A 57,038-nucleotide genomic window follows, 5' to 3' on the forward strand; every position below is an offset into this window, starting at 1 on the left:
GTGCGCGCGATCTCGTCCAGGTACATGCCGACCAGGTCGCGATCGGCGATCTCCCCGCCCACGGCGCGAACACTGCTTGCCCGGTTGGTCCCGCCGGTGGCGGACGAACGACGGGCGACGGCACGGGTTGCCATGCGTGCTCCCTTGCTGAGTAGGTCGCGACACCCTTTCGGGTGCCCTGCATCCGATGGAAACAACGACTGGAATCCGGACAGAATTCCCATGACCGGCATTCATTTTCGCGATCATGCAGTACCCTGTCGCGCCAAAGGGGGAGGGCACATGCCACAACGGGGCACGGAAGTGCAGGTCAGGGCGGGCGTCGAGAATGATCTGGTCGCTCTGACGGACATCTACAACCATTACGTACGTGAGACCGCCCTCACATTCGACGTAGCCCCCTTCACCCCCGAGCAGCGCCTGCCCTGGCTGCGCTCCCATCCTGAAGACGGCCCGCACCGGCTTCTGGTTGCTCAGGACGCCCATCGCGCGGACGGCGGAAGCGGGTCCGGCCCCCGGATCCTGGGCTACGCGACCAGCAGCGCGTTCCGCCCCAAGGCGGCGTACTCGACCTCCGTCGAGGTGAGCGTCTACTGCTCCCCCGACGCCACGGGACGCGGCATCGGCACCCTCCTCTACACGGCGCTCTTCGAGGCCCTCGCCGATGAGGACCTGCGTCGCGCGTACGCGGGCATCACCCAGCCCAACGACTCCTCGGTCCGCCTGCACGAACGTTTCGGGTTCCGCCCCATCGGTACGTACACGGAGGTGGGCCGGAAGTTCGACCGGTACTGGGACGTGGCCTGGTACGAGAAACAACTCGGACCGCAGACCTAGTACCGGCAGCCGCCCCGCTCGGGACCGCAGACCGTTCCCGGGCGCCCGTGACCCGCCTAGGGCCTCTCGTCTGGATCAGGCGGGGCTCGGTCGGTCGAGCTGAACCCGCCGACGCTCTGAGCCGGGGCCCGTACGCGAAGCCTGGGCCCGTACGGGAAGCCTGGGCCTGCGCGGAAAAGCCGGGGCGCGCACGGAAGCCGGGGGTCGTACGGAAGAGCCGGGGCGCGTTCGGGAAGCCGGGGCGCGTACGGAAAAGCTCGTCTCAGCCGAACTGCACCGAGCGCTTGGCCAGCCCCATCCAGAACCCGTCGATCACGCTGCGCCCCCGCCCCAGCTCCTGCTCCGCGGCCCCGAGCGTGACGAAGAGCGGGGCGAAGTGTTCGGTCCGCGGGTGGGCGAGGTGGCCGGCCGGGGACTTGTGCTCGAAGTCCAGCAGCGCGTCGACGTCCTGCGCCTGGAGCGCGCGGTGCCCCCAGTCGTCGAACTCCGCGGACCAGCCGGGCACACCGCCGCCCGTATGCCGCAGCGCGGCCAGGTTGTGCGTGAAGAAGCCGCTGCCGACGATCAGGACGCCCTCGTCGCGCAGCGGCGCGAGCTTGCGCCCGATGTCCATCAGCTTCTGCGGGTCCAGCGTCGGCATGGAGATCTGCAGGACCGGGATGTCGGCCCCGGGGAACATCTCCACCAGCGGGACGTACGCCCCGTGGTCGAGGCCGCGGTCCGGGATGTCCTGGACCGGCGTACCGGCGCCGCGCAGCATTTTGCGGACGCTCTCGGCCAGGGCGGGGGCGCCCGGCGCGGCGTAACGCACCTGGTAGTAGTGCTCGGGGAAGCCCCAGAAGTCGTAGACCAGCGGGACCGTCTCGGTGGCTCCCAGCGCGAGAGGTGCCTCCTCCCAGTGGGCGGAGACCATGAGGATGGCGGTGGGACGCGGCAGACCGGCGGACCAGGCGGCCAGTTCGCCGGGCCAGACCGGGTCGTCGGCCAGCGGCGGGGCGCCGTGGGAGAGATAGAGGGCGGGCATGCGCTCCGCGGTGACTGTCATGACACTCCCCATCCACTGCTACTCAAGGTAAGTCTTCTACGGGGCCTTCGACAGGAACTTTTCTTTAATCTTCAAGTTCCTATCCCTGGAGACCTTAGCTCTATCTAGTTCAACTTTCAAGAAAAGGTCGTACAGTGGAGTACATGACCACGGCATCCACCGGTGGGCCGCGCTGGCTCACCGACGAAGAACAGCGCGTCTGGCGTGCGTATCTGCACGCCACCACGCTCCTGGAGGATCACCTCGACCGCCAGTTGCAACGCGATGCCGGCATGCCGCACATCTACTACGGACTGCTCGTCCAGCTCGCCCAGGCGCCCCGCCGCCAACTGCGGATGACCGAACTGGCCAAGAACGCCAAGATCACCCGCTCCCGGCTCTCGCACGCCGTCGCCCGGCTGGAGAAGAGCGGCTGGGTGCGCCGCGAGGACTGCCCGTCCGACAAGCGCGGCCAGAACGCGGTGCTCACCCAGGAGGGCTACGAGATGCTCCGCCACTCGGCCCCCGGCCACGTCAGCGCCGTACGCCAGGCGATGTTCGACCGGCTCACCCCCGAGCAGGTACGCGCGCTCGGCGAGATCATGCAGGTCATGGCGGCCGGGCTCCAGCCGGAAGGCTCCGACGCGGACCTCCCCTGGCTCCGCTGACCAACGCCGCACACGTCTCTACGCGCACCCCCACACGCCCCCGCCCCACGCGCGTCCGCGCAGGCACCCCGCACCCCCGCCCCCGCACGCGCCTCTGCCCCGGTTCCATGGATACGGAACGAAGCGAGCTCTGCCCCGGTTCCATGGATACGGAACCGGGGCAGAGCTCGCTTCACGCCCCGTCACGCGTGCGACGGAACCTCACGGACGGGCGCTCAGTGCGCGACGACCGGGATCTTGAACTCGTCCTCGACGCCCTCGGCGTCACCGGAGCCGGTGCCCCCGGACGTCGTGGTGACCGACGGACGGCCGGCGTTGATGAAGGTCCCCGCGATCGCGGCGGCCACCACCAGGATGCCGACGGCCCACCAGATGGCGCCGGTGAAGCCGTGCACCATCGACTGGAGCTTCAGCTGCTCCGGGTCGGTGGCGCCGAGCGCGGCGTGCGAGGTGGCGTACGCCGTGGCGGCCGAGGCGGCGATGGTGTTGAGCAGCGCGGTGCCGATCGCACCGCCGACCTGCTGCGAGGTGTTGACCATCGCGGAGGCGACACCCGCGTCACGCGGCTCGATGCCGTGCGTGGCCAGCGACATGGCGGGCATGAACGCCGTCCCCATGCCGAGACCCAGCAGAAGCTGACCCGGCAGGATGACCGCCGCGTAGGACGAGTCGATCTCCAGCTGCGTCAGCAGCAGCATGCCGACGCCCGCGAGCAGGAAGCCGGGGGCCATCAGCAGACGGGCCGGGACCCGCGTCATCAGCCGGGCGCCGATCTGCGTCGAGCCGGTGATCATGCCGACGATCATCGGCATGAAGGCGAAGCCCGTCTTGATCGGCGAGTAGCCCTTGACGACCTGGAGGTAGTACGTGAGGAACAGGAACAGGCCGAACATCGCGATGACGGCCAGACCCAGCGACAGGTAGACGCCGCCGCGGTTGCGGTCCATCACGACGCGCAGCGGGAGCAGCGGCGACTTGACCTTGGACTCGACCAGGACGAAGGAGAGCAGCAGCACGGCGGAGGCGACGAACGTGCCGATGGTCAGCGTGTCCGACCAGCCGCTGGACTCGGCACGGGTGAACCCGTAGACCAGCGAGACCAGACCCAGCGCGGACAGGACGACTCCGGGGATGTCGAGCGACGAGCGGTTACGGCTGCCGGCCGGCTCGCGGATCACGAAGTACGCACCGGCCGCCGCGACGATCGCGAACGGGATGTTGACGAAGAACGTCCAGCGCCAGTTCAGCGTCTGGGTGAGGAAACCACCGAGGATCAGGCCGACGGCACCACCGCCACCGGCGATCGCCCCGTAGATGCCGAACGCCTTGGCGCGCTCCTTGGCATCGGTGAACATCACCGCGAGCAGCGAGAGGGCCGCCGGGGCGAGCAGCGCGCCGAACACACCCTGAAGGGCACGGGAGCCGAACAGCATGCCCTGGTTCTGCGCCGCGCCACCGAGGGCGGACGCCAGCGCGAAGCCGATCAGGCCGACGACGAAGGTGCGCTTACGGCCCCAGAGGTCGGCGATCCGGCCTCCGAAGAGCAGCAGTCCGCCGAAGGCGAGAGCGTAGGCCGTGATGACCCACTGCTTGTTGGCATCGGTGATGCCGAGGTCCGTCTGGGCATGCGGCAGCGCGATGTTCACGATGGTGGCGTCGAGCACGACCATCAACTGCGCGAGTGCGATGAACGCCAGCGCCTTCCAGCGACTGGGGTCCGGGAGTCGGATATCAGCTGTTTTTGACATGGGAGTAGCCACCTAAGGACGCGCGAGAGCGCGCGAGGTCGTGAACCGTGCGTTCGGTGAAGGCCGGGCGAAAGCGAGAGCCGGACTGGCTGGTCTGGCTGGTCTGGCTGGTCTGGCTGGTCTGGCTGGACTGTGGTCAGGAAGAAAGGGAGAAGGGGGTCGCGGTGTCGCGGACACGCGGCCGGGCGTCCGGTTGAGGAGCCCGGCGCGCTGGTCAGGTCCGGCGCCGCAGGTCCTCCAAGGTCGCCGCCGTTCCGGGGAGTACGGACCGGGCCGGGGTCTCCAGTCCGTCCAGGAACAGCTGGATGTGGCGGTGGGTGAACCGGTCGATGTTCAGACAGGCGATACCCGGCAGCGGCCGGGTGAGCTGGGAGAGGGCGACCAGTACGTCGCCGACGGCGATGTCGGTACGCAGGCGCCCCGCGGACATGGCGCGCTCGACGAGCCCTTCGACGGCCTCTTCGAGGCGCCGGCGCTCGGCGAGCAGTTCGGGATGGTCCTTGTCGAAACCGCCGGACAGCATGGGGCACAGGGCCCCGATCCGTTCGTCGGCCGCCGCGTGCACGAAGCGGCTGAGCGCGAGGAAGGGATCCTGCTCCTCGTTCGCGGCCTCCTCGGCACGTTCGGTGGTACGGGAGGTGACCGCGAGGACGACCTCATGGGTCAGTGCGGCCCGGTCGGGGAAGTTCCGGTAGAGGGTGGCGTTGCCGACGCCGGCGCGGCGGGCGACCTCGTCGAGCGGCACATCGGGGCCGAACTCGACGAACATCTCGCGCGCCGCCGTCACGATCCGCTCCCGGTTGCGCAGTGCGTCGGCCCTCGGTCGGGGCGTACGCGGCTGCGCGGTTCCGGCTGCGGTGCGGGTGACGGTGTCCACGGCGGCGCTCCTTCTCTTCCGGTCTTCGTAACTTCGGCGACCCCTCCGTGTAACCGGGGACCGCCTCCCCGTTTCGCAGGGACACCGGTGCAAACGGGGAAACGATCCCCGGTTATTTCCCGGGCCGATGTGACCTGCGCCACACGTCCTGAAAAGGGAAAAACCAACCGATCGGCGCACCCAACGGGCGGCCCCGCACCGCCCGGCCAATGCTGATCGACAGAGCGCAGTCAGGGTCGGCCGGCTGCCGCGGACCCGAAGGCGCCTCTATGCAGCAGCCCCGCCACCGGATACGCAAGCACCGCCACCCGGTCGCACTCGGCGCGGCAACAGCCCTGGTCATCGCCTCCCTCGCCTCGGCGAGCAGCACCCTCCCCCTGCCCAGCCGGGCCTCCGCCGGTCCGATGACCACCAGCCAGGCGGCGGGTCTCGGCCCGTGCCGGATATCGGCGACCATGGGGGTGCAGATGTCGGAGGGCATGCCCACGCAGCCGGGCTACGCCCGTTCCACCGGCCAGGTCCACGCGCTGAACCTGATGATCGACTTCCCCGACGCGCAGGGGAAGGAGCCGGCCATGGACCGGCTCGCGGAGTTCTTCCCGCAGACCACGGACTGGTTCCGCACCAGCTCCTACGGGCGGCTCACCTACGTACCCGAAGCGCCCGTGAAGACCTGGCTGCGGATGCCGCTGCCGTTCGCGGAGTACGGGATCGAGCGCGGATCACCGTACGAACCGGGCTACCGCCATCTCGTCAAGGACATCGTCGCCGCCGCCGACCCGAAGGTGGACTTCACCGCATACGACCTGGTCAACATCCTGGTCACTCCGAACGCCGGCCCGTCGGCCCTGGACACGGTGCTGTCCGTGACCTTCTCCGGCAACGACGACGCCCCGTACGCGGACGGCGTCCCGCTCTCCAACACGTCCTTCGTCTACAGCCGCCAGGACGACGGCTCGGGCTCGTACGCCCAGACCGGCTACCGCGTCCTGCCGCACGAGAACGGCCATGTGTTCGGCCTGCCCGACCTCTACACGATGGAGGGCGGGGGCTCGGTCGGGCACTGGGACATCATGTCCGAGGACTGGGGCGCCAACAACGACCTGCTGGGCTGGCACAAGTGGAAGCTCGGCTGGCTGGACAACAACCAGATCAGCTGCGCCTCCCGGACCGGCACCAGCGACCACGTCCTGGAACCGCTGGCCACCCACGGCGGCACGAAGCTGGCGTTCGTACCGCTGACCGCGGAGTCCGGCTACGCGGTGGAGGTGCGGACCCAGGCCGGCAACGACCAGGAGGTGTGCCGGCCGGGCGTGCTGATCTACAAGGTGAGCTCGGACGTCGACACCGGCCAGGGGCCCGTGTCGGTCACGGACAGCACGAAGGACAGCAGCGGCTGCACCCGGCTGCCCAACGTCCACGCCGAGCTCTCCGACGCCGCGTTCCAGCCCGGTCAGTCCTTCACCGACCGGGCCAACGGGATCAGCATCTCGGTGCTCGACAAGGACTCCAAGGGCGACTACCGGGTACGCATCACTCGCCTCTGACCGTCTCGCCGGCCACCCCGGCAGGCCCGGCAGGCCCGGCAGGCCCGGCAGGCCCGGCCGTCTCGCCTGTCTATGCCTTCTCGTCTGTTACGGCCTTCTCGGCGCTGTGGGTGCCGTCGGCGCTGTGGATGCCATCGGTGCTGCCTGCGCCGTCGGTGCCGTCGGTGCTTTCGGTGCTTTCGTTGCCGACGGTGCCGTCTGCCTTCGGGCCGACGACGTCGACCCGCCCGTCACGGATCACCGCCAGGTCGCCGGTACGGAACCAGCCACCGGTGAAGGCCCGGCCCGTGGCCTCCTCGTCCTGCCAGTACCCGCGGGCCAGCGCCTGACCGCGGAGCCACAGCTCGCCGGTCTCCCCCTCGGGCAGCGCCCCGCCCGCCGGACCGGCGATGCGCACCTCGGTGCTCGGCGTCGGCCGTCCCGGGCTGCCCGGATGGAGCCGGTACTCGGCGCCGGTGTTCGCCAAGGCCGCGCCGCCGGTCTCGGCCGGCCCGTACCCCCGGTACGGCTCGATCCGCTCCCCGCAGCGTGCGGCCAGCCGTGCGAGCAGGACGTGCGGCGGCGCGGACCCGCCGGTATCGAGCATCCGGAGGCTCTCCGGCCGGTCTCCCGTGCGGTCGGCCTCGGCGAGCAGGTCCAGGGCGGTTTCCGGCGTCCCGGCATAGCTCGTGACGCGGTGTTCCCGGATCAGCCGGAGCGCCTCCTCTGCGTCCCACTCGCCCATCAGGACGACGGCGCCACCTGCCGACATCGCGGCATAGAGGCCGCTGAGCGCGGCGACGTGGAAGAACGGGATCGTCAGCAGCGTGACGGGCGCGGGTTCCTGCCCCGGAATGCCTCCCCGGCCGAGCGCGGAGGCCGCCGCGTGGAACCGCGGGTCGCGCGCGGCGCCCGCTTGGGCGAGCTGGGTGGCGACGACCCCCTGGGGCCTGCCGGTGGCGCCGGGGGCGTAGAGAATCGTCGCGTCGTCCTCGGGCCTGACCTCGACCTCGGGCGGCGCGGCGAGCGGATCGGGCGCCGGCAGGTCCTCGTACCGTTCGACGTGGTCCTCCTGCGCGCGGTGGTGGTCCTCTCCGTGGAAGACGATCACGCGCGCCCCGGTCTTCCGCGCCCAGCCCGCCACCGGCGGCAGCCGTTCGCCGTCGACCAGCAGGACCCGGGGCCCGGAGTCGTCGAGCGCGTACGTGAACTCGGACTCCGTCCACCGCGGGTCCAGCGGAACGGCGACCAGTCCGGCCAACTGGGCGGCCCAGAACGCGATCTGCCACTCCGGACGGTTGCGCATCGCCACCACGGCCCGGTCGCCCGGACGGAGCCCGTACGCATCGCTCAGCCGGCACGCCAGCGCGGACGCGGCGGCGAAGAACTCCCCGTACGCGTAGTCGCGTTCCCCCGAGGTCCCCGCGATCAGGAACGGCCGGTCCGCGAACGCCCAGGTGGGCTCCACGAACTCACGGAGCGTCCTGGGCCCGTCCGCGTATATCAGCGAGCCCGCCTGCGGCCCGTCCTCGGCCCGCACCACGGCGAACGGACCGCCGGGACCGGCCAGCGCGGCGTGCACACGGGCCGCCGCCTCGGCTGCGGCCACGGCTTCGAGTTCGACGTCCGATCCGAGTCCGGCCCCGGGTTCGAGTCCGGCCCCGGGTTCGAGTCCGACCTCCGATCCGAGTCCGGCCTCGGACAGGGGAGTTGAAGGAGGCAAGGGAGGTGTGACCGGGGTCCGACCGGGATGGGGCACGAACGGCCTTTCTGGGCGCATGCTCACGATCTTGGCGACGCTAGGCCCGCCCTCACACACCGTCAAGCCGTCCCGGTCCCTGGAAAGTGCGAACATACCCTGGGGTAACCATGGTCAAAAGCCGCGCACCGAGGCGCGCGCTCAAATGTTCAAGGGGGTGTCCCTCTCCGTGCCGAAGGAGAATCCGGAGTGTCCGTTGTCCCTGCGACCTGCAGCATCCCCCACCCTCATCGGCTCCGTACAGCGCGCCCTTCGGCTCATGGAAGCGGCGGCGGAGCATCCGTACGGTGCCACGGCGAAGCAGCTGGCCCGCCGGGCCCAACTGCCGCTGAGCACGACCTACCACCTGCTGCGCACCCTCGTGCACGAGGGCTATCTGCGCCGGGACCACGGCCAGTACGTGCCCGGGGACGCGCCCCTCGGCCGCGCCGCCGTACCCGGCTCCGACCCCTCGCAATGGCTCAGCAAGGTGGCCCTCGAACTCGACGCCGCCGTCTACCACGCCCTGTACCTGGACGGCGAGGTACGGCTCACCCACGCCGTGCCGGGTCCCTCCCACGCCTCCGTCGAAGAGGACGTGCCCTTCGGGGCATCCGCTCACGCCCACGCCATCGGCCAGTGCCTCCTGAGCCAGCTCGACGGGACCTCCCGGCGGAAGCATCTGGACCGCCACCCGCCCGTCCCGCTGACCCGGAACACGATGACGGAGCCCGAAACCGTCCTCAGCCGCCTGGCCCGTGCGCGCAGGGGCGAGCCCGTGCACGAGAGCGAGGAGTACGCGACGGGCACGGTCTGCGCCGCTCTCCCCATCACCATCGGCGCCATCCCCTCGACCATCGCGTTCTCGCTTCCGGTGACCGAGTCGCACCGTCTGCACAGCACCGCCCAGCGGCTCAAGGCACGCAGCGAGCAAACGCTGACATCGCTGTCCTTCACCGTCACGGGCTGACGCCCCGAGGCCGTGCGCGGAGGAGCCGAGCGGCGCCCTGAAGGCCCGCGGCCGAACCGGTCAGGAATCGAGAAGCACCGGTGGTGGAGCCGCACCTAGCGTGAAGCACATGACCTTCATCGAAGCCCTCACCCTCGAGGTGGCCGACACCGCCGCCGCCCACCGCTTCTACACCGCCCTCGGCCTGGACACCCGGGTGGGCCTGCGCGCATCGGACGCGCCCACCACCGGATTCCGCGGGTTCTCGCTGTCGCTCACGGTCTCCCAGCCGGCCGACGTCCGCAGCTTCGTCGACGCCGCGCTCGCCGCCGGCGCCACGGCGCTGAAGCCTGCCACGAAGTCCTTCTGGGGCTACGGCGGCGTCGTCCGGGCGCCGGACGGAACGATCTGGAAGATCGCGACCAGCGCGAAGAAGGACACCGCCCCGGCCACCGGACGGATCGATCAACTGATTCTCCTGCTGGGCGTCGACAGCGTGACCGCGAGCAAGCGTTTCTACGTCGAGCGCGGCCTCGCGGTGGCCAAGAGCTTCGGCAGCAAGTACGTCGAGTTCGACACCCAGGACAGCCCCGTCAAGCTGGCCCTGTACGGGCGCCGCGCCCTGGCCAAGGACGTCGGCGTCCCCGTCGACGGCACGGGTTCGCACCGGCTGGCCCTCGTGGGCGGCTCCGGCGCCTTCACCGACCCGGACGGATTCGGCTGGGAGGCCGCCTCCGTGACGACCGCGCCCTGACCGGCGGACCGGGCGCGCGGGGCCGGGTGTCGGGCGGGCCACGCGGACCCGCCGGAGAGCAGGGCGCGGGCGGCTTGCCGGGTCGCACCCACGGCGAAGCCCTCGCTCTGCCAGGCGGTCGCGCGCACGCTGCCCCGGTTCCGGTGGGAGCGCACGTTCCGCCTGCGGGGCGCGCCACGAAGACCTGCGACTCCCGCTCCGTACGCCCTACGGAGACCGAACCGGACCGCGGTCGGAACGGAGCGGGATCCACCCGGAAAGAGTGGCCGACATGGCGTTCTCCTCGGAACGGGTGGTCTGCCGACCGCCTATAAAAGCACGGTCGTTCGTGCTAACTTACTGGGCTCCGGATACCGATCAAGGAGCACTGGACATGGTTCGCACGGAAATGATGGTCAGCGCCGCGCTCAACGCCACGTCCCGACTCTCGGGCGGACTCGCGGGCGCCGGCACCTACACCTTGTTCCACATGCCACTGGCCCGGAGCAGCATGCGGGATTCGGAGCGGGAACTGTTCGGCGACGCGCACATCCAGCGACAGAGGGTCAACGGCAAACTCGCGGCGACCTACCGGTGGGGCAACGGCGCAAGGCCCGTACTCCTGGTGCACGGCTGGCAGTCGCGAGCCTCGCGCCTCGCGGACTTCGTCCCGGGCCTCCTCGACCGGGGCTACAGCGTCATCGCCTTCGACGCGCCCGGCCACGGCGACGCCACCGGTCGCAGCACCACGATTCTCGAGTACCGCGACATCATCGCCGGGCTCCAGGACGAGTACGGCGAGTTCGAGGCAGTGATCGCGCACTCGCTCGGCGCCCTGGGGGCGTTCTTCGCGTTGCAGGGCGGGGTGAAGGCGAAGAGGGTCGCCACCATCAGCGGGGTCTGCGACTACGACTACCTGATCGAGGAGTTCTGCTCCACTCTCAGGCTGCGCCACCCACTGAAAGCGCGGCTGCACCAACACGTCGCGAAGAACCTTTTCCCCGGCCTGCCGGCCGACCGGACGCCGTTCTCCGCCGTGAACACGGTGGCGGACCTGGAGCCTCCGCTCCTGATCATCCACGACGAGGACGACACGAGAATCAGCGTGCGGCAGGGACGCCGCCTCGCCGCCGCCTTCGGCGGTCAGGCACGGCTGCTCATCACGACGGGCCTCGGGCACCGCCGGATCCTGGGCGACGCGAACGTGGTGCGCAGCGTCCTGGACTTCGTCGAACACGGGCCGGACCGCTCGGCGGCCACGGACGCCGAAAGGGCCGCAGCCCCGTGATCGCGGCAGGCCAGACCGGCGAACCGGCCCCACATGGGCGGAGGCCCGACCCAACGGATGGCCACCCGACCCGCTGGATGGCGACCCGGCCCAAGGGGCGGAGACCCGACCCAAGGGGCGGCAGCGATCACCCTCACCCCCCGCACATTCTGACCGCACGATCGTCTACCCAATCGGTACGATGAGAGCTCGGCGGCGGCACCACGAGGGTCCGGCCCGGGCGATGGGCAGGGCATGGCAGAGGCACGCACCGACGGGCGGATCGCGCGCGGGAACCAGACGCGCCAACTGGTCCTCAAGCGCGCCGTGGAGATCGCCTCCGTCGAAGGCCTGGAGGGCCTCTCCCTGGGGCGGCTCTCGACCGAGCTGAAGCTCAGCAAGAGCGGCGTGTTCGCGCTGTTCGGCTCCAAGGAGGAGCTGCAGCTCGCCACGGTCGGGGCAGCCGTCAAGATCTACGTGGAACACGTCGTCCAGCCGGCCCGCGATCTGCCGGCAGGGCTCGGCCGCCTGTGGCAGGTGTGCGCCGGCTGGCTCGACTACTCACGACAGCGGGTCTTCCCCGGCGGCTGCTTTTTCTACTCCGTCTCGGCCGAGTACGACGCCCGCGAGGGCAAGGTCCACGACACGCTGGCCGCAGCCCGCACCAACTGGTTCGCCTTCGTCGAACAGACCGTGCACGAAGCGCAGCAGTCGGGCGAGGTCGAGGCGGAGGCCGACGCGGCCCAGCTCACGTTCGAGCTGATCGCACTGATGGAGATGGCGAACGCCGAATCCGTCCTGCACAACGAGTTCACCTGCTACGACAAGGCAGCCAAGGGCATCCTGAACCGCCTGCGCGCCGTGGCCACCGACGCGTCACCACTCCCGGCACCCTGACCCACCACGCACTCCGCCCTCCGCAGCCCCGGGGAAGGAGTCCGCGAGCGGCACGAGAAGCGAAACAGGTCGGCACAACAATCAAACCGCACGTACGATCGTGCTAATATCTGCTCAGTCAACACTTCCCCTGGAGGTCGGCATGGCGCTCCTCCCGCATCCGCCTTCCCGCACGGGCGAGCCGGAAGCGATCGACACGTACCCCGGCCCGAACCAGTGGATCAAGGACCACCTCGACGGCCTGATCGATGCGCAACTCCTGGCGCACCACCCCACGCCACCTGATCCCGCAAGCGCCGAAGGGCTGCGCACGGACATCCAGACCCTGGACCGAACGGCAGTACTGGAGACCCTGCGCGTCCTGGAGCAGGCAGCCCCCGAGGACTGGGACCGACCCACCCCGTGCGCCGGCTGGACGCTGCGTCAGCTGGTGGCCCACATGACGGCCCAGCACCGCGGCTTCGCGGCCGCCGCCGCAGGAGACGGGGCCGATGCAGCCGTGTGGCGGCCCGGCACACTCGGCGACGATCCACTGAAGACCTACCGCGCCGCGGCCGAATCGGCCCTCTCGGCCTTCGCCGGACAGGGCGTACTCACCCGGGAGTTCACCCTCCCGGAGATCAGCGACACGCGACGCTTCCGCGCCGAGGTCGCGATCGGATTCCACTTCCTCGACCACGTGGTCCACGGCTGGGATCTGGCCCGCACCATCGGCGTGAACCTCGACCTGGACGAGGAAACCGCCGAGGCCGCACTGGCGATCGCCCTGCGCGTGCCGGACGACGAACGAAGGCTCGCCCCACAAGCAGCGTTCCGCCCGGCTCTGTCCCCGGCCCCCGGCGCGCGCCCACTCGACCTGATCCTGACCACGCTCGGACGCGCGCCCGACTGGCCCGCCACGACCCCGTGACCCGCCCCCCGCCCACTTCCGGAAGCCCGCACTCCCTCTACGGACGCCACGCCCCGAGCCCTCGGCAGCGCCCGATGACAACGGGGGCGACCTCCGCATTCCTCATCCGCTAGGCTGTCAGCGGTCAGTCGACCTTGAGTGCGCCTGCCCGGGAGCGCGTCCCACGGGACCCCTGCCCAGGCACCGCCGCAAGGGAGCATGACCAGGGCGCTCGCCTCACTCCGCCGGCACCCCTTACCGGGGCTTCGGCAGGTTTTCGGCAAGCCCCGCCTTCGTAGCTCAGGGGATAGAGCACCGCTCTCCTAAAGCGGGTGTCGCAGGTTCGAATCCTGCCGGGGGCACCAGGCAAAAGGCCCCGGACCGATCATGGTCCGGGGCCTTTTGACGGCACCATTTGACGGCAGTCGCGTCTCAGGCGTCCGGCAGACGTCGCTTGAGTAGGCGGTCCATGTGGCTGATCGCCTCCCGCTGGGTGTCCTGGACGACGTGGGTATAGACGTCCATCGTGATGCTGATCTGGCTGTGGCCGAGGATCTCCATGATGACCCTCGGAGCGACGCCGGCCGCGGTGAGCAGCGTGGCGCAGCCGTGCCGGGCATCGTGCAGCCGGACCACCCGGAGATCGGCGCCAGCAGCGACCCGGGTGAAGGACCGGTAGACGTTGCGCGGCTCCACCGGCCGGCCGTTCCTTGTGGCGAAGATGTATCCACCCTCGGACCAGGCAACACCGGTCGCCGCGAACATCTCCCGCTGCCGCAGCCGGTGCCAGCGCAGCGGTGCGATGCAGAGCGCGGGCATCGGGACGACCCTGCGGCGCCGGCTCTTGGGGTCGTCGTCGTAGAGCACTCCTCTGCGCCGCTGGGTCTGGTGGCGGACGTGGAGCACTCGGTTGTCGAGGTCCACGTCCGACCAGCGCAGACCCACGAGCTCACCGCGCCGGAGACCCATGCAGATGGCCAGCACAAACGCCGCATAGAGCGGGTCGCGGCGCGCGGCCTCCAGGAAGGACAGCGTCTCCTTCAATGACCAGGGGCTGATCTCCCGCTGCTTCACGCGCGGCGACTCGACCAGGGATGCGACGTTCCTCGTAATCAATTCCTCGCGGACCGCAGCCGTGAGCGCGGTTCGCAGCACCCGATGCGCTTCTTTCGCCGTAGCCGAGGTCTGGGCGGCCTGTACTCGGGTGATGAACCGGCGCACGTCGGCGACGCTCAGCGTCTCCAGCCGTTTAGTCCCGAGCATCGGGACCAAGTAGAGACGCACGTGCGCCTCGTACTTATCGAGGGTGCTGAGCTTGCGACGCGGCTGTACATAGTGCTCCAGCCAGTAGGGCAGCCACTCGGAGAGCTTGGCGGAGCGGGTGGGCGTGGGGATGCCCTGCCTGTCACGCAGGACCAGCTCCTGCCGCTTGGTGTCGCATTCCTCCCAGGTGCTGCCGTAGACGGTCTTGCGCTTGCGTGTCCCGTCGGGCTGAGGCACATAGACGCGTGCCTCGTACCGGCCGTCTTTGCGCTGCCAGATGCTGCCGGCGCCGTTCGGGTTCCTCTTTTTCGGTGCCATCAGGCGGCTTCCTCCAACTTGGCTTCCATGAAGGTGCGGAGAGATTCGGCGGGAACGCGACGGGCTCGGCCGATGGTGATGCTCGGCAGCTCCCGCGAGCGAATGAGGTTGTAGACCATGAAGCGGCTGAGCTTGAGCGCGTCCATGACTTCGGGGACTGTGAGCGCGGTATGGGTCGGGGGCAAAGAGGTGGTCACCGAGGCTCCTCAGATCGTCCGAGCGGGTCGGCTAGGGGCCGCGCCTGTCCTAGGTGCGGATTTCTGCGTCACAGCGTCACGAGCGTCACGCGGGCTTGTGACCTGGTGTTTTGCGTGACGCGGGGGTGTGGTCCTGCGTCATCGGTGCGTCACGGGCTGCGTCACGGCGTGACGCAGGTGACGCAGGATGACGCAGAGATTTCCGTCTGCGTCACGCCCGTAGCCGCAGGCCAGGGGCCGTTTTTGCCGTACGCGTGACGCTGTGACGCAGAGCTTCCCTACTTAGGAAAAAAGAAGGGGTGTCTGTAGTAGTGCGGTGGCTGCTCAGAACGTGAATGAGGGGCCGCTGCGCGGCGCGACCCTTGGGCGGCGTTCCGCCGAACAGCAAGAAGAGCACGCCCCTCGGGAGCTGGTGCTCTTCTTGCTTGTCCGGGCGAACGGGCTGCGGGTCAGAACGCTTCGGTCTGCTCGTGCGGGGTTGGTGCGGCCCGGCGGGTCATTTCGAGGTAGCGGCCCTCGCGGGTGCGCCCGGAGTCGATGATGACCCCCCGGGCGGCCAGGGTGGGTTGGAGGCGCTTGAGACGGTCGGAGAGGACTTTCCCGGTGGTCGGCCACCCTTTGGGCAGGGGCCGCAGATCGTCGCCGCTGTAGACGCCGCTGAGGCAGTGCAGCCACTGGGTGGACGTCATCCGCTGCTCGCCGCCCGGTTCAATGCTGTCGGCATGCTGGAGAACGGTCTGCGCGAGGAGATCGCCCTCGATCACGTCGTCGTTGAGGTCGTCCAGGCTGGCCCGGTATGCGTTCAGTGCTCCGAGGCTGGACGTCGCGTCGAACTGCGCGCACAGGTGGGCGAAGTCGGCCATGCGCAGATCGGTGGGCGTCTCCGCCTCGGCCGCGCGGACCTTGACCGTGAGGTCCAGGAGCGAGCCGAGGATGACGGGCAGCGCCTCTTCGAACTCCGCCCAGAGTTCAGCCTCGGTGCGGCGGACGCGGGGGCGCTCCAGGCGCAACGGCAGAAGTCGTTCCGCGAGGTCACCCCGGAGGACGCCCACGTCGATGCCGGTCAGGAGTAGGGGACGCCGGTAGCGGGCCCGGTGGACGTCCCCGTCGGTGAACAGGGCGCGCTTCACAGACTCGGCTCCGGTGACGATGCAGCACATGGCGTCGGCTAGGTCCGGTGTCAGGTGGGAGAGGTTGTCCAGGGCGGTGACCCATCCCGCCGCCACGGCCGCGATCAGGTTCTCCTCATCCTTGGGCGCCCGACGCAGGTCGCCGCTCATGCCCTCGATGATCCGCACGAGCATCCGGCCGGCCGTGGACTTCCCCGCACCCTGCGGCCCGGTGAGGAACGGCGCAGGGACGGGCACCGACGGCCCCAGACAGCCGACCAGCCACGCCATGGCCAGGCACTCGGTCTCCGCGTTGGCGAAGTTCGTCAGCCGGAACAGCAGATCGATGCCCTTGCCGTCGGTGTCTTTGGCCGGCAGCGGGAGTTCCCCGGTGAGCTGGGTGCGCCGCCAGCACACCTCGCGGGGGTCGGGCACGGTGATGTCCCAGCCGGTGGGGTGGATGCGGACGGACTGCCCGTCGCTGCGTCCCAGGTCCAGCCACGTCGCTCCGTCGAATCCGGGGGAAACGCGGATGTGTACGGGCTGGGTGTTCTCGGTCAGTGCCAGAGCCTCGATCAGGTCGAGCGCTTCTTTGAGCGCGGTCCCGTTGAACACGCCGCGCCCGTCCTTGAACAGCCCGACCATGAGTTCCTGCCGGTGGCTACCGGTCGTGCCCTGCGAGCGGATCGGGCGGGCCACGGGGTGGCCGTTCTTCTGCGCGTAGACGGTGCCGTCGGCGGTGCGGAAGTACCGAAAGTGCGCTTGCGCGTAGTCGGTGATGATTTCGCGGGCGGGGTTCTTCTCGTCGTCAGCCATGGTCAGAGTCCCAACCGGGTGAGGGCGTTGGTCCATGCGTCGGTGCAGTGCCGGGCGGTCTCGCCCTTGGTCTGGGCGGCGGTGAACAGCCGCATGATGTGGGTGTCGGTGAGGCAGCCGCACCGGCCGTGGGCGGACAGCACCGCGAGGAACGTGCGGTAGACGGTCGCGTGGACCGCGCACGGGGCCTCGGTGATGCGCTGCTCTGCCATGGCGATGCCACGGTCCAGATAGGCAGGCACGCGGTGGGGACAGTCCCCGCCACCGGACCGTGCGGGCACGGTGATCGCGTGCGGCGCCGGCCGGGCCGTGGAGGGTTCCTTGACGGCCAGCGCGCGTACGGCGTCCGGGAGTTCGGTCATGGTGCCGGTGCCGGGGCCGAGCCACCGGGCGTAGGACATGGTCGACTTGATGTCGACGTCGGGCCGGACCGCGTTCACGGACCGCATGGTGCCTCGGTAGATCCAGTGCTCGCCCCGGGTCGTGGGCACGGTCCGCGTGGCGGGGAGCGTTTGGCGGGCCCATTCCACGGCCTGGTCGTTGTCGAGGTCGACGACGGTCAGCCCGGCCCCGCCCGGGTGGTAGGCCACGGCCTGCGTCTGCTCCCACACGGGCGCCCACGGGCGGCCGGTGAGAACGGCGGGGGCGGTGGTCGCAGCGGCCCAGGCGTGGCAGACACGCGGGCAGTCGCAGGGCCCGGGCACCTTCATGTTCGGCCGGCCGCCGCACGCGTTGCCCTGGCAACTGCGGCAGTTCCCGAACGGGACCTTCCCCGCCCGCAACGGCAGTACCGGCACGGCGCGTGCGGCCAGGCCGAGGGCGGTCCGCAGGTGGGTGCTCATGCCGCCACCTCCACCCGGCTGTTCCACACTGCGGGTACGGCTCCAAGGAGCTCTGCGTAGGCGTGGTGGGCCTGGCGGGGGACCACGCCGTTTCCGAGGATCCTGAGCTGTTCCTTGCGGGGGATGCCGTCGATGGCGGTGACCCAGCCTTCGGGCAGGCCCATGAGCCATTCCGTGAAGGTGGGGGAAAGGCGGCGGTTGCCGCGGGTGCCGGGCTCGGTGGGGCAGGGCGCGGGCCGCCCGGTGATGTGTTCCCAGCGGCGGATCGCGGGTCCGTAGTCGGTGCCGTCGGACGCGATCCACGCGGGATCGAGCCGGACGGGGCCGACGGGTTGCGGGTTCACGCCGGCGAGGAGGTTGACGGCCACTTCGTTGAGCGGCCGGGCGTTCCTGCCGAGCAGGTTCGATGCCCCGGACTTCCAGTCCCGCGCGGCAGGGGTGGGCAGCAAGCTCACTGTTGCGGTGGTGCCGGCAGCCGCGTCACTGCGGTCCGCAGGTTCAGGCCGCCCTTGCGTTTCGGGCTGGTGCCGGGGCCGCCAGTGCCGTCCGAGGTGGTGGGGGTCGGCATCAGCGGGATGGGCAACTGCGAACCAGCGGTCCCGTTCGTGCGGAGCGCCGGTTTCGGGGTCACCAGCTCGTAGACATGTCCACCGGATGCCATACCCGATCGCGGCCAGGTCCGCGGCGACGACGTCCAGCCCCCGCGAGCGGAGCGCCGCCACGTTCTCCAGGAAGACGTAGCGCGGTCGAATGACGCCCACAGCCGCAGCGACGTTCTTCCAGACCCTCGACCACTGGCCATTGATCCCATCCTTCCGTCCGGCGTTGCTGATGTTGCGGCACGGGAAACCGGCACTGACCACGTTCGGCCGGCACAGGTCACGGACCTGCTCCCAGTCGGTGCGGGTGATGTCCCCGAGGTTCGGCACCCCAGGGTGATGAGCGGCGAACACCCTGGAGGCGTAGGGGTCGTTCTCGGCATAGGCGGCGACCAAGCCGCCGAGCCCGGCACGTAACGCGGCCTCCAGGCCGCCGTAGCCGGCACACAGCGCCACCATGCGCGGCTGCGCACCGGACGCTCGCCCAATGTCGGTGGGTTGAGTCATGCTGGGTGTCTCCAGTTCTCTGGATTGGTGGAGAGGGCGGCCCCGGACTTTGGCGAGACGGGGGCCGCCCTCGGTCAGTTCTGGGCTGCGGTGCGCAGGAGGGCGATGACCTCGCCCTGTGTGCGGTCGGGCATGTCGTTCCAACGGTGGTAGGCCAAGGTGCACCCGCGGGCGCGAAGGACGGCCTGCATGCGCTGGCCGGCACGGTGGACGGTGGTCTCGTCGCCGATGCCGAGGCGGAAGAGCACGGCCTGTGCGCCGAGGATGCAGCGGCGCCCGGAGCGGGTGCGGTGGCTGTTCTGGGCCCACCCGTACCGCTCGATCACCAGGGCGGTGAGTTCCAGGTGTTCGGCGACGGTCACCGTCCGGGCGGTGGTGTGGCGGCGCCGGACGGCCGGGAAGCGCAGCACCCAGTCCGGCAGGACCCGGAGCATCCGGCCGGGGAGCTCCAGCGCGGGGGCGGTGGCCGGCGCGGTGGTGCCGAGGGCTTCGGCGATGAGTTCCTGGGTGGTCTTGGTGACCAGCGGGTGCGCGGTCGCGGGGGCGCGGGCGGCGAGGTACTGCTCGATGTCGCGCACGAGTTGGGCGGCATCGACGTCGCCCAGCAGCGCCGAAACCGGAGCGGGCTGCGGGGCGGTTGTGGGCTGCTGTGCGGGCCGGTAGATGGTGGTTGCGGGGAGCATGCGGAATCCCGTCCTCTGCTGGGTCAGGGAGGCGGAAGCACCCCCCTCGGGAGGCGCGCGGAGCGGGGTTCAGGGGTGCTGAGCTGCGGTGACTCCCTGCCTCCCTGAACATCATTTGTGCAGGTCAGGTACAGGGAGGCGGGTCAGGGAGGCGGTCAGGGAGTTCTCCCTGCCTCCCTGACCCGCCCGGGGTGCGCTCCCTGTGTTCAGGAGGCGGAAGCGGAACCGTCGCTGTCGCGGTTGGTGAGGGCGCGGGCGATGCGCTCGCGGCCGACGACCATGCGCCCGTCCGACTTGTAGGGCTCGGCCGCCGTGCCGTCCAACACGCGCTTGAGATCGGCGTGCGTCCAGCTCCCGTAGCTGTCGGCGGACAGCACCGACAGCCGCTGCAGCACGTCCTGGGTCAGGACCCGGTTCGTGTCGCCGATGACCGTGGCGATGTCCGCGAGCGGGTCCCGCGTCTCGTCGCGGTCGATGACGTGGAGGGTGGTGACGCCGTCGCGCAGGGCCCGGGCGCGGGCGGTGATCTGCGCGGCCGTGTCGTTGTCGATGAAGTGGGTGCGCACGGTGATGGATGCCTGGCCGGCAGGAATCGCGATGCCATCGGAGGCGACGACCAAGGTGCCCTTGTCCAGGCCGGGACGGAGCAGGTTCGGGGCGGCGCCGCCGTCAACGGCCTTGTCCCCGAGTGCCATGCGGGCCTGCGACTCGGTGCCCAGGGCGAGGGAGGCGCGGGTGTGGGCGCCCTCGCGGACCAGCTTGGGCAGGTTCTGGTCCGTCGGGTCCTGCGTCCCCTGCCACAGCGTCACGTTGACCGCCCGGCCCTGGTTGTGAATCTTTCGCGCGGCCATGAAGTACCGGGAGGTGGCCTTGGACCCGCCGTAGGGGCGCTTCTTCTCGTCCACCTCCGGGCACATGAACGCCACCTGCGCCTCGTCGACCAGCAGCACGAGCGGCGGGAACACGGTCCCGGGCGGGGCCTGGAGGCGGCGTTCCATCTCGGCAACGCCGTCTTCCAGCATCTCGGTTGTGTCGACGACGTGGTCGTCGGTCGGCCCCTGGATCAGCACGGTGGCCAGGCCATCGAACATCGCCCAGTCCCCGGCGCCCTTCAGGTCAGCGATCCGGAACTCGACCGTGCGGTCCAGGGCCAGCCACAGCGCCAATGCGCGAAGTGCTGCGGTCTTGCCCTGGTTGGACAGGCCGGTGATGAGCAGGTGGCGCTGGTAGAGGCTGATGGCGGCCGCGTCGCCGCGCAGGTCCTGGCCCCACGGGGCGCGGCCCTTGGCGTAGTCGGCGGTCAGGGTGTCGTCCGTGGTCAGCGGGGACGGGCCGATCGGCTCATCCAGGGCGCCACTGTCCGCGACCCACAGCCGGACCGTGCGGGCCGCCTGCGGGATGGTGATGAACACCTCGTGCTCATGCCGGGACAGGTTCTCGGCGAGCTTGCGCCGCCGGTTCTGCACCTCGTTCGTCGACACCCCAGAGGGCAGGGTGACGTCGACTTCGACGCCGCATCCGGCGATCCGGATCGGGCCCAGCATGGAGGCGCCGGCGTCACCCATCTCCTTGATGGCGTTGCGCAGCGGGGCGATGCCCAGGTTCCGCAGGGCCAGCACGACGATGGACGGAGTGACCGGCTCACCCTCGCTGGAACGCACGTTGGCGGGCAGGGCCCACTGGGGTGCGGCCTGCTGGTTCTTGCCCACCGCCCACAGACCGAACAGCGCCGCCCACGGTCCCAGGGTCACGAGCGGTCCCCAGGTCACGGTGATGATGAAGATGACCCACCGGACCAGTTCGACCAACGCCATGGTCGGGGCGGCGATGTCGGTGAAGTCCTTGTTCGCGACGGCCAGCATGATGCCGAGAATCAGCAGGCCACCCGCGCCGATCGCGGCGCCGGCCGCGATACCGCGGGCGGCGTCCATGGGGGCAGTGAGCAGGTCCATGCGGCGGCGGTGGCGTTCCTGGCGGAAGCGCTGTCCGCGCTCTTCCCACTCGGCCGCCGCGTCCATGTTCCCCGCGGCTTCCGCCGCACGGAGCAGGCGCTCATAGCGGGAGGCGGTGCGGCCCTCCCATGTGCGGCGGGCCATGATCCGCGTCCCGCCCACGACGTAGAGGCCGTGGCGGGCGGCGGCGCGGCAGGCGGTCTTGGTGTGGTCGTGGGTGGCCACCGTGCGGATACCCCGCGCGGAGCGCACCCACAACGGCACAGACGGCCTTTCAGTGCCCGCCGCTGCTACAGCAGCCGCCGGGACCGGAGAGGGCGCCTCGGGGGCGTTGGTGGGGTTTTTGAAGAGGTTGATGACGTTCTCGGACATGCCGGTGTCTCCCGTCAACTCCCCCGGATCCGGGGGCGGTAGGGGTAAGTGGTGGGGGTGGGWCAGGCTGCGGCGGCGGAGGGCACGACGCGGCGGGCCAGGTGCTCGGCCCCGTACGCCTCGCGCTCTTCCTGCTCCAGGCAGCGGTCGTATTCGCGGCACTGGCGGCGGGACATGCGCTCGATGCCGAGGTTGTTGCGGATACCGGCGATGAGGCGTTCGCGGACGTCCTTGCGGCTGGTCTGCATGGCGTGGACCAGCTCGTGCACGAGCGTGATCGCGAACGTCGCCTCGTTCGGGTGCTGGTCGACGTTGATGGCGATGAGGACCCCGCCGTCGGCGAGCGGGATCGAACGGCCGGCCGTGTCGCGGGCCTCCCGCTTCGCGGCCCGCAGCGCGCGGGCCTGGACCCGCTTATCGGTGCAGTCGGCGGTGGCGAACTCGGCGGCGGTGGTCACGTCGGCCAGGTGGCGTTCCGAGGTGAGGACGACCTGCACGTCGGGCATGCGGCCGGGCACGGCCCGGTCGACGACGCGGACGGCCTCTTCGGCCAGTCGCTGGGCGGTCTTCTGGGTGGCCCGGTAGCCGGGCAGCTTGTGTGTGGTGACGGTCAGCTTCACTACGTCTCGTCTCCGTTCATCGCCGCAGGTCATGCGGCGGAATCGGTGTGCAGGTCGTGGCAGGGCACGCACATGCCGAGCGAGGGCGGGATGCAGTACCCGGCATCGCGGCGGCAGTTCGGGCAGGTGCGGCGGGCCCGCATGGCCTTCGCCAGGGCAGCCGCGCGGCCCGGTGTCATGGGGCGCACGGGCTTGGCGTGGTCGATGCGGTAGAGGTAGGCGACCAGTGGTTCCCGACGGCGGCGCGGGCGGTGGAGGACGGCGGCGACGTCCTGTCCGCCGGGCCGCAACCCCAGCGCCCGCAACTGCCTGCGGGTGGCGTATCCGTCCGGGGCCAGCCGCCACCGGTACTCAGGGAGCGTCGCCATTACGCGACCATGCGTTTCCACGCGCCCCGCAGCCGGACTTCGGATGCGGAGTGGCCGGCCGCCCGGAAGCGGGTGGCCATCTCGCGGTAGGACAGGGCCGGTGTTTCGCTGTGCCGGATCTCGTCGACGAGCGCGTCCAGCGCGTCATCGGTGAGGGCGGGCGCCGCTTCCAGAGCGAGCGCCGGGACAGGCTCCGTGGGGCCCCAGACGGGGAGTTCCCATCGGGGTGTGACGCCGGGCGTGACGGGGGTCGTCACACTGGTCAGAGCCCTGCTGGTGTCCTCCCCGTTGCGTGCTGTCTCCAGCGTCGACCACGCCTGCGAGAGGGTCTGGGCGGTCTTTGCCTGGACGCGTGCGACGCGTGACCCGGCTTCTGTCACGGCCGTCAGCCGGGTCTCCTCGGTCGCGGCCTCGGCCCGCAGCCGGGCACGTGCCACGGCCGCTTCGTCGCGGGCCTCCTGCTGGATCCCCCGGATCGAACCAAGCGCGGTCGGGGTGAGCGCGGTCTGCTCCCACAGCCCGTGCACCAGCCACAAGGCCTTGGCCGCTACCGGCAGCCAGGCCACGGCCAGCCACGCGCCGGCGGACTCCTCGGCCATCAGCGCGTGGGCGACCAGGACGCCGGTCGCGATCAGGCCGAACGCCCAGCCGACCCCGGTGACCACGCGGCTGTGGTCACCCTGCGCGGCCAGGCGACGTTCGTAGGCGAGGGTGGCCAGCCACCCGCCGTCGATCCCGAGACCGACGACCAGAGCGACGGGCCACGGCATCGCCATACCGAGCCACATCATCACCACGGCCAGAGTGAGAACCATGGACACCGCCGTCATCGCGACGGCCGGCAGAACGGTCTTGGCCTTCATACCGCACCGCCCCGCCGTGCAGAGCTGTAGCGCACCCAGCCGATGACCTGCACGAGGACACCGCCCGTTGCCAGCCAGCGCCACAACGGCTCATCCAGCAGGGATGCCAGGCCCGCCGCGGCCAGGGTCAGCGCGATGCCGACGAACACGACGATCAGTGCGCCCCGCTCTGAGGTGATGCTGGCGCTCATGCCGCACCGCCCGTCAGGGGCGAGGTGGCGCGGTTGGTGAGGTCCCGCCGCGCCGCCATGACCCGGTTGTGGGCCCGGCGAACGCGCCGTACGTCCAGCTCGTTCGCCGGGCGGTCGATCGTCATGATCTCCGCGTCCAGCAACTCGACTTCCGCCCGGATGAGCGGCATCTCCAGCTCGATCGCGTCCAGCTCGGCGGCTGACGGCTCGAAGTCGAGCGAGGCGGCCGTAACAAGTGCCTGAAGTGCAGCGATGATCTGCATGGGTCGTTGTCTCCTAGCGTTGGGACGGCCCAACAACAGCGGCCCCGGTGTCCAACCACCGGGGCCGCGCGCCGTCTGCGGGTGAAGCGGGAAAGGGTGTTCCGGCTCCCCTCTGCCCTGCCCGTACGGCCCCGTGAGGTCGGACGGGCGGGGGAGGCAACCGGCCACTCAAGGCCAGGTCAGGCGATGACGCCAGGGGCAGGCCGCCCATGCAGGTCCAGCACGGACGCCGCCCACATACTTCGGCGACTCATCAGGACTCCTCTTTTGTCGCGGTCGGTCAGGATCAAGCACTGCAAGGGGGACCACGTCCCCACTCGCCGGCCGTTGCTCGCGGTCGCCGGGCCACCTCGCCAGTCGGGCCGAAGCCCATTGCGTCCTACCTGGCCTTTAGCGGGATTGCAGCGTCCCCGCCCTCTGCGCAAGATCGGCCGTTGGCCTCTCCTGTCATGCGCCCCACGCGAAGGCAGGGGAATAACGCACAAGCAGGCATACTTGAAGGAGCTGCACCGCTTGCTCAACTTGTTGGTACAAGCTGATGCAGTGATGCTGCACCCACAGACCGTGAGTCGTCAAGCGATCGGGGCCCACATGTACCAACAAGTTGAGCGAGTGCGTCATGATGGGGGCATGAACAAGCAGCCGAAGTACCGCCAGGTCGCCGATGCCCTGCGACGGGAAATCGACAACGGGAAGTACCCGCCAGGGTCGCGGCTGCCTTCCGAGAGCGACCTAACTGCCCGTTTCGACGCATCTCGGAACACGGTGCGGTCGGGCCTGAGCCTGCTGGTCACTCAAGGGCTGATCTCATCCAGCCAGGGACTGGGCTACGAAGTGACGAAGCACGAGGTGTTCAAGCTGAACGCCTCCCGGTTCGAGAACCTGACCTTTCCGCAGAACGGTGATGCCTACAACACAGACGTCACAAACGCGGGCCGGCGACCGAGCCAGACGTTCAGGGTGGAGCTCCAGCCAGCCCCCGCGTACGTCGCCGATCGGCTGCTGGTTGACGCAGGGGCGACGACCGTACTGCGGCACTGCCATCGGTTCGTAGATGACGTGCCATGGTCGACACAGGCCACGCACTACCCCGAGTGGCTTATGAAGCGGGGCCCGCGCCTGACCGAGCCCGGAGATATCGCGGAAGGTACGACCCGCTACCTCGCTGGCATCGGCATTACGCAGATCGGATACTTCGACGAAATCGCGACCAGGATGCCCACGCCGGACGAAGCACGACTGCTGGAGATCGGTGCGGGAGTTCCCGTCCTGCTGTGGACCCGCACGGGCTATTCCGACGAACGCCCGATTCGGTGCACGGTAACGACCTTCCGGGGCGACTTGAACCGAATGAACTACGAGATCGGCGACCTGTCCGCCCGAAGCGAGAACGAGCCCCAGTGAAAATCACCCTTGCCCAGCCGAGCGACCTCCCTAAGCTGCTCGCCTTTCGAGAGGAGGCCGCAGCATGGCTCAAGGACGTCGGGTCTGACCAGTGGAGCCGCCCCTACCCCGCGGACCGACTGCTCGCCACCATCGAGGCCGGAACCGTCTTCATGCTCTGGGACCAAGCGGTAGCGGCCGGGACCATCACGCTATCGACCGAGCCAGAAGACGGGCTTTGGGAGCATCAGGAGCTGGCCGAGTCGTCGATTTTCATAAACAAGCTCACAGTGGCTCGTACCCACGCCGGCAAGAACATCGGCGGTCGGCTGCTCGACTGGGCGGGAGACCGGGCCCACCGGGCAGGGGTGACTTGGCTCCGATTGGATGCCTGGACGACGAATCGCGCACTCCAGCAGTACTACCTGTGCCATGGGTTCCAACACGTGAGGACCGTTACAGAGGGCGATGCCGTCAACGGTGGACCGCGCGTCTCGGGGTGGCTCGCGCAGAGATTGGCGAAGTCGGCGAAACACGGCTTTGTCGACGAGACGAGCGACGGAGAGCGCGGGGTCTAGCTAACAGCGCGGGAGGCGGCAAGCCAAAATAGGCATGGCTTCAACCTGCGGACGCCGCGCCCGCTGAGCACCTAAACGGAGTTCCGGCTATAACATCTCCCGTAGAACGCAGTTACCCAGCGAGAGCCGGAACTCCGAGGATATCACCAAGATCATCCGATGCGCTATCGCTACTCAGGTCCACGGTGTGCGCAAACTTGTTTAGCACTTTCAGTTGCCGCTCGACTTCATCCGAGCGATCCGCCCCCGAGTAAAGTGCAACGAAATCATGGATCGACTGTTGCTTCTCCACTGCCTCGATCCTGTACAGGAGGTCATTGACCGACTGCATCAAAGGCTTTCCGTGGCGCACAAAGCTCACGCGATCCATAAGCGTGACCCTGTCACCCCTGCAGCGGTAGTCGAAACTCACCAACTGTGGAACGTCTCTGACCTTGACTTTGTAGTCCACTCCGCGATCAATCCTGACTCCAGGGGGAAGAGCTAGCCGCTTAAAGGCCCGATCCGCCAGACTCTCCAGAGATGGCGCTGCCTCAAGCTCAGCCGACACCAAAACGGCGAATAGCTCATTAGCCAATTGCCCTGGAGATTTCCTATCCTCACCCTGGCCATCCAGAACCGGACCACGGCGCTCGATCAAATATCTATCCCCGGTTCGCTTTGCGAGCTTCTCAATTCGCTCTTCAAGTGCACCCCGGGAAGCTTCCTTGTGGATGAACTTAACCCAGGCCTTGTACGTCTCTACGCCCTGGATCCGCTTGCTGATCCGTTGCCCATTGATGGATCCGTCCGGGCGCTGACCAAGGAAGTGAGAACCGACGCCATCCTCTGCTGTCACGACAACACCAATATTAATAGGCTCATTGCGGAAGATATCGTCAACGTATTTAACGAGGAACCAACTTCCATTCATGTTTACTCACCTCCAACATCGCCTAGAGTCCAGGCGGAGACTCCGGAGAATTCAGAATTTGATTCACTGATGAATTTTCCGAGATTCCGCTGTCGGTACTGCAGGAAGTCTACGAGTGCAGTCGCGTCAGGGCGAGCCAGCAGACCTGTATCTACACAAGTCCACACTGCCCGATCTAGCTCCTCACGCGCAATCGACTTAGCGCGAGCAATCCATGACTCAAAGTGTTCATCAGTCTTGAGATATGGACCGAATGGGTGATTCTTGACGCGCGTCTCTCGCGACTGACTCAGGGAACCTGCGCCCTCGCCAGGGGGGCACGCCCCGAATAGGGCTTGATCGTGATCAAAGGCCGCGACCCCCAGCGTCGAGAGGTATGCCACGTTCCCGTCGTGCCTGTCACTGTTGGAAATCCACTGGTCAAGGACTATGACTCCGGTCGCCTCCCACGGGCGCTCAGCTCCCAGCAGGTCAAGCTCGGCCGGCGGGGGGCGCGTGCCGTGCTCCCCGAAGCCAATGGAGATAAAACCCCATTCCGATCCAAGCTTGATCAAACTGCCAGGTGGGACCGGCACACCCATAGCCATACCCACTGCCGTCGCCACGTAGTCGTTGACGACGCAGTACGGCGCCTCTGGCGAGGCGGGGCGAGCATAGGCGGCGAGCCGAGCCAGTAGCACGCCACCGGACGAACCTTCGACGAGAGCTCCCAAGTGATCGACTTGGAGCGCTTGATACCCCAAGCCTGTCGTGGGAGGCCGGGCTCTTTTGTTCACATACCCCTCCGGCGTTGGGCTGGTGCCATCTCGCCCCAGGCGAGGCACGACTGCCCAAAGTGGACAGAGTTGCTGATTATCGGTGTAACGGTGGGTGCTGGCAAGCCTGCTGCGGGTGCCCGGCCTGGAACAGCAACTCTTTGTGGCGACTGAGAGTTGACCGAGGGCAGGCCAGTCGTTGCACGGCTGCGTAACATCCATGGAAGCTCCCTCGCTCGCACCAACGAATCACTCCGCCCAGACCCTGTCAGGTGGGTCTGACAATCACCCTCACGCGTACGCCTGGGCGCCTCTCCTGCCGTCGGACAACCCTCGATCACGGTGCCCCTCAGTTGCTGTGCAGTCCGAGCTCGCCCCTAGCCCCCTCAACTGGACTGTCGAAATCTGCGTTCAAGGGCACCCTGCAGAGGGACCCAACAACTCCCTGGGCGTAGATCGGATCCATCCGCGTTCCTCTGGCGTCCGTCTCTTCTCAGCAGGGTGAGCTAGGCCAATAGGCTCATCGCTGACGGCAACAGTTGACGGCAACACCCCCAGACTGCAACGGACTAGGAATGACTGTGCCGTCGACCCGAGGCAGCACAGAAGTCGTAAGGCCGCGGTCTTACGGCTGGACGATCGAACTCCTAAAGCGGGTGTCGCAGGTTCGAATCCTGCCGGGGGCACAAAGCGTTACCGCTCTGACCTGGGGTTTCTCCCCCAGGGAGGGGTCTTACTCGGCCTCGGACTTCTCGTCCGGGGCCGTTTGCGTGAGCGGTGCGTGAGCGGACGGGGAGTTGATCTCCCGGATTTTCCCCAACGGATCAGCACCATCCGGCACGGCTTCCGCGTCGGCAGACTCCGCGTCGTCGGGCTCAGCCTCCGCTTCGGGAACGGTGTTCTCGGGGGTTGCGCGCGCTCGCGGCACGAGCCGGGCCGCAGCCTCTGCGATTGCCAGATCCGCTTCGGGGAGCAGGCTCGTGTACGTGTCCGACGTGATGGTGATCGAGGAGTGACCGAGCATCTCCTGGATGTCCTTCAGGCCGGCACCGGCCGCGTGAGCCAGGGTGGCGGCACCGTGACGGAGGTCGTGGAGCCGGATCGGCGGTAGACCGAGTTCCTCGTGCAGTTCGATGAACCGCCGCGTGACGTTGGCAGGGTGGAGCAGTTCTCCGTTCTCACGGGTGAAGACCCTTCCGGTCTCCACCCAGGCGCTCTCCCACTCCTTGCGGTCCTTGTCCTGCTGGGCACGGTGCCGTGTCAGGGCCTGGACCGTGTCGGAGTCGAGGGCGATGGTGCGCGCTCCGGCGTCCGTCTTCGGATCGTCCTCGTACACCTCCCAGCCGTTCACCACGAGTTGCTTGGCGACCGTGAGGAGCCCGGCGTCCAGGTTCGTGTCGGTCCACCTCTGACCGCACGCCTCGCCTCGCCGAAGTCCGCGGAAGGCGACCAGGTGAAACAGCGCGTACAGCCGGTCCTCGGCTACATGGTCGAGGAAGAGCCCGGTGTGTTCCGGCGTCCAGACCATCACCGGCGAGGGCTTCTCTCCGGTGCGCTTCCAATGGAGGATGCGCTCCTCAGTCCACACAAGCGCCTTGGGGCGCCTGCCGGCCTCCAGCTCGACGTGGGCGGCCGGGTTGAAGGTGATCAGCTGCTGGGCGATCGCCGCGTTCAGCGCTGCCCGCAGTGTGGAGCGAACACGTTGCCGCGTCGCCGGACCGACAATGCGGCGGTAGGGATCCATCTCGGCGATGGCCGCTTTCATCGCCTTACGGCGGGCGCGGGGCTCGCGCCCCTTCCAGGCAATCTGTGCGAGATCCTCGAACGCCTTGCGTCGTGCGGCGTTCCCCTCGGCGATCTCGACGTTGGCCTCGGCTATGGCCTCGAACATCTCCGAGAGGTGAGTGACCCGAAGGCGGTCGAGCCGTACGTGCCCGATGCGCGGCTGAAGGTGGACGCGGATATTGCTCTCGTCGCGGCTGATTGCACTCTGCCGCCCCTTCTTGCCCGCCAGCCAGATGTCCAGCCACTCGCCGACCGTGAGGCGGCTGGTGAGGTCCAGGCCGTGGCTCAGGCGCCGACGGGTCGCCTCGATGTCCGGCAGCGGAGCCTTCTCGTCTGCCACTTTCTCCAGCAACTCGGCGATCTGATCGAGACCTTCGGAGTCGTCGGTGTCGGCAAGGCCGAGAAGGGCGCGTATGTGGTCGAGGTCGGCTTGGGCGGCCTTGAGGCTCTCGTAGCCGGCACGGCTGAAGGATCGGCGGGTTCCGTCGGCTCGGGGTGGGAGCTCCTGGCGTACGGAGTAGGAGCCGTGCTTGCGGCTGGTGAGCTTGGGGCACTTCTTGCCGAGCGGCTTGCCGGTCTCGGCGTCGCGGCAGTAGCAGCGGCGGTGGGTGGATCCCTTCAAGGGCGTTCCTCCGTGGTGGTATCGGGGGCCGATTCGGGCGGGTCGACGTCGTGGAGTGCGGGTGGGAGGTCGGGTGGGGTCGCTCCGTCGTCGAGGAGGTCTCGACGGAGGTGGCGGAGCTTGTACTTGGCCGAGATGGCCTGGTCGGCGTACTCGGTCCGTTTTCGTTCGGCTTCTTCCTGTTGGGCGCGGCTGGTTGCCGTCTTGGCCGCGAACCGTGCCTGCTCCTCTTCGTCAAGCGCTGCTAGGGCGGTGCGTACGAGGCTCGTGTGGGCTTCGAAGTCGGGCACGAGACCCAGGTCGCGCCCGAAGACTTCCTGTTCGCCGGAGAAGCGACGCAGGGCGTCCCAAGTGGGGACGAGGCTCTGGAAGGGGAGCTCCTGGGTCTCCTCGACGTAGCCGACCGGGAAGATCAGGCAGGCGGGGTACGTCTCCAGGGCGGCGGCTAGGACCAAGACGTCCACCAGCGGCAGTCCGGCCCTGCGGCCGGACTCCATGTTGGCGATCACATTGCGCGGGATCGGGTGCCCGAGCTGCTCGCACCGGTCGGCCAGCTCCTGCGCGCTCCACCCCATCTCCTTTCGCCTGCGGCGGACTTCGCCGGCCACGTTTGCCTGAACCCGGTCCACCCACTCCGGGAAGTTGTCCGCTTCATCATCCACACGGCGTTGTGTCATTTAGACACATTAGCTTGTGGATCCTGATTGGTAGCTGCCTGGAGCCGGACGTGATGCCCGCGTTCGCCGACGGCTGTACCGAAAGGCATGGCGCATGCGCGAAAACAGCACGGAGGGGTCGCCGAAGGGGATGAGCCGGGAGGACCTGCTAGCCCTTCCAGTAGCCATTGACCTCGAAACCAGCAACCGCGCCCTTGGGCTCGGGCGGAGCAAGGGCTATGAGCTGGCGAAGCGCGGGGCGTACCCGTGCAAGGTCTTGCGACTGGGCAACGCCTACCGGGTCGTGACCGCGGATCTGCTGGATCTGCTTGGGCTGGCCGCATGAAAAGGCAGCAGGCTAGCAAACCATTCTGCGTTGAGCTGACACAGAATCGCTGGACTGTTGCCGGGTGTGGCCGTACGGTCCGTGTTCCCTCAGGGAACAAAGTGGGCCTCCGGCGATGCAACGCCGGAGGCCCGAGCAACCCCGATCGGCCCTGCAAGAACCAACCCGGCGGCAAGGGCGCGCAAGCCCACCACCGCCAGACGAGGAGCTGCCCAGTGGAACCAGAGAACCCCAAGGACTATTCCGAGCCCGCCAAGGCGAGCTGGCCCACGACCGCCATCCCTGGTCGGCCAGGTGCCCACCTGGGCGCCGCCCAGCCCGTGGACACCGATCCGGGCCTGACCGGCGGTTCGGCCGCCGATAGCGCCGCTGAGGCGCAGGCGCCGAGCGGGCTGGAGGACGTCCCCGATGCGGAGCCGACGCAGGGCTCCGTGCTGCTGGATGAACTGCACTCGCAGATAGCCCAGTTCGTGATCCCGCCGTCAGCGGAGGCGCTCGATGCGATCGCCTTGTGGGTGGTGGCCACGCACCTGCAGACCGCGTGGCAGCACGCGCCGCGTCTGGCGGTGGTGGGGCCGGAGAAGCGGTGCGGCAAGTCGCGGCTCCTGGACGTGTTGACCGAGACGGTCCATGAGCCGATGCTGACGATCAACACCACGCCGGCGGCGATCTTCCGTTCGATCACCGAGGAGGAGCCGCCGACGCTTTTGGTGGACGAGGCAGACACCATTTTCGGTACGCCGAAGCAGGCGGAGCGGAACGAGGAGACGCGTGGCCTGCTCAACGCCGGTCATCAGCGAGGGCGTTACGTGACTCGGGTCGTCGGTAACGACCACACCCCGCACAAGTTCGCCACCTTCGCCATGGCGGCCATCGCGGGGATCGGCAACCTGCCCGACACGATCATGGACCGGTCGGTCGTGATCCGGATGCGTCGACGGGCCGAAGGGGAGAAGGTGAAGCCCTTCCGCTCCCGCCGTGACATTCCTGCCCTGCACGAACTGCGTGACCGGGTCAACGCGTGGGCCGGTCCGCTTCTGGAGGAGGCGGTCACCGGGGTGCCTTTCGGGGTTCGGCTCGGGGCGTCGGTGCGGTGGGTGCGGGGGAGGTGCGGGACCGTGGTTGTTCTCGGCCCGGGTCAGCCGAGCTTGAGACTGCTGACGAAGAAGCGCTGCGCGGAGAAGAACAGGACGACGGTCGGCAGGGAGACGAGCAGCGCCCCGCCCAGCACGACCGGCGGCCCGACATTGGAGTAGTTGCCCTGGAGCTCCGCGAGCGCGGCCATCACCGGGCGGATGTTGCGGCTGGTGGACAGGGTGATTCCGAAGAGCAGGTCGTTCCAGACGGCGACGAACTGGAAGACGAACGCGGCGACCATCGCGGACCTGGAGAGCGGCACATGGATCTGCCAGAAGACGCGCCACCAGGACGCGCCGTCCAGCCGCGCCGCCTCGATCACCTCACCGGGCAGCGTCTGGGCGAAGTTGCGCATGATGAAGTACGCGAACGGGATCGCCACCGCGACATAGACCAGGAACAGACCGATCTGCGCGTCGTAGAGGCCGGTGCTCGCGTAGGCGAGGAACAGCGGCCGCAGAAAGACCTGGAGAGGCAGCAGCGTGCCCGAGTAGATCAGCCAGAACCACAGGGTCTTGTGCTTCACGGGCATGATCACGGTGGCGAACGCCGCGGTCGTGGCCACCACGATGGCCGCGGCCGAGCTGGTCACCGCGTACAGCAGGCTGTTGCCCATCGCGGGGCCGAGCCTCGCCCGTGTCCACGCCTGCGACATGTTGTCGAACAGGCCGAAGCCCCCGTGCGGCAGCCAGTGCGGGCTGCCACCGTACTCGGCGGCCGGCACCAGGGCGTTGACCACCAGCAGCCAGGTGGGCACGGCCCAGAGAAGTGAGACGAGGACCAGGACCGTGTTACGGACGGCGGTTCCGGCGGAGATGCGGCGGGTGGGCATGCTCAAGCGCCTTTCGGGGTCAGCTGGCGCCGCAGATACAGCCAGGAGGCCAGCAGCACGATGACGGTGAGGACGACGGCGACCGCCGCCCCGGCGCCGGGACGCAGCGCGAGGAACGTCTCCTGGTACATCGAGACCGCGAGCGTCTCGGAGTTGCGGCCGGGACCGCCCTGGGTCAGCACCCAGATGAGGTCGAACGACTTCAGCCCGTTGACCAGGCTGCTGCCGACCACGATGACGGACACGGTCCGCAGCTGGGGCATGACGACGTACCAGAACTTCCGCAGGCCGTCGGCGCCGTCGAGGGACGCCGCCTCCAGGGTCTCCGGAGGGATGGTCTGCAGACCGACCAGAAAGAGGATCACGGCCACGCCGGTGGACTGCCAGGTGTTGGCGACGATCATGACGAGGGTGTTGCCCGGCCATTCGAGGAGCCAGCCCTGGGCGAACGAGCCGAGACCGAGTGCCTGGAGGGCCTGGTTCGCCGCGCCGTCCGTGGTGAGGACGAAGTTCCACACGACGGCCACGGCGGATCCGGAGATCGCGTACGGCAGGACCACGAGGAGGCGCGCCACCCGGGACCATCCGGACTGGTTGGTCATGACCGCGATGCCCAGGCCCAGGACCAGCGGCAGGGCGACCGTGCCGACCACCCACATCAGGGTGTTCTCGATGGACTTCGCGAGAACCGGATCGCTGAGGAACAGCCCGTAGTTGGTGAGCCAGGTGAAGGAGGAGACACGGCCGTCGCCGAAGAAGCTGCGGTACAGCGTCACCGCGAACGGGGTGAGGAGCAGTGCTGCGACGAGCAGGACGGCGGGTGCCAGGAAGCCGGCTCCGGCCAGCCTGTCCTTCAGCCTGCGCGGGGGTGTGCGGACGGGGGGTACGGGCGGCCTCACGGGTGAAGGAGCCGCCGTGGGGCGCCTGTCGACTGCCGATGTCATGATTCGTCCTTGTTCCAGGCGGCCCATTCCTTGGAGGCCCGGCTCGCCATGCTGCGCAGCGTCGCCTCCGCTGACATGGCCTGTGTCATGAAGGCGCCCAGGTCGTCGGTGTTTCCCTGCATGAGGTTGGGCGGCCCGGACTGTCCGTAGCGGGGCAGCTCGGTCCAGTGCTCGCGCAGGGCCCTCTTCCTGAGGCGGGCGAGTACCGGGTTGGAGGTGACCGCCCGCGGGTTGGCCGAGCCGTCCTGGAGGAAGTCGGTCCACACCCGCTGGACCGAGGGGTTCAGCCAGTTGCCCGCGTTGGCCATGGCGGCGTCGTGCGACACGGCCTTCCCGGGCACGGCGAGGACGCCCGCCTCGGTGATCACGGATCGCTTCGTGGAGGAGTCGACCGGAGGCAGGACGAAGGCGTCGAAGCCCTCTCCCGGCTTCATCCCGGCCGCCGCCAGGCCCTGCGACTGCCAGGAACCGTGCAGGAACATGCCGACCTTGCCGGTCTTCAGCGCGGCGGGACCGTTGTTCTGGTCGAAGTCGGCCGGGGTCATCCAGCCCTTCTTCATGAAGTCCTGCCAGATCTGCATGGCCTTGTGCGCCTGCGGATCGGTGTACCGGGCCCGGCCCGCGATCAGGTCGGCGTAGAAGACCGGATCGACCTTGCTGATGAGTTCCTCGAACCACTCGTACGCGGGCCAGTTGCCGCTCTGTGTGGCGACGAACGGGGTGACGCCGGACTTCTTGAGCACCTCCGCGTTGTGAAGCAGCTCTTCCCATGTCTCAGGCGCCCGCAGCCCGTGCTGGTCGAACACCTGCGTGTTGTAGAAGAGCACGTAGTACGACTGGTAGAGCGGCACCCCGTACACGGCCCCCCGGTAGGACATCGCGTCGCGCAGGGATCTGGTCACCCAGCCCTTGCGCTCGTACGCGTCCCAGATCCCGGTCAGGTCGCTGAGGCTGCCGGTGCGCGCGAGTTGCTTGAGGTTGTAGCCCGACTGCCACTTGATCAGGTCCGTCGCCTTGGTCGTCTGCAGGGAGATCTGCGTGACCTGGGTGTAGGCGGTGGGGTTCGGGTTGGACAGCGGGCGCAGCGCGTACCCGGTGAGCTTCTTGAGCTCGCGCCCGGCTGCGACGTATCCCGCGTCCCAGGTCGCGTTGTCGTTGGCCAGTGACGTCGTCCCCGGTATCGAGGCCGTGCTGTCGCCCCGTGCGCAGCCTCCGGCCAGCGCGGCCGCCGCGCCGGCCCCGAGGCCCGCCAGCACGGTGCGCCGGCGGAGCGGGTGAGACGACTGCTCTGTCGTCTCGCCGGTTGATCTCATGGGTTCACTTCCCTCTGGATCCCGGCGGGATCCGTGGCTCTGGGGTGCGGTGCGGAGATCCACCGGATGCGCGTGCGTCGTTCGTCTCCGCGCTCCGGGTTGCCAGGATGTTAACGACACCACGAGATCGAAACAAGGGTTTCTCTTCCAATCCGACAGATCCGCACTTCAGCCCGGTGCTCCACGGGCCATTGCTCGGCACACCTTGTTCGGACTGAATGTTATCGATACCATGCACGTGCTTGCCGGTCCTCGTCCTCAGGAGCATCTGTGCACCAGCCCCGTCCCTACGAACGCAACCCGCGGTACGCCGCCACCGGCGGCACCGTCGTCACCGGCTGGGCAGCCGCCGCGGCGGACCTTCCGACGGCCTCCACCGTCCTCGCCCTCGACGGACCGGCCGCGCTGGACTGGGAAAAGGCCGCCGGTTCCCTCGCCGCCGCCCTGCGCGCCCGGGGTAGCGAGGTCACCCTGTGCGACGTACGGGGGCTCTGGTCGGCGGATGCCGTCGAAAGGCTCTGTGTCCCGGCCGCGGACGCGGACCCGTTCTTCCTGCCCCTCGCCGGGTTCTCCATGAGCGACCTCTTCGAGACGCCCCCCGTCCAGGAACGCCCGCGCGCCGGCGTCCTGCTCGTCTTCGGTCCGGGGGCCGCCCTCGCCGAACCCGACCTGCTCTGGTGGGCCGACCTCCCCAAGCGGTACGCCGAGGAGGCCGTCACCCGGGGAGAACTGCCGCTCGGCGCCAACCTCGGCCGCCCCGGCACCCCCGGTGAGCTGCGCAGCCTCTTCTACACCGACTGGCCCGTCGGCGACCGCCACCGCGACGCCTTCGCCCACCGGGTCGACCGATGGCTCGACCTCCAGGGCGAGCACGGCCCCGCCTCGTTGGACGGCGCCTCCGTGCGGGCCACCCTCGCCGCACTCGCGACCGGCCCCGTCCGCACCCGCCCCTTCTTCAACTCCACACCGTGGGGCGGGCAGTGGGCCGCGCGGGAGCTCGGCTTCGCACCACGGGGCGGCAACACGGCCCTCGGCTACGAACTCATCGCCCCGGAAGCCGGAATCCTGGTCGGCCAGGACGACGCCGCCCAGGTGGAGATCCCCTTCCAGCTGCTCTGCGAACTGCACCCCGAGGAGTTCCTCGGCCCGGACGTCCACCGCCGCTTCGGCACGTCCTTCCCCATCCGGTTCGACTACCTCGACACGGTCGGCGGCGGCAACCTGTCCCTTCACCTGCATCCGCGGGAGCAGTACATGCGGGAGACGTTCGGCTGGCCGTACACCCAGCACGAGACGTACTACGTGACCGCGAGCGAACCCGGTGCACAGGTCTATCTCGGCCTGCGGGACAGTACGGACGTGGACGTCATGCGCAAGGAGGTCGAGGCGGCCGCCGCGGACGGGCTCCCGCTGCGCGTCGAGGACCACGTCATGAGGCACCCGGCGGACGCCGGGCAGCTCTTCATGATCCCGGCCGGCACCCCGCACGCGTCCGGCGAGGGCAACCTGGTCCTGGAGATCAGTGCCACGCCCTACCTCTACTCCCTGCGCTTCTACGACTGGCTGCGCAAGGGCACTTCCGGTGCTCCCCGGCCCCTCTCGTACGCGCACGGTTTCGCCAACCTCGACAGCGCGCGGCGCGGCGACGACGTCCTGAAGGATCTCGTCCAGCAGCCGCGCACCGTGCGCGAGGGCCGGGGCTGGCGCGAGGAGGTCGTCGGCGCGCTGCCCGACATGTTCTACGCGGTGCACCGCTTCGTGATCGAGGGAGCGGAGGCCGCGGAGGACGACACCGCTGGCCGCTTCCACATCCTCAACGTCTCGGCCGGCGACGGCGTCGTCGTGGAGACCGCCGGCGGTCTCCGTCACGACCTCGCCTTCGCCGAGACGCTCACCGTGCCCGCGTCCGTCGGCCCCTACCGGCTGCACCCCGTCGGCAGCCGGCCGGTGCACGTGGTGAAGTCCCTGGTGACGCAGGTATGAGCCACGTTCCCGTGCTGGAGATCGGCGGAACACATGTGACGGCCGCCGTCATCGACACCGAGGCCGGACTGCCCGTGCCCTTCTCGGCCGTACGGCAGCCGGTCCCCGCCGACGCCCCGGCCCCTGAGCTCCTCGACGCGATCGCCGCCGTCGCCGACCGCGTCGAGGTGCCGGCGGCCGCGCACTGGGGCGTGGCGATACCGGGTCCCTTCGACTACGCGGCCGGTGTCGGGCGCTTCCGCGGGATCGGCAAGTTCGAGTCGCTGCACGGTGTGGACGTGGGCGCGGAACTGCTCGGCCGGCTCCCGGGAGCCCCGAGCGCCATCAGCTTCGTCAACGACGCCGACGCGTTCGCCATCGGCGAGTACCGGGCGGGCGCGGCCGCCGGCCGGCGCCGGGCCGTGTGCATCACGCTCGGCACCGGCGTCGGCTCCTCCTTCCTGGACGGTGGGCACCCCGTCGTGGAGGGGCCCGACGTGCCGCCCGGCGGCAGGGCGCACCGGCTCGCCGTCGACGGGCTCCCGCTGGAGGAGGTGGTCTCCCGGCGTGCGATCCGCAGCTTCTACGCCCGGGCCGCCTCGGTGCCCGCCGCCCACCGCCTCCCGGATGTGCACGACATCACCGGCTCGGCCCGCGCCGGTGACGCGCACGCCGTGCGTACGCTCCAGCACTGCTTCGGCGCGCTCGGCCGGGCGCTCGCACCCTGGTGCGAGCGGTTCCGGCCGGACCTCCTGGTTGTCGGAGGGTCGATGGCCGGGTCCTGGGACCTCGTGGGGCCCGCCGTCCGGGCAGGCTTCGAGTCCTGGGCACCCGGGACCGCGCCCCTGACCGTCACGGCCCGGCGCCCTGCCGACGCACCCCTGATCGGGGCCGCTCACTGGGCTCTGCGCAGGTCCGCCGGCGCTCCCCCGGTACGGACCTAGAATGACGGCGTTCGCGACCCACCGGCCACCCGACGACCCCGCAGGAGAACTGCCCATGGCACAGCACCGATCGGGCGACGGCGGAGCCCCGACGATGCGCGACGTGGCCGCCAGCGCCGGCGTCAGTGCCATGACGGTCTCCCGGGTGCTCAAGAACGACGCCCGGGTCAGCGAGCCGGCACGGGAGCGCGTGCTCGCCGCCGTCGAAGAGCTCGGCTACCGGCGCAACGAGACGGCGCGCAGCCTGCGTCTCGGCGGCAGCGGAATGATCGGACTGGTCGTCACCAACCTCGCCAACCCGTTCTACTCGCGTCTGGCCCTCGGTGTGCAGGAGGTGGCGTCCGAGCACGGTCTGCGGGTGCTGCTGAGCAACACCGCGGAGCAGGTCGACAAGGAGCGCGGGCTCGTCGAGGACCTGGCGTCCCGTCAGGTCGACGGCATGATCGTCGTCCCGGCCGGCAGCAGCCACCGTCACCTGGCGCCCGCCGCGCTGCGCGGCATGCCGATCGTCCTGGCATCCCGGCCGCCCGCCGGGATGGACGCCGACTGCGTCCTGGTCGACGACTTCGGCGGCGCCGAGCAGGCCACCGGACAGCTCATCGCGGACGGTCACCGCCGGATCGGCTTCCTCGGCAACCCGCCCGCCCTGTACACCGGTGCGGAACGGTTCCGCGGCTACTGGGCCGCCCACGAGAGCGCCGGAATCGAACCCGACGAGAGCCAGGTACGACGTGGTCTCACCGATGTACCCACCGCCGAGGCCGCCGCACGCACGCTCCTCGACGCGCCCGACGCGCCGACGGCTCTCTTCTGCACCAACAACCGTCTGACGCAGGGGGCCATCCGCGCCGTGCGGGCACTCGGCAGACCGGTCGCGCTCGCCGGCTTCGACGACTTCGACCTCGCCGACGTCCTCGGTCTGCCGCTGACCATCGTCTCGTACGACGCCGACGAGATCGGCCGGCGGGCGGGCCAGATGCTCATCGACCGGATCAACGGCTCGCCCACCGAGCCGATCCCGGCCCGCAGAACCGTCGTCCCCACCCACGTCATCCGCTACGGGACGCACTGACCCGGCCCCTGCCGCCCCTCGCACGGCACCGGCTTGCCCTTTTCGCCTCCCGTCATCCCTCACGGAGTTCCCATGCACCACGACCGAACGGTCACCGAACGCCGGCTCGCCCGCGTACTGGACCAGCGCCTGCGGCCCGCGGTGTACCGCGAGAGCCTGCCGCTGGACGTCGCGATCTGGAACGTCAGAGGCGAGCCCGTGCCCGTGTCCGAAGGAATCGCCGCGCCGTACGAACCGGTCCGCACCGGCGCGACGTGGGGACCGGCCTGGTCCACCAGCTGGTTCCGGGTCAGCGGGACGGTGCCCGCCGCATGGGCCGGCAGGCGGGTCGAGGCGGTGCTGGACCTCGGCTTCGGCACCACCCAGCCGGGCTTCTCCGCGGAGGGCCTCGTATACCGCGCGGACGGAACACCGGTCAAGGCTCTCAATCCCCGCAACGCGTGGCTCCCGATCGCCGAACCAGCCCGCGGGGGCGAGGAGTTCGTCTACTACGTCGAGGCGGCCGCCAATCCGGTCATCTTCGACTCGGGTTCCGGCGGCGACCCGTTCGTCCCGACCCGGGCAGGCGGTGTCGCGCCCTGGCTGCACGGCGACGGGGCTCCGGACGAGCCGCTCTACCGGCTCAACCGGATGGACCTCGCCGTCTTCGACTCCGTCGTGTGGGAACTCGTACAGGACCTGGACGTGCTCGGCGGGCTGATGCACCAACTCCCCGAGGACTCCACCCGGCGCCGGCAACTGGCGCACGCCCTGGACCGTGCCCTGGACGTCATCGACCTCCAGGAGATCGGCGGCAGCGCCGCGCACGCTCGCGAGATCCTCGCCCCCGCGCTGGCCTCCCCCGCTCACGCGGGCGCCCACCGCGTCTCCGCCGTGGGCCACGCGCACATCGACACCGCCTGGCTCTGGCCCGTACGCGAGACGGTCCGCAAGGCGGCCCGGACCGTCTCGAACGTCACCGCGCTGATGGACGACCACCCCGGCTTCCGCTTCGTCATGTCGCAGGCACAGCAGCTGGCCTGGCTCAAGGAGCAGCGGCCGGAGGTGTTCGCCCGGGTGGTCGAGAAGGTGCGCACCGGGCAGTTCCTGCCCACGGGCAGCCTCTGGGTGGAGCCCGACACGAATCTCTCCGGCGGGGAGTCGCTGGTCCGGCAGTTCGTGCACGGGAAGCGCTTCTACCTGGAGGAGTTCGGGGTCGAGACGAAGGACATGTGGCTGCCCGACACGTTCGGATACAACGCGGCCCTGCCGCAGCTCATGAAGCTGGCCGGTATCGAGTGGTTCCTCACCCAGAAGATCTCCTGGAACACCACCAACGCCTTCCCCCACCACACCTTCTGGTGGGAGGGCATCGACGGGACCCGCATCTTCAGCCACTTCCCTCCCGTCGACTCCTACAACGGCGACCTCTCCGGCGCCGACATCGGACACACCGAGCGCAACTTCCGGGACAAGGGCGCGGCCAACCGTTCGCTCGTCCCCTTCGGCTACGGCGACGGCGGCGGTGGTCCCACCCGCGAGATGCTGGCACGGGCGCAAAGGCTGGAGAACCTCGAAGGCTCGGCCCGGCTGGAGATGGAGGGCCCGGAGGAGTTCTTCACCAAGGCCCGGGAGGAGTACGCGGACGCCCCTGTCTGGGTCGGCGAGCTCTACCTCGAACTGCACCGCGGCACGCTCACCAGCCAGCTCGCCACCAAACAGGGCAACCGGCGCAGCGAACACCTGCTCAGGGAGGCCGAGCTGTGGGCGGCGACCGCGGCCGTGCGCACCGGCCGGCCGTACCCGTACGAACTGCTCGACCGGGTGTGGAAGACCGTGCTCCTCCACCAGTTCCACGACATCCTGCCGGGTACGTCGATCGCCTGGGTGCACCGCGAGGCCGAGGAGACGTACGCGGAGGTGGCCCGCGAACTCGGGGAGGTCATCGACACCGCCCAGCGCAGCCTCGCGGCGGGCGGGAGCGGCAGCGGGACAAGCGGTGAGACGGTGTTCAACGGGGCGCCGCATGCCCGGGACGGCGTTCCCGCGCTCGGCGCCTCACCACGGGCGCGGGCTGCCGGCCCCGTCGCCGCCCTGCCCACCGAGGACGGCGGGTTCGTCCTGGACAACGGCCTCGTACGCATCACGGTGGATGCCCGGGGCCTGGTGACCTCCGCGCTCGACCTGACGGCCGGACGCGAGGCGCTCGCGCCGGGCACGGTCGGTAACCTCCTCCAACTGCACCAGGACTTCCCGAACCAGTGGGACGCCTGGGACGTCGACCCGTTCTACCGCAACACCGTGCGCGACCTGACCGAGGCCGACGAGGTCGGTGCGGTCCCCGGCGGCGTACGGGTGGTGCGCAGCTTCAACGCCTCCCGCATCACCCAGGTGCTGCGCCTCGGAGAGGGAAGCCGCCGTCTCGACATCGAGACGGACGTCGACTGGCAGGAGTGCGAGAAGATCCTCAAGGCCGCCTTCCCGCTCGACGTACGGGCGGCGGAGTCGAGTGCCGAGATCCCCTTCGGTCATGTCCGGCGCCCCACGCACGGCAACACCTCGTGGGACAGCGCCCGGTTCGAGATCTGCGCCCACCGCTACCTGCACCTCGCGGAGCCCGGCTGGGGCGCGGCCCTGGTCAACGACTCCAGCTACGGCCACGACGTGACGCGGGACGTCCGCCCCGACGGCGGAACCACCACGACGGCGCGGGTCTCGCTGCTGCGGGCCCCGCTCTTCCCGGACCCCGACTGTGACCGGGGTGAACACCGTCTGCGGTACGGGCTGGTCCTCGGCGCGGACATCCATGACGCGATCCGCGAGGGATATCACTTCAACCTGCCCGAACGCGCCGTCCCCGGTGGTGCGGCTGTCGAGCCGCTGGTGCGAACCGATGAGGACGGTGTCGTCATCGAGGCGGTCAAACTCGCGGACGACCGTTCGGGCGACGTGGTCGTCCGCCTCTACGAGTCCGCGGGCGGTCGCGTGCGGACCACCCTCAGGGCCGGTTTCCCTGTGGCCTCTGCACGGATCACGGACCTGTTGGAGCGCGATCTGGAGGGTGCGGCGGCACCGGCCTTCCGCGGATCCGAGGTGACGCTCTCGCTTCGCCCGTTCCAGATCCTGACCCTGCGCCTGGTACCCGCCGGAAACGACGCCTCGCCCGCCGACGCGGGCTGAGGGCCGTAGCTGCCGGGGCGTGGTCCGAGAGGAGTTCCGTCCGCCCGGAGCCGGGGAGCGGGCGGGACTCCCCGTGCACGGCCTGAGCGCTCCGCGGCGGCCGGCGTCCCGCGGAGAAGCGACGAACCACCCGTCGAGGGGACACTTGCCCCGGCAGTGCCGGTGAGCCGCCCTGGTCCTGCTGCGCAGGCCGTCGCGTGCGGGGAGTGCCAGGATGTTCCCATGGATGTCCGGACAAGAAACCATGTATCGGTGACGGGCCGGGAAGGCGGTCCGGTGGTCATGCTGGCCCATGGTTTCGGATGTGATCAGAACCTCTGGCGTCTCGTAGCGCCCGCCCTGGAGGAGCACTTTCGGGTGGTCCTCTTCGATCACGTGGGGGCGGGGCGCTCCGATCTGTCCGCCTGGAGCCCGGAGCGGTACTCCACGCTGGATGGTTATGCGCAGGACGTCATCGAAATATGCCGGGAGCTCGGCCTCGGTCCCGTGGCCTTCGTCGGGCATTCGGTCAGTTCCATGATCGGCGTCCTCGCGGCCGTGCGGGAGCCCGGCCTCTTCGACAAGCTGATCCTCCTCACCCCGTCGCCCTCGTACATCGACGACGGTGACTACCACGGCGGATTCAGCGAGCTGGACATCGACGAGCTGCTCGAGTCGCTGGAAAGCAACTACCTCGGCTGGTCCGCGACCATGGCACCGGTGATCATGGGCACCCCGGAACGCCCCGAACTCGGTGAGGAGCTCACCAACAGCTTCTGCCGAACGGATCCGGACATCGCACGGGTATTCGCGCGAGCCACCTTCCTCTCCGACAACCGCGCGGATCTCGCCAAGGTGACCGTGGCGACGCTCATCGCCGAGAGCGCGCGCGACACCATCGCTCCGCGTGAGGTGGGCGCCTTCGTCCACGCGCAGATCCCCGGCAGCCGACTGGTCACTCTGGACTCGACGGGCCACTGCCCCCAGCTGAGCGCCCCCGAGGAGACGACCCGGGCGATCACCGCCTTTCTGCAGGGGCCGTGACGGTGAACCCGGGCGGCGAGGAGGCCAACGGCTTGTGGGCGGCCGGGGACCGCGACCAGGAACAGCTGTCGTTCGCCGCCCTGCTGGAGGACAGCGCGGAGGACCTGTACGAGAACGCGCCCTGCGGCTACCTCTCCACGCTGATGGACGGGCGGATCGCCAAGGTCAACGGAACCCTGCTGAAGTGGCTCGGCTACCGCCGGGAGGAACTGGTGGGCCACAGGAAGTTCCCCGACCTGTTGACCATCGGCGGCAGGCTCTACCACGAGACGCATTTCTCGCCGTTGCTGCACATGCAGGGTGAGGTCAACGGCATCGCGCTGGAGCTCAAGGCCGCCGACGGGAGCCGGCTGCCCGTCCTGGTCACTTCCAAGGTCAAGCAGGACCGGGACGGTGAACCGCTGCTGATCCGCACCACCCTCCTGGATGCCCGGGACCGGCGTGCCTACGAGCGTGAGCTCCTGCGCGCCCGGCAGGAGGCCGAGCGCGACCGTGAACGGCTGCAGCGCCTCGCCACGACTCTGCAGCGCACCCTGATCCCGCCTGCGCTCGAACCGGTTCCGGGCCTGGACGTCGCCGAGCACTATCACATCGCTTCCTCGGACGAGGTGGGCGGGGATTTCTACGATCTGTTCCCGCTGGCCCACGGACGATGGGGCTTCTTCATGGGGGACGTGCGCGGCAAGGGCGCCGACGCGGCCGTGGTGACGTCACTGGCGCGGTACACCCTGCGAGCCGCTGCCGTCTCCGACCCGGAACCGGCTGCGGTCCTGGCCAACCTCAACACCGCACTCAACCTCCAGCCGCAGGAGGACGAGCCCCGGTTCTGCACGGTGATCTTCGGCCTGCTGACCTGCGCGGGCAACGGCACGGGAGTGCACATCGTGCTGGCCGGCGGCGGGCACCCCCCTGCCGTGCTGTTGCGTGCCGACGGCAGTGCCGAGTACCAACCCACTCCGGGCGGCCAGTTGGCAGGAGTCGTCCAGGACGCCCAGTTCACCACGGTCACCGTTGAGCTGCGTCCCGGCGACACCCTGCTGCTCTACACCGACGGTCTGACCGAAGCGCGTACCTCGAACGCAGGCGAACGCTATGGCGAGGAGGCCCTCCTCGGCTTCGTCCGGGCCCTCGCACCCGCCTCCGCCACCGGCGTCGTCAAAGCTCTCACCGGCCTCCTGGACTCGTTCGGTGAAGGACTCGACGACGACACCGCGCTCCTGGCGATGAGCGTTCCCCCGGCCGGACGATGAGCGGAACCGGGGCCGCGGGGCTTCTCCTTCCCCTCCGGTCACGCGATGACCGCCACCACCTCGTTCGCCGTACTGCTCCTCGTAGTGCTGCCGCTGGTGCCCCGTGGCCTGCAGAGAAGCCTCTGTCGGAGCGTGTCGGTGCTCTCGGTCCCGGGCGTGGGTTTCACCCGGACCGCGCTGGGCGTCCACTGGTTCAGCGACGTGGTCGGCGGGGGCAGGCCAGACTGTCCCCATGGCACAGCAACGGTTGCACTTCGACGGATGGATCGGAGCCGTCGGCACGGCCTCCGGGACGCGGCTCGTGTGGGGGCATTGGCCACGGTCGCCGTTCGGGGCGTTCAGCGATGTCATGATCGAGCACCCGGACGGCGAGCGCCGTCTGCTCGCCCCCTCCCGCCGGATCGCCGCATTCGTCGCGGACACCTACACGTTCGAGCACGTGGAGGTGGTGCCGGTGGAGGTCAGGCATGACGGTAACCGCTGGCACGTCAGTGCGGGGCCGCTCGTACTGGACCTCGTCACCGGTTCCCGGAGCGTCCTGGGGCGGCTGCTGTGCGCGGTGCCGGCGCCCCTGGCCCGCAGCCGCACCTGGGCCGCCGTCTGCGACGTACCGGCCCGCCTGCTGCCGGGTGTCCGCACGCTGGGGCGCGCAGGCCCGGACCGCCGTGAGTGGTACGGGGCCCGGGACCTGCACCGTGTGCGTGCGGCAACGGCGGTGCTGGGCGGCCGGAACCTCGGCGGACTCGCTCCCGTCGAGCCCCCGGTCACCTTCGGTTTCGGGTCGGCACCCCGCGTCCCGTCGGTCGTCCGGGTCACCTCCACCGTGGAGATCACCGGGGCCCCGGGCCACCGTCCGGCCTCCACCGGCTGACGGCCCATGAGCACCGGTGGGCGGCCCCGTGACCGGCCGGCCGGAGCCCTGTCGTCCGGGCCCGAGCGCGTGGGTTAGCCTTGCCGACGCAATCCGACACGGGGTGCCCCGACCAGCGGGGCTGAGATCACACCCGTCGAACCTGAACCAGTTAGCACTGGCGGAGGGATGTCATCGATGTCATTTCCACCTGCTCCGAGCGGCCCCGCAACCACCGGCCACCCGCCCGTACTCGACGGGCCAACGAGCTCCGCCTCCGGTGATCTGCGCATTGAGACCCGCGGGATCGCCCCGGTCCCCGAGTCTCACCGCTACGGTGCTCCGGGGCGGCTGTTCACCGTGTGGTTCGCCCCGAACCTCACGATGACGGGCGTCTTCACCGGCACGATCGGCATCGTCCTCGGGCTGGACTTCACCACCGCACTGGTGGCTGTCGTCCTCGGCACCCTCGTGGGCGCCGCGCCGACCGCGTACCTCGGGACCTGGGGCAGTCTCACGGGTACGGGGCAACTCCCGCTGGCGCGGCTCGCTTTCGGCCGGGCCGTTGCCGTGCCGGGGGTACTGCAGTGGCTGTCGTCGGTCGCGTGGGACGCGCTGATCGGCCTCTTCGGCGGGGACGCGCTGGCTCGACTGTGCGGATGGCCGTTCTGGCTGGGCGTGCTCGCGATGATGGTGGGGCAGGGCCTGCTCGGTGTCTTCGGCTACGAGGCGATACACCGACTGCAGAAGATCATGACCTTCGTGCTGGCCGCCGCCTTCGTCGCGCTGGCCGTCAAGCTCCTCGACGGCATCGACCCCACCACCAGCGGGTCGGTACACGGCGCCGACCGCGCCGGCGCCTTCGTGCTCACCAGCACCATCGCGCTCAGCCTCGCACTGTCCTGGGCCCCGTACGCCAGCGACTTCAGCCGGTACCTGCCACGGTCCGCCTCCCGCCCCCGCATGTTCTGGTACACGCTTCTCGGTCTCTCGGTCTCCTTCGTCGCGGTGCAGGCGCTCGGCCTGTGGGGAGCATCCGCCTTCACCGACCAGACCGCGAAGGGCGTCGACGAGCTGCTGGGAGGCGGCGCGCTCGGCGCGTTCGGACTGCTGGCCGTCGCGCTGGCGGCGCTGTGCAGCAACGCGATGAACGACTACAGCGGCTCTCTGGCCCTTCAGACCGTCGGGGTGCCCGTCCCACGGCCGCTGGCGGCGGCGCTCTCTGCCGTACTCGGCTTCCCGCTGGTGCTGTGGATGCACGCCGCGGACACCACGGCCCGCTTCCAGAACGTGCTGCTGTTCGTCGGTTACTGGATACCCGGATTCGTGGCGGTGGTGGCCGTCGACTGGTTCGCGCGCGCCAGGGCGAGGGGCGGAGCTCCGTTCGAGCCGGCTGTCGAGGGCGACCGCCCCCAGCCGTGGGTACCCGCTCTCGTGGCGTTCGTCGTCGCTTTCGGCGCGGCGGTTCCGTTCATGGACACGAGCCTGTACGTGGGGCCGGTGGCCGCGGCTCTGCACGGCGCGGACCTGGCGTACTACGTCGCGTTCGTCGCGGCGCTCGCCGTCTACGCACCTGTGCGGCTGCGCCGCCGCTGATCCGGTGGGGTCACTGGACGGGTGTGCGCCCGCGCTCCGGACACGGGATGATCGCGGCCATGATGATGACTCATGAGGGCTGCTCGCCGACCGTCCATCCCACGGCCTATGTCGCTCCGACCGCCACGCTGTGCGGGGACGTGCGGGTGGGCGCCGGGTGCCGGGTGCTGTTCGGTGCGGTGCTCACCGCCGAGGGCGGGCCGGTGGAGGTCGGCGAGGGCAGCATCGTGATGGAGAACGCGGTCCTGCGGGGTACCCGGCGGGACCCGCTGGTGCTGGGGCGGCAGGTGCTGGTGGGCCCCACCTCCAGCCTGGCCGGCTGCCGGGTCGAGGACGAGGTCTTCCTGGCCACCGGCAGCCGCGTCTTCAACGGCGCACGGATCGGCAGCCGCTCCGAAGTGCGGATCAACGGCATCGTGCATCTGCGCACGGTGCTGCCGGCCGACTCGACGGTACCGATCGGCTGGGTGGCCGTCGGTGACCCGGCGCGCATTCTCCCGCCGGAGGACCACGACGGGATCTGGGGGGTGCAGAAGGAACTGGACTTCCCCGGTTACGTATTCGGCCTCGACCGCCCGGCCGAGGGCGAGAGCCTGATGCCGGCGATCTCGGAACGTCTCGGCCGCGGCCTCGGGCGTCACAGCGACGACCGCCGGATCTGAGCCCCGCGCGAGGCCCTCCGGCCTGCCGTCCACCGCCCGGCCTCACCGGGCGGGACCCGATGTGTGGGCCTGCGGCGCCACCCCGAGGGACGGGCCCCGCTGCTCCCGCACGGTCGATGCTCAGACGTTGACTCGCGGGACGCTCTCGTTCCAGGTGCGGGAGAAGACCCTGCGGCCGTCCTCGTAGCCGTCCAAGGTGGCATCGACGTGGAAATCGGTCTCGTCCGACGTCAGTACCGTGCGCGTCTCCACCCGGACATCCCATCCGGGACGCCTGAACCGCATGGTCCAGGCCGCCTCACCGCTCACCGATCCGAAGTCGTCGGCGATGGAGGTGTACTTCTCGCAGGCCCTCAACCCGACCTCGATCCCGTTCTCCTCGTACCTCTGCACTCCCCGGTCCTTCACGATGTCGAGGGAGGAGTGGTAGTCGACGAGGTCCCTGGACACGGTCCATGCCTGTTCGGGCTCCGTCAACTGGGTGACCTCCGAGGGTTCGCACCCCTCGGGCTCGCCGAAAGGCGCCAACGGCACGTCGTCCGGGGCCGCCGCGGGCCGGACCGGCAGGGTGAGGGAGCTCCCGGTCTCATGAACGCTCAGCCGGGCAGGTGAGGGCGCCGGCCAGACGAGCGGCCAGTACGAGGTCGAGAGCGAGAGGCGCACGCGGTGTCCGGCGGGGAATACCTGGGCGACTCCGTTGAGCGGGATCCGGACCCGATAGACCCTGCCGGGTTCGAGTGGCTCAAGAGCGCCGTCACTCGATCGGTGCGCGAGGTTGAGCACCCCGTAGGTCACCCGGGTCGCACGGCCGTCGGGCGCGACGTCCGACAGGCGGACGGTGACCTGCGCCGCCCGGTTCGACGAGGACACCAGCAGTTCCGCGGCTGGGGCGCCGAGGATCTCCAGTCGTTCCGTCAGGGGCTGCGTATCGAAGACGAGTGAGCCGCCGTCCTCCTCACGCTGGTCGTACGGCAGATCCGGCGGGGCGTTGTAGGAGGCCCACTTCCCGGCGAACTGACCTACGGAGAGCGGCGATTGGATCGAGTGCACGAGCCCGGCGGATTCGCCCGCGTCCGCCGGCCCGGGGCCCTGCCCTTCGCACACGATGGAGCGGTCACGCAGGGGGTGGACCACCTCCTCGATGTTGGGCGACGGCCAGTCCGGCTCGCCCACCCAGCGCCCCGGGCGCTCCTGGTAGGAGGTGGACGGCGGCACGCTCTCCTGCATCCAGGCCCTGATCATGGGGCCGTCCATGACGCCGTTGTCGATGCCCTTGAGCCAGCGGTCCCACCACCGGACCACCTCTTGGAGGTACCCGATGGCCGGTCCCGGTTCACCGAGGTGCGGGAGCTTGTGCGACCAGGGGCCGATCAGCCCCTTGCGGGGTACGTCGACACGGCTCAGGAGACGTGTCACCGCGTTGGAGTACCCGTCCGCCCAGCCGCTGGAGGCGAGCACGGGACAACGCAACGCCCGGTAGTCCTCGCTGAGCGAGGCGTGGCGCCAGTAGTCGTCACGGTGCTGATGCCGCAGCCATTCGAGTACCCACGGTCGAGCGGCTTCCAGCCGCTGGTTCCACATGTCGCGCCAGCACTCGCCGACCACGTCCGGATCGGGAGGGCAGGTGGCATAGGCGAACATCGTCCCGGCCTCGGCCAGGTTGTCGGACAGCATGGCGCCGCCGACGTAGTGCATGTCGTCCGCGTACCTGTCGTCGGTGAAGGAGGCGATGACGATGGCACGCAGGCTCGGCGGCTGCCGGGCGGCGACCTGGAGCGCCGAGAAGGCGCCCCACGAGATGCCCATCATCCCCGTACTGCCGTCGCACCAGGACTGCTCGGCGAGCCAGGCGAGCACTTCTTCGGCATCGCGCTGTTCCCGTTCCAGGTACTCGTCCCGAAGGACCCCTTCCGACTCCCCCGTGCCTCGCAGGTCGACCCGCACGCAGGCATAGCCATGGCCGGCGATGTAGGGGTGGTGGATTGCGTCGCGGGTGGAGGTCAGGTCGTTCTTCCGGTAAGGAATGGCCTCCAGGATCGCCGGGACAGGTTCGGCGTCCGACCCGGTGGGGCGCCAGACCCTCGCTGACAGCCGGACGCCGTCCGACATGGTGATGGTGACATGGTCCTCCTTCCGAACCGCGTACGGCAGTTGACCGACATGTCGCATTCCGATGGCCTGCTCCCTCCTGCTCCTGTCCCCGTTCACGGCGTCTCCCGGTCACGGCCGCCCGGAGCCGTTTCGTCGAAGGTGAGGCCCAACGCGGCGACGCACTGGTCGAACTTGCGCCGCAGGCCCTTCTCGTCGTCCGCTCCGGTGAAGATGTGCGCGACCTCGTAGCTGTAGCTGTCCTGCTGGGACACGGAGGAGAGCTTCTGCCCTTCGGCGGGCACGACGTCGATGCGCACTCCGGGGATGCGGCGTTCGACGGCAGCGAGGTCGGACGGTGTGGGCACGTGGTGCACCTTGCCTTCGCCGAACCAGCGGTAGTACCACTTGGCGGCCATGCGGTACGGCCCCTGGCCACGGGGCGCCGCAGGATCGAGTCCGAGCGCGAGACGGATCATCCTGTGGTGATTGGCGGTTCCGTCGACATACGCGAAGAGCTCCGCATGTGACTGGGAATGCCTTGGATTTATCTCCAGCAGGCTGATCTCCTCGGTCTTCGGGTCATAGAAGTACTCGATGCTGAATGTGGCTGAATCCATTCCTATCTGTCGCATCGTTCGCCGGCTCACCTCATGCAGCTTCCGGATCACCTTCGGAGGGAGCGCGCTCGGGTACTGGTGGCGCAGGAAACAAGGCGACCCCGGGTAGTTGATCGAGTCGAGCACTCCGTAGACGGTGACTTCTCCTTCGTGGACATAGCCTTCCACGGCCACTTGGAGACCGGTCATGGCCTCCTCCGCAAGACAGACCTGGCCGCCCACACCGGCCATTTCCGGAGGCAGTTCGAGCAGGCTGAGCACTGCGTCGAACGGCCTTCCGACCCGGCCGATCCCCTGTCGTATCCGGTCGACGGCCGCGCGGAACTCCGTGATGTCCGCGACCGAGTAGGCGAGTTCCGAGGAGTAGGCGAGAGCAGGCTTGAGCCACATGGGAAAGGCCACGCCGTCGGGCGGCCGGGGGTCCGCGCTGTCGAGGTCCACCCGTCCGAAGTTCGGGTAGGCGTCGATGACCTTCCGCTGTTCCAGCCTGCTCCAGTACTTGTGCTCGCATTTGACGACGGATTCCAGGCTGGTGGTACGTGTGTGGTACTCCCGGCCCAGCATCGGCACGAGCGTGCTGACCGGGAAGTCCCAGTAGCCGACGATCGCGTCGATGCTGCCGTCATGCGCGTCGAGGACCGCGCGGGCCCGGCTCATCAGATCGGCGACCGAGACCTCGCCCTCCTGCAGCTCCTGGATGCTGAGCAGGGGATGGAACCTGTACGTGTCGGCGTCCGGGACAGCGTTCAGCGTCGGCAGGTTGGCGTCATCGAGCCCGAGCACGAAGATGTTCCGCTGGTGGGACACGGCGTTGTCCTTTCGTGAGGGTTCACGACGCGTACCCGCCCCACGCGCTCCGAACCGGCGTCCGAGAACCGGCTGGCCGAGTTCTGCAGAGCACACAACTGCGGGGTGCCCCCGGCCTGTTGGCCGGGGGCACCCCGCACTGCTGACTGGTCGTCGACGACTACCAGCGGTACCAGCGGCCACGGTGGCCGCCCGCTCCCACAGAACGCATGACAAAGCCGAGCAGCCACACAGCCAGCACGATCACTGCCACGATCCACAAGGCCTTCAATGCGAATCCGGCACCGAAGAGAACGAGAGCGAGCAGGAGAACAAGAAGCAGGGGAACCATGTTTATCAACCTCCAGGACCTCGAATACCCGGACCACCACCTCTCATGCATCCGAAACTGCGGGTTTCCCCGCCGGGACCACGGGAACAATTTGCCGCTCGGCCGTGCAGCTTTCTCCCCTCTACGCCCGCTCTCCTCCTTCCGCGAACTCTCCGGGACACAGATGCATGAGGACGGGGAGGCAGGGCAGGCGGTCTCCCGAGAGAGCGTCACCGCTTTTGCACGGGGCGCCGACACCGTCCGCCGATTCACGTGCGGAAGGTGAAGAATCTCTATGAAGGAGCCATTTCATGAGTGACAACATCTGGGGCTACCAGCCGACCGCCAACTACACCGCGGGCACCGACCTGATCGGATACAAGGTCGAAGCCACCGACGGGAGCATCGGAAAGGTCGACAAGCACTCGGACGAAGTCAACTCCTCGTACCTCGTGGTGGACACCGGTCTCTGGATCTTCGGCAAGCACGTCCTGCTCCCGGCCGGCACGGTACTCAGTGTCGATCCGGACGAACAGCGGATCAACGTCGATCTGACGAAGGACCAGATCAAGAACTCCCCCGAGTTCGACAAGGACAAGCACGTCGGCGACGCCGGATACCACGAGCAGGTCGGGGACTACTACCGCGGCCACCGCCGCACCTGAGTCTCGCGACACGGCAGTGGACAGGGGCCCGACCGGAGAATCCGGCCGGGCCCCTGTCGGCAGCTCGGCCACGACGCCGGCGCGACCGCGCAGTGCCGCTGTTTGACCTTGACACGGTGGCAGGCCCTTCACTGCTTGCCGAGGAGGTGGTCGAGATGACGGCCATGAGACAGGACACGGACGCGTTGCAAGCGCTCCAGGGGCTGGAGGACAGCCGTTCCTCCGTGCGGCTGCGAGCCGCTCTGGCGGTCGGCACGGCGCCCGACCCGGGCTTCGTCGACACGCTCGTGCAGCGGTGCGGGGTCGAGCCCGACTTCTTCGTCCGCGACATGCTGACCTGGGCGCTCACCCGCCACCCGGTGTCCACGACGCTCCCCCGGGTGGTCCGTGAGCTCCGTTCGGAGCATGCGCAGGCCCGGAGCCAGGCACTGCACACCCTGTCCAAGATCGGGGACCGGCAGGCCTGGCCGGCCCTCACGCGGGCGCTGCTGTCCGACGCCGACCAGGAGGTCGCACGGACTGCCTGGAGGGCCGCGGTCGTGCTCGTACCGGAGGGCGAGGAGTCCGCCCTGGCCGTGGTGCTCGCGACGCAACTCGGGCGCGGGGACCGCGAGACGCGGCTGAGCCTCAGCCGCGCTCTGGTCGCACTGGGTGAGGTCACCGCACCGGCTCTGCGCGTGTCGTCAACGGCTCCCGACCCACAGGTGCGGGTACACGCACTCGCCACACAGCGACTGCTGCGCGATCCGGACGCCGGGTTCGAGTTCGCGATCGAGGAGGCGAAGCGCGTCGTCGCCCTCGGCGGGCACGGCCAGGGGTGACAATGGGACGTGTTGATCGGTGAGGTGGCGCAAAGGTCCGGGGTCAGTGCCCGGATGCTCCGGCATTACGAGTCGCTCGGTCTGGTACGGCCGTCGGGCCGGACGGGGTCCGGCTACCGGGAGTACTCCGGAGAGGACATCCGGCGCATCTTCCACATCGAGAGCCTGCGGTCGCTGGGCCTGTCGCTGCGTGAGGCCGGACGCGCGCTCGACGATCCGGGCTTCACGCCCTCGGAACTCGTCGGCGATCTCATCCGTCAGACCCGCGAACGCATCGCGGCCGAGACCGACCTGCTCACGCGGCTGAGCCGGATCGACGCCGCGGATCCCGTCGGCTGGGAGGGCGTCCTCCAGGTCGTCGCGCTTCTCCAGGCCCTGGGTTCGAAGAGCCCCGACGCGCGCCAACGCGCGGCCCTCGCCTCGGGCGACGAGGTTCCGATTCCGGTGGAGGCACTGGTCGAGGCAGCGCTGAGCGAGGCCGATACGAACGTGGCCGGAGCTCTGCGATGGGCCCTGGCCCGATCCGGCGACGGCGTTCCCGGACTGCTCGCGCGGGGCCTCGGCTCGCCGGTTGCCGCGGTACGGGAGCGTGCTGTCCGGTCACTCGCCGAGATTCCGGGTGAGGACGCGACCGAGGAGCTGCGGCACGCCCTGGCGAATGCCGACATCGTGGTCCGCGGGCACGCGGCTCTGGCCCTCGGCACACGTGGCGAGACCGAGGCGGTCCCGGTCCTCGTCGCCATGATCGTGGACGGCGGGAACGACACCGATGCGGCCGACGCCCTGAGCGTGCTCGCCGGCGACGCCGCGACGGCGGACGGGATCGCGACGGAACTCGTCGGCCGTCTGACGGACGACTCCACCGGAGCAGCTGCCCGCGGGCGGCTGACGCAGGCGCTGGCCGCCGTTCCGGGGGCGGTGGCGTCATCCGCCCTCGTGGAACTGTCGCGTGACGGGGACCGTGCCGTCGCGCTGACCGCGACCTACCTTCTGCGGCTGCGGGGCGGACGGTAGCGCCCGGTTGACTCCCCGGTCCGCAGCCCCACACGCGCGGGCCCGGCACGCAACGTCCGCCGCACGCCGGAAAGCGTCTCCCGGCGTGCGGCGTGCGGCGTCCCGTGGGCCGGTCAGGGCAGGATCTCGACGTACCCATCCGTTCCATGCACACGGATCCGCTGCCCGTCCCGGATCAGCCGGGTGGCCTGCTGCACGCCCACGACCGCCGGCAAGCCGTACTCCCGCGCGATCACCGCGCCATGGGTCATCACGCCGCCCACCTCAGTCACCAGGCCCGCGATCCCGACGAACAGCGGCGACCAGCTGGGGTCCGTGAAGGCCGTGACCAGGATGTCGCCCGCTTCGAGATCGGCCTCCGACATGTCGAGGATGACGCGGGCCCTTCCCTCGATCGTCCCGGCGGAGACAGGGACACCGGTCAGAGCACCGGCCGGCACGTCGTCGCGCCGGTACGCCCCCGTGAGCGCCTCACCGTCCGAAGTGAGAACCCGCGGCGGTGTGAGCGCGTGGTACGACCGGAAGGCGTCCTTGCGGCGCTGGATCAGCCGGTCGTCCAGCCGGTTCGAGCGCACGACGTCGTGGAGCTCCTGGAACGTGAGGTAGAAGATGTCCTCCCTGTCGCGGAGCACGTCGTCCTCGACGAGGCGCTCGGCCTCCCGCAGCAGGGCCTGCTTGTAGACGAAGGTACGGCTGACGATGCCGTACTTCGGATACTCCCGGTACCCGATGAACGTCCTCACCCGGTCGATCATCCGCTTGGCCTCGTCAGCCTTCTGATTCCCGTCCGGCAGAACCCGCAGGCGTGAGAGCACCTCTTGTTCCTTCTTCTCCGCCCGCTCCCGCCCTTCTTCGAACCGCCGCCCGGCAGCGCCTGGATCGAAGTTCCTGACGTTGTCGAGGATCACGGGCACGAGCGTGGTGGGGCGTTCGCGCCAGCGTGGCCTCGTGATGTCGATCTCGCCGACGCAGCGCATGCCGTACCGGTCGAGGTAGGCCTCGATGGCGTCGCGTGCTTCGGGCCCGCCCTCGACTTTCGCCAGTTCGTCGAGGAAGGCGTCGTCCTCGACGTGTTCGACGCCCCGGAGGAAGTCCACCACCTCCGACCGCGGGCGGATCACGTCCGCGACGTCGAGCAGCGCCAGCCCCATCTCCGACGTGACGTTGTCAGGAGCGGACAGCGTGAGCGTGTCGGCCGCGTTCTTCTCGCCCAGCCACTCCTCCAGCTTGTCGTTGAGCCACCAGCTGGCCTCCATACCGGCCATGATCACCTGCATGCTCAGCCGGTCGCCGAGGACGCGTTTGTGCTCCTCGAAGGCCTCCAGCAGGAAGTCGAACAGCGCCGGTCCGGTCTTTGTCCGGATATCGCGCTCCAGGGCGGCGACCGACGCCCGGCTGACCTCGATCAGGCCGGTGACGATGGCCGGATCGGTGTCGATCGGGGCGGGCGCACCTCCGGCCGGCGGCTTCCCGGGGCCTGGGTCGGGGAGCGAAGGGACGAAGTCGTCACGGTCGAGGACGGTCTCCAGGGCGTCCCTGACCAGCGGATCGCCCTTCCCCATGATGTCCAGGAGGGCGGCGCGGCTCGCGGGCGAGGCCAGACGCGCGGTGACGTCGACGAACAGCCTTCCGCCGGCCTCGTGCATCGCCACCATGGCTGTCCGCTGCCACATGGAGAACCCCAGCGGCTTCATGGGGTCGGTCATCATCTGCTGATGGCCCACGGAGACGTAGACGTGGTTGTCCTGGTCGTCGGTCTCGGGGACGGGGAACAGGGTGGTGACCGGCCGGCTCTGAACGATCTGGAAGCCGTCGTGGACGAGACACCACTCGATGTCCTGCGGGCGGCCGAAATGTGCTTCGATCCGCCGCCCGAGCCCCACGAGGCGCACCACCTGCGCGTCCGTCAGCGCAGGCCGCTCCTGGCGCTGTGCGTCGATCGCCACTTCCTGCGTGCCGCCGTCCGGCAGGGCGACCACGGCACGCTCCTTGGCGGCGATGGTCCTGGCGGCGACCTCGCCGTCCCGGACCTTGAAGACGTCCGGGTTCACCAGGCCGGAGACCAGTGCCTCACCGAGGCCGAAGCCGGCGTCGACGGTGGCGACCTTGCGGTTGCCGGTGACGGGGTCGGCGGTGAAGAGGATGCCGGCGGCCTCCGGGAAGACCATCTGCTGGACGACCACGGCCATCTGGACCGTGCGGTGGTCGATGCCGTTGCGCTGACGGTAGGTCACGGCCCGCTCGGTGAAGAGCGAGGCCCAGCACCTGCTGATGTGCCGGAGGATCGCCTCCGGGCCCAGGACGTTCAGGTACGTGTCCTGCTGGCCGGCGAACGAGGCCGTCGGCAGGTCCTCCGCCGTCGCGCTGGACCGGACCGCGTAGGCGGCGCTGTCGCCGAGCCGGGCGAGCGCGCGGGTGATCACCGCCGCGAGATCGGCCGGGACGGCGACCCCTTCGATGGTCCGGCGGATCTGCGCACTGAGCGTGCGGATCGTCTCCCGGTCGTCGGGGTCCAGACGCGACAACTCATCGAGCCGATCGTCGATCGACGGCGCTTCCGCCATGACGCGCCTGAAGGCGTCCGTCGTCACACAGAAGCCGGGCGGCACCCGGACACCCTCGATCTGCGACAGCCCGCCCAGGTGCGCGCCCTTGCCACCGACGAGTGCCACCTGCGTCTCGTCAGCCTCTTGCAGATCCCGCACGTACTGCTCGTTCATCGCGATACCTCCGAGGCAGTCGTGGCCCATTGCCCTGCACCGGCCGATCGAATCACAGCCGCCTCCCCCTGCGCCGTACCTCTTGCCAGCCACGT

Annotated in this window: 49 protein-coding genes, 1 tRNA gene, 3 pseudogenes and 1 riboswitch; of the genes and pseudogenes, 26 read left to right on the forward strand and 27 right to left on the reverse strand. The window is 69.3% G+C overall.

Annotated elements, in window-relative coordinates:
- Window positions 1-134: pseudogene (locus tag EAO72_RS22910) on the reverse strand (RNA polymerase subunit sigma); the annotation flags it as partial.
- A gap of 148 nt (window positions 135-282) precedes the next feature.
- On the opposite strand from EAO72_RS22910, the gene EAO72_RS22915 reads away from it, so the two are divergent.
- Window positions 283-837 (forward strand): GNAT family N-acetyltransferase, encoded by a 555-nt coding sequence (locus EAO72_RS22915; protein ID WP_148019157.1) that lies wholly within the window; start codon window positions 283-285, stop codon window positions 835-837.
- A gap of 262 nt (window positions 838-1,099) precedes the next feature.
- On the opposite strand, the gene EAO72_RS22920 is transcribed toward EAO72_RS22915, so the two are convergent.
- Entirely contained in the window at window positions 1,100-1,882 is a 783-nt protein-coding gene (locus EAO72_RS22920; RefSeq protein ID WP_148019158.1) for a dioxygenase family protein, read from the reverse strand.
- Window positions 1,883-2,016: 134 nt separating this feature from the next.
- On the opposite strand from EAO72_RS22920, the gene EAO72_RS22925 reads away from it, so the two are divergent.
- Window positions 2,017-2,529: a MarR family winged helix-turn-helix transcriptional regulator gene (locus EAO72_RS22925; RefSeq protein WP_187285181.1), complete on the forward strand. Its 513-nt coding sequence runs from the start codon at window positions 2,017-2,019 to the stop codon at window positions 2,527-2,529.
- 215 nt (window positions 2,530-2,744) lie between these two features.
- Here EAO72_RS22925 and EAO72_RS22930 read toward each other — a convergent pair whose 3' ends face one another.
- Entirely contained in the window at window positions 2,745-4,277 is a 1,533-nt protein-coding gene (locus EAO72_RS22930) for an MFS transporter (RefSeq protein ID WP_148019160.1), read from the reverse strand.
- 214 nt (window positions 4,278-4,491) lie between these two features.
- On the reverse strand, window positions 4,492-5,154 hold the full coding sequence (locus EAO72_RS22935) for a TetR/AcrR family transcriptional regulator (protein ID WP_148019161.1): 663 nt from the start codon (window positions 5,152-5,154) through the stop codon (window positions 4,492-4,494).
- Between the two features lie 269 nt (window positions 5,155-5,423).
- Between EAO72_RS22935 and EAO72_RS22940 the strand changes: the two genes are divergently transcribed.
- Window positions 5,424-6,701 carry a M6 family metalloprotease domain-containing protein gene (locus tag EAO72_RS22940; RefSeq protein WP_148019162.1) on the forward strand — a complete coding sequence of 426 codons (1,278 nt, stop codon included), beginning with the start codon at window positions 5,424-5,426 and terminating at the stop codon, window positions 6,699-6,701.
- Between the two features lie 70 nt (window positions 6,702-6,771).
- Here the strand turns inward: EAO72_RS22940 and EAO72_RS22945 are convergent, their stop codons facing one another.
- On the reverse strand, window positions 6,772-8,289 hold the full coding sequence (locus tag EAO72_RS22945) for a class I adenylate-forming enzyme family protein (protein WP_261991794.1): 1,518 nt from the start codon (window positions 8,287-8,289) through the stop codon (window positions 6,772-6,774).
- A gap of 346 nt (window positions 8,290-8,635) precedes the next feature.
- Here EAO72_RS22945 and EAO72_RS22950 point away from each other — a divergent pair, with 346 nt between their 5' ends.
- The 6 genes from EAO72_RS22950 to EAO72_RS22975 all read left to right on the forward strand — a co-directional run bounded on the left by EAO72_RS22950 (window position 8,636) and on the right by EAO72_RS22975 (window position 13,518).
- Window positions 8,636-9,388: an IclR family transcriptional regulator gene (locus EAO72_RS22950; RefSeq protein ID WP_261991606.1), complete on the forward strand. Its 753-nt coding sequence runs from the start codon at window positions 8,636-8,638 to the stop codon at window positions 9,386-9,388.
- Window positions 9,389-9,497: 109 nt separating this feature from the next.
- The gene (locus EAO72_RS22955; protein ID WP_148019164.1) at window positions 9,498-10,121 is read left to right on the forward strand and encodes a VOC family protein; all 624 of its coding nucleotides are present in this window, start codon (window positions 9,498-9,500) and stop codon (window positions 10,119-10,121) included.
- Window positions 10,122-10,494: 373 nt separating this feature from the next.
- The gene (locus EAO72_RS22960; RefSeq protein ID WP_187285182.1) at window positions 10,495-11,388 is read left to right on the forward strand and encodes an alpha/beta hydrolase; all 894 of its coding nucleotides are present in this window, start codon (window positions 10,495-10,497) and stop codon (window positions 11,386-11,388) included.
- A gap of 234 nt (window positions 11,389-11,622) precedes the next feature.
- Window positions 11,623-12,264 (forward strand): TetR/AcrR family transcriptional regulator, encoded by a 642-nt coding sequence (locus tag EAO72_RS22965; protein WP_148019166.1) that lies wholly within the window; start codon window positions 11,623-11,625, stop codon window positions 12,262-12,264.
- Between the two features lie 142 nt (window positions 12,265-12,406).
- Window positions 12,407-13,174, forward strand: coding sequence for a TIGR03086 family metal-binding protein (locus tag EAO72_RS22970; protein WP_148019167.1), 768 nt, complete (start codon window positions 12,407-12,409; stop codon window positions 13,172-13,174).
- Between the two features lie 268 nt (window positions 13,175-13,442).
- A tRNA-Arg gene (locus EAO72_RS22975) sits at window positions 13,443-13,518 on the forward strand.
- A gap of 67 nt (window positions 13,519-13,585) precedes the next feature.
- Here EAO72_RS22975 and EAO72_RS22980 read toward each other — a convergent pair.
- From EAO72_RS22980 to EAO72_RS23035, 12 genes are all read right to left on the reverse strand, one after another.
- A complete protein-coding gene (locus EAO72_RS22980) occupies window positions 13,586-14,734 on the reverse strand; it encodes a tyrosine-type recombinase/integrase (protein WP_187285183.1) in 1,149 nt (382 codons plus the stop codon).
- Window positions 14,734-14,931, reverse strand: coding sequence for a helix-turn-helix domain-containing protein (locus tag EAO72_RS22985; RefSeq protein WP_148019169.1), 198 nt, complete (start codon window positions 14,929-14,931; stop codon window positions 14,734-14,736). The genes EAO72_RS22980 and EAO72_RS22985 overlap by 1 nt, the downstream gene beginning before the upstream one ends.
- Window positions 14,932-15,380: 449 nt before the next feature.
- Window positions 15,381-16,856: an ATP-binding protein gene (locus EAO72_RS22990; RefSeq protein WP_148019170.1), complete on the reverse strand. Its 1,476-nt coding sequence runs from the start codon at window positions 16,854-16,856 to the stop codon at window positions 15,381-15,383.
- A 2-nt stretch (window positions 16,857-16,858) separates the two neighbouring features.
- Entirely contained in the window at window positions 16,859-17,698 is an 840-nt protein-coding gene (locus EAO72_RS22995) for a bifunctional DNA primase/polymerase (protein ID WP_148019171.1), read from the reverse strand.
- Window positions 17,695-18,804: a DNA cytosine methyltransferase gene (locus EAO72_RS23000; RefSeq protein ID WP_148019172.1), complete on the reverse strand. Its 1,110-nt coding sequence runs from the start codon at window positions 18,802-18,804 to the stop codon at window positions 17,695-17,697. Before EAO72_RS23000 ends, EAO72_RS22995 begins: the two co-directional genes overlap by 4 nt.
- 74 nt (window positions 18,805-18,878) lie before the next feature.
- Entirely contained in the window at window positions 18,879-19,487 is a 609-nt protein-coding gene (locus EAO72_RS23005) for a DUF6197 family protein (RefSeq protein WP_261991607.1), read from the reverse strand.
- 206 nt (window positions 19,488-19,693) lie between these two features.
- Window positions 19,694-21,811 (reverse strand): ATP-binding protein, encoded by a 2,118-nt coding sequence (locus tag EAO72_RS23010; protein WP_148019173.1) that lies wholly within the window; start codon window positions 21,809-21,811, stop codon window positions 19,694-19,696.
- Between the two features lie 14 nt (window positions 21,812-21,825).
- Window positions 21,826-22,431: a hypothetical protein gene (locus EAO72_RS23015; protein WP_148019174.1), complete on the reverse strand. Its 606-nt coding sequence runs from the start codon at window positions 22,429-22,431 to the stop codon at window positions 21,826-21,828.
- A 29-nt stretch (window positions 22,432-22,460) separates the two neighbouring features.
- Window positions 22,461-22,799: an RRQRL motif-containing zinc-binding protein gene (locus EAO72_RS23020; protein ID WP_148019175.1), complete on the reverse strand. Its 339-nt coding sequence runs from the start codon at window positions 22,797-22,799 to the stop codon at window positions 22,461-22,463.
- The gene (locus EAO72_RS23025) at window positions 22,799-23,662 is read right to left on the reverse strand and encodes a protein spdB (protein WP_148019176.1); all 864 of its coding nucleotides are present in this window, start codon (window positions 23,660-23,662) and stop codon (window positions 22,799-22,801) included. The genes EAO72_RS23020 and EAO72_RS23025 overlap by 1 nt, the downstream gene beginning before the upstream one ends.
- On the reverse strand, window positions 23,659-23,853 hold the full coding sequence (locus tag EAO72_RS23030; RefSeq protein ID WP_148019177.1) for a hypothetical protein: 195 nt from the start codon (window positions 23,851-23,853) through the stop codon (window positions 23,659-23,661). Before EAO72_RS23030 ends, EAO72_RS23025 begins: the two co-directional genes overlap by 4 nt.
- Entirely contained in the window at window positions 23,850-24,116 is a 267-nt protein-coding gene (locus EAO72_RS23035; RefSeq protein WP_148019178.1) for a DUF6284 family protein, read from the reverse strand. The genes EAO72_RS23030 and EAO72_RS23035 overlap by 4 nt, the downstream gene beginning before the upstream one ends.
- Window positions 24,117-24,746: 630 nt before the next feature.
- Here EAO72_RS23035 and EAO72_RS23040 point away from each other — a divergent pair.
- Window positions 24,747-25,520 (forward strand): GntR family transcriptional regulator, encoded by a 774-nt coding sequence (locus EAO72_RS23040; protein WP_148019179.1) that lies wholly within the window; start codon window positions 24,747-24,749, stop codon window positions 25,518-25,520.
- The gene (locus EAO72_RS23045; RefSeq protein WP_148019180.1) at window positions 25,517-26,077 is read left to right on the forward strand and encodes a GNAT family N-acetyltransferase; all 561 of its coding nucleotides are present in this window, start codon (window positions 25,517-25,519) and stop codon (window positions 26,075-26,077) included. Before EAO72_RS23040 ends, EAO72_RS23045 begins: the two co-directional genes overlap by 4 nt.
- 112 nt (window positions 26,078-26,189) lie before the next feature.
- Here the strand turns inward: EAO72_RS23045 and EAO72_RS23050 are convergent, their stop codons facing one another.
- The 3 genes from EAO72_RS23050 to EAO72_RS23060 form a co-directional block, all read right to left on the reverse strand.
- A complete protein-coding gene (locus EAO72_RS23050) occupies window positions 26,190-26,990 on the reverse strand; it encodes a hypothetical protein (protein WP_148019181.1) in 801 nt (266 codons plus the stop codon).
- Between the two features lie 1,488 nt (window positions 26,991-28,478).
- Complete coding sequence (locus EAO72_RS23055; protein ID WP_148019182.1) at window positions 28,479-30,152, reverse strand: site-specific integrase; 1,674 nt, start codon at window positions 30,150-30,152, stop codon at window positions 28,479-28,481.
- A complete protein-coding gene (locus EAO72_RS23060) occupies window positions 30,149-30,829 on the reverse strand; it encodes a helix-turn-helix domain-containing protein (protein ID WP_242436731.1) in 681 nt (226 codons plus the stop codon). The genes EAO72_RS23055 and EAO72_RS23060 overlap by 4 nt, the downstream gene beginning before the upstream one ends.
- Before the next feature lie 94 nt (window positions 30,830-30,923).
- Between EAO72_RS23060 and EAO72_RS23065 the strand changes: the two genes are divergently transcribed.
- Entirely contained in the window at window positions 30,924-31,154 is a 231-nt protein-coding gene (locus tag EAO72_RS23065; protein WP_073736483.1) for a hypothetical protein, read from the forward strand.
- A gap of 215 nt (window positions 31,155-31,369) precedes the next feature.
- Window positions 31,370-32,203 (forward strand): annotated as a pseudogene (locus EAO72_RS23070) (DUF3631 domain-containing protein); the annotation flags it as partial.
- A gap of 89 nt (window positions 32,204-32,292) precedes the next feature.
- On the opposite strand, the gene EAO72_RS23075 reads toward EAO72_RS23070, so the two are convergent.
- The 3 genes from EAO72_RS23075 to EAO72_RS23085 are packed head-to-tail and all read right to left on the reverse strand — an operon-like array spanning window position 32,293 to window position 35,380.
- Window positions 32,293-33,123 (reverse strand): carbohydrate ABC transporter permease, encoded by an 831-nt coding sequence (locus EAO72_RS23075; protein WP_148019183.1) that lies wholly within the window; start codon window positions 33,121-33,123, stop codon window positions 32,293-32,295.
- A 2-nt stretch (window positions 33,124-33,125) separates the two neighbouring features.
- Window positions 33,126-34,067, reverse strand: coding sequence for a carbohydrate ABC transporter permease (locus EAO72_RS23080; protein ID WP_148019184.1), 942 nt, complete (start codon window positions 34,065-34,067; stop codon window positions 33,126-33,128).
- Entirely contained in the window at window positions 34,064-35,380 is a 1,317-nt protein-coding gene (locus EAO72_RS23085; RefSeq protein ID WP_148019185.1) for an ABC transporter substrate-binding protein, read from the reverse strand. Before EAO72_RS23085 ends, EAO72_RS23080 begins: the two co-directional genes overlap by 4 nt.
- Window positions 35,381-35,650: 270 nt before the next feature.
- Here EAO72_RS23085 and EAO72_RS23090 point away from each other — a divergent pair, with 270 nt between their 5' ends.
- The 10 genes and pseudogenes from EAO72_RS23090 (at window position 35,651) to EAO72_RS23135 (ending at window position 47,898) form a co-directional block, all read left to right on the forward strand.
- A complete protein-coding gene (locus EAO72_RS23090) occupies window positions 35,651-37,363 on the forward strand; it encodes a class I mannose-6-phosphate isomerase (protein ID WP_148019186.1) in 1,713 nt (570 codons plus the stop codon).
- Window positions 37,360-38,286: an ROK family protein gene (locus EAO72_RS23095; RefSeq protein WP_148019187.1), complete on the forward strand. Its 927-nt coding sequence runs from the start codon at window positions 37,360-37,362 to the stop codon at window positions 38,284-38,286. Before EAO72_RS23090 ends, EAO72_RS23095 begins: the two co-directional genes overlap by 4 nt.
- Window positions 38,287-38,341: 55 nt before the next feature.
- A complete protein-coding gene (locus tag EAO72_RS23100; RefSeq protein ID WP_148019188.1) occupies window positions 38,342-39,358 on the forward strand; it encodes a LacI family DNA-binding transcriptional regulator in 1,017 nt (338 codons plus the stop codon).
- A 72-nt stretch (window positions 39,359-39,430) separates the two neighbouring features.
- Entirely contained in the window at window positions 39,431-42,517 is a 3,087-nt protein-coding gene (locus EAO72_RS23105) for an alpha-mannosidase (protein ID WP_148019189.1), read from the forward strand.
- A gap of 222 nt (window positions 42,518-42,739) precedes the next feature.
- Window positions 42,740-43,540, forward strand: a complete 801-nt coding sequence (locus EAO72_RS23110) for an alpha/beta fold hydrolase (protein ID WP_148019190.1) — start codon at window positions 42,740-42,742, stop codon at window positions 43,538-43,540.
- Window positions 43,537-44,790 carry a PP2C family protein-serine/threonine phosphatase gene (locus tag EAO72_RS23115; protein ID WP_148019191.1) on the forward strand — a complete coding sequence of 418 codons (1,254 nt, stop codon included), beginning with the start codon at window positions 43,537-43,539 and terminating at the stop codon, window positions 44,788-44,790. The genes EAO72_RS23110 and EAO72_RS23115 overlap by 4 nt, the downstream gene beginning before the upstream one ends.
- An 18-nt stretch (window positions 44,791-44,808) precedes the next feature.
- Window positions 44,809-45,003, forward strand: a pseudogene (locus EAO72_RS23120) (phosphatase PAP2 family protein); the annotation flags it as partial.
- A 19-nt stretch (window positions 45,004-45,022) separates the two neighbouring features.
- A complete protein-coding gene (locus EAO72_RS23125) occupies window positions 45,023-45,661 on the forward strand; it encodes a hypothetical protein (RefSeq protein ID WP_148019192.1) in 639 nt (212 codons plus the stop codon).
- An 89-nt stretch (window positions 45,662-45,750) separates the two neighbouring features.
- Window positions 45,751-45,847, forward strand: a riboswitch (TPP riboswitch).
- Window positions 45,839-47,236, forward strand: coding sequence for a purine-cytosine permease family protein (locus EAO72_RS23130; RefSeq protein WP_410090490.1), 1,398 nt, complete (start codon window positions 45,839-45,841; stop codon window positions 47,234-47,236). Its footprint overlaps the riboswitch before it by 9 nt.
- A gap of 59 nt (window positions 47,237-47,295) precedes the next feature.
- The gene (locus EAO72_RS23135; protein ID WP_148019194.1) at window positions 47,296-47,898 is read left to right on the forward strand and encodes a gamma carbonic anhydrase family protein; all 603 of its coding nucleotides are present in this window, start codon (window positions 47,296-47,298) and stop codon (window positions 47,896-47,898) included.
- A 120-nt stretch (window positions 47,899-48,018) separates the two neighbouring features.
- Here the strand turns inward: EAO72_RS23135 and EAO72_RS23140 are convergent, their stop codons facing one another.
- From EAO72_RS23140 to EAO72_RS43230, 3 genes are all read right to left on the reverse strand, one after another.
- Window positions 48,019-50,067 (reverse strand): CocE/NonD family hydrolase, encoded by a 2,049-nt coding sequence (locus EAO72_RS23140; RefSeq protein ID WP_148019195.1) that lies wholly within the window; start codon window positions 50,065-50,067, stop codon window positions 48,019-48,021.
- Window positions 50,068-50,102: 35 nt separating this feature from the next.
- The gene (locus EAO72_RS23145) at window positions 50,103-51,413 is read right to left on the reverse strand and encodes an ATP-grasp domain-containing protein (RefSeq protein ID WP_148019196.1); all 1,311 of its coding nucleotides are present in this window, start codon (window positions 51,411-51,413) and stop codon (window positions 50,103-50,105) included.
- 160 nt (window positions 51,414-51,573) lie between these two features.
- A complete protein-coding gene (locus EAO72_RS43230) occupies window positions 51,574-51,744 on the reverse strand; it encodes a hydrophobic protein (RefSeq protein ID WP_148019197.1) in 171 nt (56 codons plus the stop codon).
- A 290-nt stretch (window positions 51,745-52,034) separates the two neighbouring features.
- On the opposite strand from EAO72_RS43230, the gene EAO72_RS23155 reads away from it, so the two are divergent.
- From EAO72_RS23155 to EAO72_RS23165, 3 genes are all read left to right on the forward strand, one after another.
- Window positions 52,035-52,388 (forward strand): PRC-barrel domain-containing protein, encoded by a 354-nt coding sequence (locus EAO72_RS23155; protein ID WP_148019198.1) that lies wholly within the window; start codon window positions 52,035-52,037, stop codon window positions 52,386-52,388.
- A 155-nt stretch (window positions 52,389-52,543) separates the two neighbouring features.
- A complete protein-coding gene (locus tag EAO72_RS23160; RefSeq protein ID WP_148019199.1) occupies window positions 52,544-53,209 on the forward strand; it encodes a HEAT repeat domain-containing protein in 666 nt (221 codons plus the stop codon).
- 9 nt (window positions 53,210-53,218) lie between these two features.
- The gene (locus EAO72_RS23165) at window positions 53,219-54,223 is read left to right on the forward strand and encodes a MerR family transcriptional regulator (RefSeq protein WP_148019200.1); all 1,005 of its coding nucleotides are present in this window, start codon (window positions 53,219-53,221) and stop codon (window positions 54,221-54,223) included.
- A gap of 113 nt (window positions 54,224-54,336) precedes the next feature.
- Here EAO72_RS23165 and rph read toward each other — a convergent pair whose 3' ends face one another.
- A complete protein-coding gene (gene rph / locus EAO72_RS23170) occupies window positions 54,337-56,943 on the reverse strand; it encodes a rifamycin-inactivating phosphotransferase (RefSeq protein WP_148019201.1) in 2,607 nt (868 codons plus the stop codon).
- Window positions 56,944-57,038 lie beyond the last annotated feature (95 nt).

The sequence above is a fragment of the Streptomyces sp. OR43 genome (assembly GCF_008042275.1).
Classification (GTDB): domain Bacteria; phylum Actinomycetota; class Actinomycetes; order Streptomycetales; family Streptomycetaceae; genus Streptomyces.

Excerpts from the sequence above, each read along its gene's own strand:
- EAO72_RS22915 (WP_148019157.1), top strand. The coding sequence starts at position 283 with ATGCCACAACGGGGCACGGAAGTGCAGGTCAGGGCGGGCGTCGAGAAT.
- EAO72_RS23025 (WP_148019176.1), bottom strand. The coding sequence starts at position 23,662 with ATGAAGGCCAAGACCGTTCTGCCGGCCGTCGCGATGACGGCGGTGTCC.
- EAO72_RS23050 (WP_148019181.1), bottom strand. The coding sequence starts at position 26,990 with ATGAATGGAAGTTGGTTCCTCGTTAAATACGTTGACGATATCTTCCGC.
- EAO72_RS23005 (WP_261991607.1), bottom strand. The coding sequence starts at position 19,487 with ATGCTCCCCGCAACCACCATCTACCGGCCCGCACAGCAGCCCACAACC.
- EAO72_RS23130 (WP_410090490.1), top strand. The coding sequence starts at position 45,839 with ATGTCATTTCCACCTGCTCCGAGCGGCCCCGCAACCACCGGCCACCCG.
- rph (WP_148019201.1), bottom strand. The coding sequence starts at position 56,943 with ATGAACGAGCAGTACGTGCGGGATCTGCAAGAGGCTGACGAGACGCAG.
- EAO72_RS23105 (WP_148019189.1), top strand. The coding sequence starts at position 39,431 with ATGCACCACGACCGAACGGTCACCGAACGCCGGCTCGCCCGCGTACTG.
- EAO72_RS23010 (WP_148019173.1), bottom strand. The coding sequence starts at position 21,811 with ATGTCCGAGAACGTCATCAACCTCTTCAAAAACCCCACCAACGCCCCC.
- EAO72_RS22990 (WP_148019170.1), bottom strand. The coding sequence starts at position 16,856 with ATGGCTGACGACGAGAAGAACCCCGCCCGCGAAATCATCACCGACTAC.
- EAO72_RS23075 (WP_148019183.1), bottom strand. The coding sequence starts at position 33,123 with ATGCCCACCCGCCGCATCTCCGCCGGAACCGCCGTCCGTAACACGGTC.
- EAO72_RS23060 (WP_242436731.1), bottom strand. The coding sequence starts at position 30,829 with ATGACACAACGCCGTGTGGATGATGAAGCGGACAACTTCCCGGAGTGG.
- EAO72_RS22930 (WP_148019160.1), bottom strand. The coding sequence starts at position 4,277 with ATGTCAAAAACAGCTGATATCCGACTCCCGGACCCCAGTCGCTGGAAG.
- EAO72_RS23100 (WP_148019188.1), top strand. The coding sequence starts at position 38,342 with ATGGCACAGCACCGATCGGGCGACGGCGGAGCCCCGACGATGCGCGAC.
- EAO72_RS23160 (WP_148019199.1), top strand. The coding sequence starts at position 52,544 with ATGACGGCCATGAGACAGGACACGGACGCGTTGCAAGCGCTCCAGGGG.
- EAO72_RS22920 (WP_148019158.1), bottom strand. The coding sequence starts at position 1,882 with ATGACAGTCACCGCGGAGCGCATGCCCGCCCTCTATCTCTCCCACGGC.
- EAO72_RS23030 (WP_148019177.1), bottom strand. The coding sequence starts at position 23,853 with ATGAGCGCCAGCATCACCTCAGAGCGGGGCGCACTGATCGTCGTGTTC.
- EAO72_RS22970 (WP_148019167.1), top strand. The coding sequence starts at position 12,407 with ATGGCGCTCCTCCCGCATCCGCCTTCCCGCACGGGCGAGCCGGAAGCG.
- EAO72_RS23035 (WP_148019178.1), bottom strand. The coding sequence starts at position 24,116 with ATGCAGATCATCGCTGCACTTCAGGCACTTGTTACGGCCGCCTCGCTC.
- EAO72_RS23110 (WP_148019190.1), top strand. The coding sequence starts at position 42,740 with ATGGATGTCCGGACAAGAAACCATGTATCGGTGACGGGCCGGGAAGGC.
- EAO72_RS23140 (WP_148019195.1), bottom strand. The coding sequence starts at position 50,067 with ATGCGACATGTCGGTCAACTGCCGTACGCGGTTCGGAAGGAGGACCAT.
- EAO72_RS23020 (WP_148019175.1), bottom strand. The coding sequence starts at position 22,799 with ATGGCGACGCTCCCTGAGTACCGGTGGCGGCTGGCCCCGGACGGATAC.
- EAO72_RS22960 (WP_187285182.1), top strand. The coding sequence starts at position 10,495 with ATGGTTCGCACGGAAATGATGGTCAGCGCCGCGCTCAACGCCACGTCC.
- EAO72_RS22980 (WP_187285183.1), bottom strand. The coding sequence starts at position 14,734 with ATGGCACCGAAAAAGAGGAACCCGAACGGCGCCGGCAGCATCTGGCAG.
- EAO72_RS23000 (WP_148019172.1), bottom strand. The coding sequence starts at position 18,804 with ATGACTCAACCCACCGACATTGGGCGAGCGTCCGGTGCGCAGCCGCGC.
- EAO72_RS23125 (WP_148019192.1), top strand. The coding sequence starts at position 45,023 with ATGGCACAGCAACGGTTGCACTTCGACGGATGGATCGGAGCCGTCGGC.
- EAO72_RS22965 (WP_148019166.1), top strand. The coding sequence starts at position 11,623 with ATGGCAGAGGCACGCACCGACGGGCGGATCGCGCGCGGGAACCAGACG.
- EAO72_RS23155 (WP_148019198.1), top strand. The coding sequence starts at position 52,035 with ATGAGTGACAACATCTGGGGCTACCAGCCGACCGCCAACTACACCGCG.
- EAO72_RS22995 (WP_148019171.1), bottom strand. The coding sequence starts at position 17,698 with ATGAGCACCCACCTGCGGACCGCCCTCGGCCTGGCCGCACGCGCCGTG.
- EAO72_RS23065 (WP_073736483.1), top strand. The coding sequence starts at position 30,924 with ATGCGCGAAAACAGCACGGAGGGGTCGCCGAAGGGGATGAGCCGGGAG.
- EAO72_RS23095 (WP_148019187.1), top strand. The coding sequence starts at position 37,360 with ATGAGCCACGTTCCCGTGCTGGAGATCGGCGGAACACATGTGACGGCC.
- EAO72_RS23085 (WP_148019185.1), bottom strand. The coding sequence starts at position 35,380 with ATGAGATCAACCGGCGAGACGACAGAGCAGTCGTCTCACCCGCTCCGC.
- EAO72_RS23080 (WP_148019184.1), bottom strand. The coding sequence starts at position 34,067 with ATGACATCGGCAGTCGACAGGCGCCCCACGGCGGCTCCTTCACCCGTG.
- EAO72_RS23135 (WP_148019194.1), top strand. The coding sequence starts at position 47,296 with ATGATGATGACTCATGAGGGCTGCTCGCCGACCGTCCATCCCACGGCC.
- EAO72_RS23040 (WP_148019179.1), top strand. The coding sequence starts at position 24,747 with ATGAACAAGCAGCCGAAGTACCGCCAGGTCGCCGATGCCCTGCGACGG.
- EAO72_RS22940 (WP_148019162.1), top strand. The coding sequence starts at position 5,424 with ATGCAGCAGCCCCGCCACCGGATACGCAAGCACCGCCACCCGGTCGCA.
- EAO72_RS43230 (WP_148019197.1), bottom strand. The coding sequence starts at position 51,744 with ATGGTTCCCCTGCTTCTTGTTCTCCTGCTCGCTCTCGTTCTCTTCGGT.
- EAO72_RS22955 (WP_148019164.1), top strand. The coding sequence starts at position 9,498 with ATGACCTTCATCGAAGCCCTCACCCTCGAGGTGGCCGACACCGCCGCC.